This window comes from Methanohalophilus portucalensis (assembly GCF_002761295.1).
Classification (GTDB): Archaea; Halobacteriota; Methanosarcinia; order Methanosarcinales; family Methanosarcinaceae; genus Methanohalophilus; species Methanohalophilus portucalensis.
In genome coordinates, this window is record NZ_CP017881.1 from 916,123 (window position 1) to 973,793 (window position 57,671).

A 57,671-nucleotide genomic window follows, 5' to 3' on the forward strand; every position below is an offset into this window, starting at 1 on the left:
ATGCCAACCCCCCTTGCATAATCCACAAGTGCCGGATCTATATTGGAAAGTCCAATGTAGGTATTTTTTATTATCGGCAATAATGCACGTAGGAGGATTGCCACAAGAGCCGGGGTGAATCCGATTCCCAGAAGGGGAACAACTATTGCAATTACAGCAAGGCTGGGTACTGCCTGTGCAAGATTTGCAAACCTTATAACGAAATTGGCTATAAAACGACTATAGAGGGATGCAAAAGCCAGCGGTATCGAAATAGCTATACTTGCAACAAGAGTGATGGATATCAAAATCAGATGATCATAGGTATTTCCCATGATAACCTCAATGCTTACCATGAAGCGTACCTCCTTTGCAGCCATTTTTCAACTGATTCAGCGATCCCGTCAAAAAACACTGCTAAAAAACCGGTCCAAAAGCCGGCTACAAGGATAGTGTCAACCTCATAAAGCTGGATGCCTACTATCAGGGATGCACCAAGCCCTCCTGCTGCAATGAGTCCGCCAAGGGTTACGATTCCCATTGAAAATACAAGAGCAATACGCAAACCGCCAGCAATGAGAGGAAGGGCCATCGGGAGGCGAATTTTTAATAAGATTTCCCTTTTTGACAAACCCATCGCCTGTGCAACATCAATATATCCTTTGTCCACTCCTGTCAGGCCTGTATATGTGTTTCTTGCAATGGGTAGGATGGAATATAGAACAGAGGCTATTATGGTCGGTGCGGTTCCCAGGCCGACTATGGGAAGCAAGAATACAAGAAGTGGTATGTCGGGGATTGTCTCAACCACATTTAAGGTATTCAGGCCCGGATTTGCTATACGGTGATTCATGAAAAGAAAAATCCCAATCAGAATACCAAAAATGGATGCTGCTATAATAGCAATACCAAACATGTAGAGATGTTCTATAGTCCTTAAAGTAAGATCATTGGATTCCCAGACACTTAGTATTTGAGATATATATGCAAAGCCTTCTTGTTGGATACCAAAAACCACAATATCACTTATCACATTATTTTCTTGATCGTTTCACTTGAAAACAGGATGCCCACTGCTGTAGCATTATCCATTATAATTGCCATTACTTCATCTGTTTTTTGCATCTGTTTTATTGCATATTCTATTGGATCGGCAGGTGAGAATTCTAGGATGGGTTCTTTTACATTTTCCAGAGATACGTTTTTATCTCCGAGTTGCAGAAGGTCTGCAAGTTCAATTTTTCCTGCTGATTTGTCATTATGGTCTTTGACAATAGCAATATCTATATCTCGTTTTGCCATTTCTTCAATAGCTGTTTCTACCTTCATATTTGGAGAAAGCCTGTATTTTTTATCAAGAGGTTGCATAAAAGAACTAACAGTGAGTGTATCCAGATACCGGAATTTTCTTTCAGAACCTACAATATCAGCTACAGTATCATTTAGGGGACTGAAAAGAAGTTCTTCAGCAGTTCCAATCTGTATAAGTTTGGCATCTTCCATTATTGCGACCCTGTCACCAAGTCTGAAAGCTTCTTCAATATCATGGGTCACAAAAACAATAGTTTTACCCAATTGTTCTTTGATTTTACTGAATTCTTCCTGAAGTTGTTTTCTTAATATTGGATCAAGTGCACCAAAAGGCTCATCCATTAAAAGGAGATACGGATCCATTACCAGGGCCCTTGCAAGTCCTACGCGTTGTTGCTGTCCCCCACTTAGCTGACGTGGATAACGATCAATGAATTTTGAAGGTTCCAGTGAAACAAATTCCAGTAAGTTTCTGACCTTATTGTCGATTTCTTTTTTATCCATGCCCTCAAGTTTGGGTATAAGTCCTATATTTTGGCCTATAGTTAGATGAGGGAACAAACCGATGTTCTGGATCACATAACCTATATTTCGACGCAGAGCCACAAGTTCCATTTCTGAAGTATTCTTCCCGTTTATGAAAATATTACCTTCATCCGGTTCTATCATTCGGTTGATCATTCTCAGGGTAGTTGTTTTACCAGATCCGCTTGGCCCCACAAGTGCAATCAATTCCCCGCCTTTAATTGTTATATCAAGGTTTTGCACTGCAAAATGATTTCCATATTTTTTACTCACTTTTTTAATTTCAATAGAATCTATCCTATCGAATAATTTTTTATGCACCATTGTACACCACAGTTATGAAATAAAAAAGAAAAGGGACTTATTCTGTAATAAGTCCTTCCTGCACAAGGAAATCCTGTGCAATTACTTCTGCATCCATCTTTTCTACATCAAATTTGTAGTTAAGCTGTCGCATTGTATCAGTATCAATCCTGTCGTTAAGCTGTTGTATTGCTTCAATGGCATCAGGATTGTTTGCTGCGAATTCATCTGTTACAATGACAATAGCATCATATGGAGGCAATGCATTTTGATCGTCCTCAAGGACTCTCAGGTCAAATATTTCGTTCCTGGTATCGGTCGTATAAGCAGAAACAGCATCTACATCACCGTTCTTTATTGATTCATACATAATGTTGGAAACTGTCTGTTTATATTCCTTGAATTCGATGTCATAGACATCCTTGATGTGGGGAAGACCGTCTTCCCTTTTTGCAAATTCAGGATCAGTACCGATTACCATTTCTGATGCATGCGGACCCAGGTCACTTATGGTTGTGACTCCGTTCTCCTCTGCCCAACTCTCTTTAACTGCAAGGGCATACGCATTCTCAAAGCCCAGACTTGTTGCAATGGTAATATTCTCCTGGACAAAACCTGTTGCAGTTTCATTATAAATTGTCTGTGAATCCCATGTATCAAGTGAAGGTTTTTTCAGAATTTGGCTATAAGCAGTACCAGTATACTCCACATAAGTATTTATTTCTCCTTTTTTAAGGGCTTCATAATTTACAAAAGTTCCTCCAAGTCCTTCTCTTACCTCTACATCATATCCGGCATCATCAAGTATGATACCAAGCATATGTGCCATTATGTAGGATTCCTGAAACAATTTTGATCCTATTACTACTTCACCTTTAGTATCTTCCTGTGGTGTCTGTGAGCAGCCACTAATTACCAGGGAAAAGCAAATTATAAGTGCAAACAATATTTTGGTTTTCATTATCTACCCCTCATGATGGTTGTTTATAAAATTATTTATAATTTGCTACATTTTTGACTCATTTCATTTTAGGAAAAGGTTATATGTCACAACTGACCAACATATTTCTTATGTCATCGAAAGCACTCTTTTTAAACTGTACACTGAAAAAATCACCTGAAGTATCGCATACAAGAGCCCTTATTGATAAAGCAGTTGAACTGTTTCAGGACCTTGGTGTAGATAGTGAAGTAATACGCATTGTAGACTACAATATAGCTTTTGGGGTTTCCTCGGATGAAGGAGGCGATGATGAGTGGCCACAGATTCTCAAAAAAATAAAAGCCTGTGATATACTCATAATAGGATCTCCCATATGGTTTGGAGTCAGATCTGCAGTGGCACAGATGGTACTTGAAAGATTGGATGGATCTTATGCAGATGCTGAACCCCTAACAGGGCAATATCCGCTTTATGGCAAGGTAGCCGGAGTTATTGTGACGGGTAATGAGGATGGTGCACACAATGTTTCTGCAAATACACTTTTCAATCTGACCCACCTTGGCTGTACAATTCCCCCGAATGCTGATTGTTACTGGGTGGGTGATGCAGGTCCGGGTCCAAGCTATATTGATGCAGGAGGAGACAGACACCTCTACACAAACAGGACTGTCAGGTATATGGTAAACAATCTTGCTTATATGGCAAAACTTCTGAGGGACAATCCTATCCCTACAAAACTAAAGGAACTGGATGAAGCTGCAAAAAAGGTAAGTGACTGATCTGAAAATAGAGAATATGTGATGCCTATTGCATCACATTGCACTTTTGCCAATCTGTGCGATTGTTTCATCAATATCTTTCTGGAGCTCATCCGGGATTCCGGATATACCTACATCGAGGAAACCACGCACTATCATTCCTACAGCATCTTCTTCAGAAAGACCACGCGCCATGAGGTATTCTACCTGTTCCCTTGCAATCCTGCCAACTGCTGCTTCGTGTGTCAGTTCAATATCATCCACGTTTGCTTCAAGGATGGGAATTGCTCTCTGTGTTCCCTTATTGTTCAGGACAAGTCCGTGGCATTCTAAATGACCCTTTGACTGGACTGCATTACCTATCATTTCTCCTCTTGCAATAACAGTCCCGCCGGTTGTGATCGTTCTGGAGATAAGCTCTGCTTTTGTGTTGGGTGCATCAAATATAACACGACTACCAAGATCTAATTCAGAACCGGGATGTGCCACAGCAATGGTATTAAACCTGGCAAAGGCTCCCTTGCCTGTAAGACGAGCTGTCGGATAGCTCTGAATGGATTTTACCGCTTTGAGAGTAACATAATTGTTAATGAAGGTAGCACCTTCTTCCAGGTGAATTACTGTTCTGGGGCGCACCCCAATTTGTTCAGCCCAATTATGGATCATGGTGAAATTTAGAGTACCACCCTTCTTAACATACATTTCCGAAATTCCCAGATGCATAGCTTTGTCTACATCACTACTTGTAGAGCAGCCAGTAATTACATCCAATCTGGCGTTTTCTTCTACGATTACAATGTTGTGGACTGTCTGAGAGACGTCTTTTGAACCCATTAGCAGACAGGTTTGGATGGGTAATTTTGTTTTAACTCCCTTGGGGGCTCTTATAAAATAACCATTGGCGTTTTCCAGATAGCTGGTTGCAGTGTATTTATCTGCATCCACAGGCACCAAATTCCAGGAATAATCTTTCAGCCAATCATGTTTTTGCATTGCAAAGTGAAGAGGCATCAATTCAATTCCTTTATCGGTAACTGAAGAATGGGATATGGCATTATCAACCATTACAAGGCTGCCACCTCTGCCTTCCCCGCTGGGAACAACTCCTACATTGAGAAGAGTTCTCTGGGATTTTTCATCGAGTTCTTTCAGGTTATCAGTGTATTTAGTTTCCTTTGGAGCAATCGAATACTCATCCAGATCAAATTTCTCTCCGTATGCAGATTCCTTTCGTAGTGCTGCTTTAGCCCTTTTTCTCAGGCTTTCTTCAGTTTGCATGTAATACACTCCTCATAACCGTTTTCTTTGATTTCCTGAAGCATCTCCCTTGGATTACCCTCACACATTATTGTTCCGTTGCAGAGGACATAAGCACGGTCTGCTTCTATGTAATCCAGAATCTTACCTGTATGTGTAATGATTAAAGCTGACTTTCCATGACCTTTACGGTCACCCGGGCAGGTTGAATCACCATGGACCAGATCATTTATTGTGCTTCCGATAATGTCAATGCTCATAAGGTCTACACCAGATTCGGGCTCATCAAATAAATAGATACATGGACTTTGTGCAGCAAGTTGCAATAATTCGGATCTTTTTATTTCTCCGCCTGAAAATCCCACATTGATATCTCTTTCCATGAATCTCATCATATCAAGGGATTCAGCCATCTGCTCCATCTCTTTATCCCCTGCTATCAGTTTTAAGAGATTTTTCAGTTTGACTCCAGTCATGTTTGGGGGGCGCTGAGTCATAATCCCAATCCCCCTTGTTGCCCTTTCATCAATAGACATATGGGTAATGTCCTCACCATTGAATAATATCTGCCCGCTTACTATCTTGTAACCACTAAATCCCATCAATGTCATCAAAAGAGCAGATTTTCCTGCACCATTTGGCCCCAGAATGATATTTGTATAACCCTTTTCCACTTTGAAGTTGACATTTTTTAGCAGCTCTTTTCCACCAACCTCAACAGTAAGGTCCTTTACTTCTAACATATAATCCTCCACTTATTATTCATAGTAACTATTTCAGCTAGATGATGCTCTAACTACTTACATCTATCCTGATGCTTAAAAAGTTATTTGTTATGGCTGGATTGGGAGCTTAAACAGAATACACTGCCCTGCTCCCTGATTTACTAATAAGTATATATTTTTTAAAATTATTAGAAATCCTTCTTTATACTGAAAGTTATCATTTCAATAACCCTGTCATATTTATCCACAAGTTCAGACCGCTTATCTGCTCCTATGAAAATATCTGCAAGTTCATAGCTATAACTGTCCTGCAACTCCATTTTTGCTAGTTGTTGTCCCTCTCTAACCAGTACTTTGACTATTGTACCCGGCATTTTATTCATAACAGACGCAATTTCCTCATCTGACGGAACTGCAACCACTTTACCGGAATCAAATGTCCTGAGCATGAATTTTGCTGCGTACCGGAATTTGCCCTTATTACCCAGAGGTTTTGGTTTTTCGCCAAGGGCAAGTTGTAGCATGATTTGATGATGTGAAACACCATGGACCTTTTCAAAAAGGTCAGCATGGGACTGGGATATCCTTGTGTTTATTTCCAGTAGATATACCTGTTTATGGAAGGGGTCATAAAAAAATTCAACATTGAAAGCTGAATTATCAAATCCAATGGATCTTATGAAACGTTTGCAAACCTTCATCATTTTTTTCTGGACCCATTTTGGTAATGATGAAGGATATTCATAACGTGAGAATGAAGAAAAATGCTGGTCTCTGACAGAATCCACAACACCATACACCTTTACTTTTCCATTGTACACATATCCTTCCAGAGTACATTGCCTTCCATAAAGAGGTGTTTCTGCGATACAGCTCTCTTTCATTTGAGTTATATCTTCAGGAAGATTCTGGTCCTGTAAAAGTTGCATAAACGGTTTGTGAATGAAATCAATACTTTCACGTATTTCTTCCAGTGTTGCCTCGAATTGTCCGCGGTTTTCTATTTCGAAAGCAAGAAATGAACGGAATGACCTGAAAGGCTTTATCCAGAAAGGAAAAGGCATATTTATAGAATCAAATATATCTTCATCGAAAGGATCAAAGGCATAGAATGCGGGTATGTGTTTTGAGATTACTTTTTGCTGCTCTAGGCGGCTCCAGTACTTGTGTTCACATTTAAGGACACTTTCAAAACTGGGGCCCGGTAAGCCCATTCTTGATGCCAGAATTGGAACCATGTCCTGTGCAGGGAAATCAAAATATGTAATTACACCGGCTGGTCCACCTTCAACAGCCCTCATTCTGTTTTCAGCAACTGATAACAGTTTTTCCACATCAAATTTATCCACATGCCGCATCTCATCAATGTCAATAGCTGAATGAAATACACATCCTTCGGCGGCCGGCACTTTTTCAAGTTTTTCTAGGTTGAAGGAATCCATTCCTACAACAAAAATATTTTTCTTCATTTATATCCCTCACATCATATCACGTGGGATCAAATCATCCCAACTTTTGCTAAAAATTCGAGTATCACCCTCATATGCATCAAGGATTGCCCGAATTTGAAAATGAGTCGGTGTGGATGTAAGTACTGTTCTTGTCAGGGTTTTAATCTTCCAATTTCCACGCGCCAGACTTCTTGTACTTTCCACTTCTCCTCTTACTGTATTGTAATTGTTATTCAAATAAGAATAAACTTCAGTTGTTTCTTTTCCAATTTCCAGATTGATATCATCCAGCCGTAAGAAGGCATCATTATTGATAATCTGTTGTTTCACTTCATTTGTTGCAAGATTATGTTGAACTGTCCATTCTCTCTTTGCAGGCTCCAGAAGTGTGGAGTGAATTGGTTCTGATAAGACCGGTTTTCCTATATCTGATAATTTATCATCTTCTTTGTTTTTTGGTCTTACAGGTAGTATGAGTTTACCCTTGCTCTTTATACTCAAAGCTGCAGGTTCAGGACTTGGCCACGCAAACGGCCAGTACGAAGTTGAAAGCGACAGGCGTATTTTATTGCCCGCGGGAAAATTTTGTGCCACGTAATTCATTTTTATAGAAATCCTGTACGTATTACCAACTTCAAGCACAGCAGGGTTTTCATTACCATCCCTGTGTGCAAGGTTAAGAAGTCCATAAGTAACTCTTGTGGAGGTTCCTTCCCGGCATACGTCGTTTAGGCGCAGGGCAATCATAGCTATAGGCTGGTCTGATTGTAATTCGAGTTCTACTTCCGGAGACCCAAGTATTTCAATATCTTCCTCTAATTCAGGTGTGTCAAAAACAAGGGCTCCTCCATCTTCTTCGCTCTGGTCATGGGGAAGGTCGGTTGACTCTGAGTAGGAGTACCATTTACCTGCAAAAAGTCCGACACTTAAGGGACTTCTGATCCTCATATCTTCATTTTTGATTTCATCTTCTTCAAGATGTATCCTACCTTGCGATAAGCAAAATTCTTGATTTTCAATCTTAGAAGAAGGCCAATTGTTTTCTGCTATCCACTTGCCAGGAGAACTTGAAATCAGGGGGGAGACACTATCCTGCATCCAGAGGCGTAACATGGGTTCTTCATCTACTCCATTATCGATCTTTTTAAGCCATCTATCCCACCAGCGTGTAGCTTCTCTTAAAAAGTCAATTCCAACCCCCTTTCCCCCGAAATTAGGATATTTATGACCCCATCCTCCGACAAGGGCCTTGCGTGGGACCTGCAGGTTTTCCATGAGCCTGAATACAGTGTTGGAATATCCGTCCGCCCACCCACTTACTGCAAAAACAGGGCAGGAAATCGCTTCATAATTTTCTGCAACTGAAGCATGTTTCCAGTATTCATCTCTTCTCTGGTGCTGAAGCCATTTCTTAAGCCACAGACCGCTTCCTTCCAGTCTGTCCAGCCACATCTCTTTCCATTTATCCCCTACAATAGCAGGGTCTGGTGGAAGAGAGTTATAGGAAAACATTGTTGAGGCCCATGAAAGGTTGTCCGTTAACATGCAACCTCCCATGTAATGGACATCATCTGCATAACGGTCATCGGATGATGAAACTGTAATTATCGCTTTTAGATGGGGTGTATCCTTTGCTGCTATCTGAAGAGCATTGAAACCACCCCAGGAAATACCTATCATTCCTACATTACCAGTGCACCAGGGTTGCGAGGCGATCCATTCGATGATCTCGGCACCATCATCGAGTTCCTGAGGCAGGTATTCATCTTCCAGTACCCCATCTGAATCCCCGCTGCCACGCATGTCCACTCTTATAGCAGCGTAACCATTTTGGGCAAAATATCTATGTATTTTGGAATCACGAATCGCTTTGAAATCACGTTTCCTGTAGGGAATATATTCAAGAACAGCAGGTACGGGCTTTTCTTCTGCACCTTCTGGTAACCATATTTTGGCTGCAAGTTTGCAGCCATCAGGCATGATTATCCATTCATTTTCAATTTCTCTGAATGTGGTATTACTGTCGTACACCTTTTCTCTCCTCTTGATGTATAGTTGGCTAGCCACCGGGCTAACTCAATAAAAAATGCTTTACAGGATTAATTCCTTCTAAGCAGAAACACGTCATAGCAACCATTTATGCCTGTGGTTAACCAGTATGAAATTAATTTGGCCCCCAGATAATTTAACCTCATAACTTCCTTACCTATTTGTTCTTAATCGCTATTAAAAGTATCGCAGTTTGTTCAATTATGGATTTTTAGTACTCACAGGAACACATAATACTTTCCGGAATCATATAACCAACTAATTGAAAATAGTAGTGGGGTTACAATGAGCAATAACAAATACATACGATGGTTTGAAGAGATTACGATTGATGATGTGTCCCTGGTGGGAGGGAAAAATGCATCGCTGGGTGAAATGTACAGGGAACTTACGGATAAGGATATTCGAATTCCTAACGGTTTTGCTATCACTGCTGAGGCCTACTGGCATGTGCTGAATTCAGCAGGTGTGCTGGAAGACCTACGAAGGATTCTGGATGAATTGGACACGAAGAATCTCAGTAACCTTGCTGATATAGGCAAAAGGGCACGGCACAAAATCCTGGATGCACCAATTCCTGAAGATCTATGGGATGAAATTAAAACTGCATACGATAAACTGTGTGAACAGTATGGTGCAGATACCGATGTTGCAGTACGCAGTTCAGCCACTGCTGAAGACCTGCCAAATGCATCTTTTGCAGGCCAGCAGGAAACTTATCTCAATATCCATGGCTATCACTCCCTGAATGATGCATGCAGCCGCTGTTTTGCCTCTTTGTTCACCGACCGGGCCATTTCCTACAGGATAAATAACAAATTCGACCATTTTGATGTGGGTCTGTCGATTGGAATCATGAAAATGGTGCGTTCTGACCTTGCATCAAGCGGAGTGATGTTCACCATCGATACAGAAACTGGCTTTGAGGATGTAGTCTTTATCACCGGATCATATGGGTTAGGTGAAAATATCGTACAGGGATTGGTAAATCCGGATGAGTTCTACGTATTCAAGCCGACCCTTGAAGAAGGCTATAAACCCATTATCCGAAAAAAAGTCGGCAGCAAAGAGATTAAGATGATCTATGGCCGGGGCGATTCCAGAGTACTTACGCGTAATGTGGATGTCCCTGAAAGTGACAGGAAAGGCTTCTGTATCAACAATGAGGAGGTACTGCAGCTTGCCAGGTATGCTGTCACGATTGAAAAACACTATTCTGCGAAATCGAACAAGGCAATGCCTATGGATATAGAATGGGCAAAGGATGGTGATACAGGAAAATTATTCATCGTTCAGGCAAGACCGGAAACAGTACAATCCCAGAAAAGGAAGGATGTGCTTGAAACCTATTACATGGATGAAAAAGGCAAGGTGCTTGTCACAGGCAGAAGTGTTGGGTCCAGGATATCCTCGGGCAGGGTGCAGGTTATCAAAGATGTCTCTGGTTTATCTTCCTTCAAACGCGGGGAAATTCTGGTGGCAGATACGACCACTCCGGATTGGGAACCTGTGATGAAAAATGCGGCAGCTATTATTACCAACAAAGGGGGCAGGACCTGTCATGCAGCTATTGTCAGTCGTGAACTTGATATTCCCGCGGTTGTAGGGGCGGATGACAGCACAGAAATCCTTGAAACGGGTAGTCAAGTTACGGTAAGCTGTGCTGAAGGGGACACAGGCAGGGTCTATGAAGGCCAACTTGCATTCCATAAGGAAACCACAGAGTTGGAAGATGTCAGCAAGACCCAAACAGAAATAATGATGAATCTGGGAAACCCTGAAGAGGCTTTTGCACTGTCCCGGGTACCCAATGATGGAATCGGGTTGGCCCGACTTGAGTTTATCATAAACAGTTATATAGGAATTCATCCGATGGCGCTAGTTCATACGGAAAAAATCAAAGATCACGATGCAGTCAATCAGATTGAAAAATTGACACAGGGTTATTCTGATAAAGGGGATTACTTTGTGGAAAGGCTTGCTGAAGGTGTCGCGACAATCACAGCTGCATTCTACCCAAAGCCAGTAGTTGTACGTATGAGCGATTTCAAATCCAATGAATATGCAACCCTGCTTGGTGGAGAAGCTTTTGAGTTAAAAGAAAATAATCCCATGCTTGGTTTCCGGGGAGCTTCGCGTTATTATGATGAAAGGTACAGGGAAGGATTTGCCCTTGAATGCAGGGCGATGAAAAAGGTTAGGGATGGAATGGGGCTTACCAACCTTATTCTGATGATTCCTTTCTGCAGACGTGTGGAGGAAGCCCGCAAAGTTATCGAAGAAATGGATAAACACGGCCTTAAAAAGGGTGAAAATGACCTTCAGGTATATATGATGTGTGAAATTCCAAGTAATGCACTCCTGATCGATGAATTCAGCAAATACTTCGATGGTTTTTCGATCGGGTCCAATGATCTGACACAACTAACATTGGGAGTAGATCGGGATTCAGAGATCCTGGCTTCAACCTTTGATGAGAGGGATGAGGCTGTAAAAGAGATTGTATCCATGGCAATAAAAGGTGCAAAACGAAACAATAAGCACAGCGGGATCTGCGGTCAGGCTCCAAGTGATTTCCCGGAATTTGCTGAATTCCTTGTCCAGGAGGGTATTGATTCAATTTCCTTGAATCCGGATTCGATACTCAAAATATATCTCAAGGTGATGGAAACCGAGAAAAGTATTGGGAAGTGAAAACATTTCAGCAACCTTTTCCAGGGTTGCTATCATTACTTTTTAGGTCAGATATGATTTTTCCTGTATTCAGAAGTGTATCGTAAAAGTAGTACCTTCAGATGTGTTCAGGTCTATTGTGCCATCTATCTGGGCAACAAGATTTGTTACAAGTTGAAGACCAAGGGATTCTGAATTTTTGAAATCTATTTCTTTGGGAAAATCACCACTGTCATGCACAATTAGGCTATAATCATTATTTTTCTTGGCGAAATGAATTTCGATTCCACCATCCTGTCCTTCATTAAAAGCATGTTGCAGGGCATTGGAAACCAGCTCATTGATTATGATTCCAAGGGGTACGGCCCTGTCCATCTCAAGATGGACTTTATCCACATTGACTTTTACAATTACTTTGTTAGTATCAAGATCATAGGAATGTATAAGATATTCCATAAGCTCATTAACATAATCCAAAAAGTCGAGGGTTTTGCAGTCGCAGGACTGGTATAACTTTTCATGTATAAGGGCTATAGAACGCACCCTGTTTTCACTTTGTTTGAAAGCTTCGACTACTTTATTGGGATTATAATTTGTCGATTCAAGATACAGCAGTCCGGAGACTACCTGCAGATTGTTCTTTATTCTGTGGTGAATCTCTTTTATCCTCATATCTTCAAATTCACGGAGGGACCTTTCGGCACTTTCCCGTTCAGCAATTTCCTTCTGTAGTTGCTGGTTGGCAAGGGTTAGTTCAGAAGTACGTTTTTCTACGATTTCTTCCAGGTTCTTGCGGTAATTGCTGAGTTCTTTTTCTACACGCATCAGTTCGATAGCGTCTCCTATCCTTTCCGCCAGGGCATCAATAAGATTGCGTTCTTCCCTGAGGAAAGGACCCTCATATGCATGTGGTTTTTCTTCAAGATAAAAAACCTCGAGACAACCTGCATTTTCGTTTTGAACGATTAGTGGGGCGGCCTGTTTCCACCGGCTCTCCTGAAAATGCGGACTTGTAAATGTATTTTCTTTCAAGGCAATCCTTGAGCAAGATATGTACGGGTATTGCCATGCAGAAGGAATGAAGTCCACTATTTCCTGTAAAATTGTATCCAAATTGCGTCCCCTTTCGACAATTCTGGATATCTGGTAGAGGCAGTCTAGTTCCTTGACCCGCTCTTCCAGATCATGTGTCCGCTTTCTTAATGCAGCTTCGACACATTTTGTATTCGGTTTATTCTCCGTATTCTTAATGTTATTGCCTCCAACATATCGTATATTGGAGATTACTTAAGTATCATTAATATTTCAGTATCTATTGTATATATTTATATGTTGCACTTACGATTAGTTATATGGCAATAAAACAAATACTTAAAAATCTAGCAAAAAAAGTTAGTAGCCCGGCACGGATTCGAACCGAGGTTGCAGGATCCAGAGTCCCACATGATTGACCACTACACTACCGGGCTGCTACGAAAACGTATCCTACATTGGATATTTAGTATATAAAATTATCGGGATTTATAATTCATCCGGGTCTTTATTTAATATAGCAGTAGACCACCAGTTGGCCATATCTATAAGATCTTTACTGAACTGACTAGATAAACGGTATTCCTTATTCTTATTAGAAATGAGTCCCGCGCCAAGTAATTTGTTGCGCATTGCATAGAAAGATGCTCGACCAACGTCCAGATCTTTCATTATTGATTCCCATTCACTTGTTTTAACAGCATTGCCACTCTTTTGGCGTTCTTCGATTATAGTCAGAAATTGCTGTCCGCGCCGTGCAGTAGCATCTTCCTGAAAAAGCCTGCGCATGAGGCTATAATAGGGATCCCTGGAGTGGGTAATCCGAGATCCTGAATCAGAACGTATTATGAGGGTTGTGGATGTACGTGGAGCATCCTTTATTGCTACCATGAATAATCATTCATGTAGATGGTTTTTCTCGCGCGGTAATGGCATTCTGTATCAAGTCTACATACTCTTCTTTTAGTGAGTATGTTGTAGGTGTCTTGTATGACTCCTTATGGGATCTCAGAATACCCAACTTTGAATGTATATAACCAACCATAGAGGCCACTACACTTCTGGATGCGTCGAACTGCTTGTTGATCTTTTCGTGAAGATCATCAACCGTAAACTGTTTTACGTTGAGAAGAATAGATAGTATATGGGTACGCAGTCCGCTCACGTCAAGTTCTACGAACTTTTTGAGACGGTTTTTTATTTTAGATCTAATAGCTTTCATAGAATTACCCCTATCTATGTATTAATTCATATATATACAATCAAACTATTTATATGTTTGTAAAGTAATGTTGTTTCTGTAACCTTAATAGAGGCCTAATATAATGAAAGTTTCTTTTGATAAATCAACCTTGCGCTATTCACTGCCAAATAAGTTATTGTGCATAGATGATAATAGATTAATTCCTCCTTTTGAAGAAGAGGAAAATGAAATGGGTGTATGCAGTGAGTGTGCAGGTCCGTTGTTTTCCTTCACTTATCACAATTTTCAGGATTATACGGCAGTAGTATGTCGCTGTGGTGATTGTTCTCTTTTAAGGATAATTCTTTTTGATCCTGCATGGGAATGGGTTGGGGAGTACCCGGTGTCAATTATCGATGACGCCTCACAAAACAGTGTCAATTTAATTGAAAGTAAATCTATATCAGATATTGAAAACATTGCAGCAGTAAAACTGGAAACTGTTTTTTCGCCCAGGGAAATTGAAGCTATGATTCAAAAATCAAAGGGTGAAAACTATGTTCGCCAGTATCTCTATAATGCAAGAAAAAAATACTCGCTGTTCAATGAATTATTTGGTTATTATCTGGAGATTTAAATCTCACTTTTTGCTAACTCATTCCTGACAAAATATTTTCTTTTATGTTAGTTGTTAAATTTATGGTGATGTTGGGTTGGCCTACATTGAAATTATTTTGAGATTGTTTGGTAGAATAATATACAGTTAATTTTATAATATGTAATATTTTTTAATTACTAAAACTCATCCATTTTAGGTAATGTTTTTTAATGACATTGATTGTTTTTTAATGACATTGATTGTTTTTTAATGAAGATAACTTATTATATTTGTTACTTATGCGTTTAATAAATTTAATATGTTTTCTTTTAAAACAACTTGAATTTTATTATTATGTATATCTTGTGAAGTGGGTTGTAATTTAGTGAGTTTGGCACATTAAATATTGTATAGATGATTTTGAGTATATTACATATAATATATGAATGGAATATTGTTTTTTGATAAATATGCGTTTCTTCTATTTTTTTGTGCACTAAATGGGGAGGTAGTGGAGTGAACCTACTGTATTCTTATAGTAGTTGTAATAAATGAACTAACTGAATCTATGCATTATACCAGGTTGGAGAAATCATTCATATATATTATATGAATAAACGGAGTTTTAGGTTCTGGCATATAATTTAGCCTGAAAGATCTCCATTCTAATAAGATAATAGAAATATTATTTTTGTGGCATGCCCCTAGTCACAATGGTGGAAAAGATATCTATAAGTTATATGGTATTTTTTGTCCATTGGGTGTATAGGTAGTGCATAATAAAAGTAAATATAAATATAGCCTTATAATTTAATTATTTACTATTGTTTGTATATGTTCTTCCGATTCTTAATTCAAGGTTGAGATAAGGCAGGAAATTCTGCTATGTTTTTTATATCTTTTTTGACTCAATACCTATAGGAGTATTGACTCAATTAAGTATACATAAATATACTATTATAATATTCATCTACTTTCTTACATCTCACTTTTTCGTGATTGGCTCGTATATACTACATTTTTTAAAATGAGAATTACAGGCTTTGTTTGTAATAAAGTGCGTACACAATACGCAATTGGACATATTATAAAATATATTTTTTAGTATATATAATATAGTGTGGTATAAGGATTTAATTTGTATTTCAAAGTATAGATACTGTATAATATACTTTTTTTAAAACATATCACAATAAGCATATTAACACATATATTATTCAAAGTATATTTTTAAAGTACAATTTAAATAATAATAACAAATACCGAATAAAAAAAGAAAGTTACAAAACCTTACTGAGGAAAGATTTTGTCCTTTCATGGCGAGTATTTGTGAAAAGGTCCTCAGGACTACCTTCTTCCACTATCAAGCCATCGTCCATGAAGAAGACCCTATCAGCTACTTCTCTTGCAAAACCCATTTCATGCGTGACGACAACCATGGTCATACCTTCTTTTGCAAGGTCCCGGATGACAGCCAGTACTTCCCCCACCATTTCAGGGTCCAATGCAGAAGTGGGTTCATCAAATAACATCACTTTCGGATGCATTGCAAGGGCCCTTGCAATTGCCACTCTCTGTTTCTGGCCGCCTGAAAGGGAGGCTGGATAAGCATTTGCTTTGTCCTTTAATCCAACTTTCGTGAGGAGTTCCATCGCACGGGTATTTGCTTTCTCTTCATTCATACCCCTCACAATAATGGGAGAAAGTGAGACATTCTTCAGCACCGTCATATGGGGAAAGAGGTTAAAGTGCTGGAATACCATTCCTACTTCCTCACGAATGCTATTTATGTCAGTTGAGGAGGCAGTAATTAATTCTCCATCTATCCATACTTCCCCTGAAGTAGGCACTTCAAGTAGATTGAGGCAGCGCAAAAAAGTACTTTTGCCTGAACCAGATGGTCCTATTACACAAACGACTTCTGATTGTTCTATTTCAGCAGAGATTCCTCTGAGAACCTCATTGTTCCCAAAACTTTTATGGAGATCAGTTACGTGAATCAGATACACCAAGCCTCCTTTCAAGATAATCGATCAGTTTGGATATGGATAGGGTAAGCACTAGATATACAAGAGCCACTCCAATATAAACTGGGAATGATGCAAAAGTTGTTGCTATATACAAACGGCCACTCTGCAGAAGTTCCGGTACACCAATGATTGCCAGAAGTGAGGAATCCTTCAGAAGAACAATGAATTCATTTCCCATCGGAGGGAGGATATTTTTAAATGCCTGGGGCAGTATGATCTTTTTCATTGATTGACTGTGAGTCATACCAAGAGACCGGGCTGCTTCCATTTGTCCCCTGTCCACCGATTGGATTCCTGCACGCACAATCTCTGCAACATAGGCACCACTGTTTATACTACAGACAAATACGCCTGCCAGAATTGGGTCTATACGCAGTGGCTGGCCTGTCATGCTACTTATCAATCCAGGTATTCCGTAATAGAACAGCAGGATCTGGACAAGCAAGGGGGTTCCCCGGATAACATCAATATATGTCATCGATGGCCATCGCAATGCTTTTCGGGAAGACATCTTCCCCAGAGCCACAAATATGCCAATAATTGTCCCAAAAAAGACTGAAAGTGAGGTAACTTCGATGGTGATAAGAGCGCCCTGTAACAAACTTGGCATTACAGCAACAATGTGGCCTACATAGGATTCAAGAATGCTCACAACATCACCTATTATAAGAAAAGCAGCATACCAAATGCTGCTTCAGTAGAATTTCAGCTGAAATACTCTGCCTGGATTTCGTCATAGGTGCCGTCTTCTTCGACATTTTGCAATCCGTTATTTATCATGGTAAGAAGTTCCTCATTGCCACTTCTTACTGCGAAACCATATGACTCACTGGTTAGCTGATCATTGATTATCTTGATCTGCCCATCCTGCTGGATCATATAGGACTCTGTCACGGGCAGATCGTTGATAACAACATCTACGCCACCATTGATGAGTTCCATCATGACAACATTAACGGCGCCAAATTCCTTTACTTCACTCAGGACGCCTGCATCTTTGAGTTCATTGGCCTTGGCTGCGCCTGTGGATCCAAGCTGTACTGCCGCGGTTTTGCCCTGAAGGTCATCCATACTGGAAATATCATCATTGTCTGATGCAACGGCTACAGCCAATCCTGCATTGATGTAAGGCTCACTGAAATCTACTTCCTTTTCCCTCTCATCGGTAATTGTCATACCCGAAGCTATTATGTCGATGTTACCACTTGAAAGAGCAGGAATTAAGGCGTCAAATCCGACATGCTGAACTTCCACATTGAAACCCTGGTCTTCACCAATTGCCTTTATGAGGTCAATATCAAAACCAACAATTTCGCCAGAGTCGTCAGTCATTTCAAATGGAGGAAAAGTGGGTTCGGTACCTACGACATAAGTAGGCATTTCTTCTACAGACGTTTCTTCCTGGTTATCACTACATCCTGAAACTGCCAGAATAGAAAAGACAACCACAGCTATCATTAGCATTTTTAAAAGATTTTTCATCTCTTATCCGTCCTATATTGTATACTGGGACATATGCAATATGCATACAATTGCATATTTAGACAGTATTATTTATTGAGTAACTCAGGTTAGCATATGTCTGATAAAAATCTTCCTATTTAATGCGTACCAACAGGCAGACTTATGCTCCTGTGATGAAAAAATCTCTTAAATTGCAATGAAAGTAGAAGAAATAAAGTTAAAATAAAATCAATTCAAAGTGGAAGCCACTCTTCGTTTATACCTGATATCCATAACTCCATGGCTGCAACTTATCGACTCACTATCAGGATCAACGCTTGCAGGCAGAGTTACGTGTTGTGTCTCAGTACGGCCTGCGTCCGGGAAATGGACCGAAATGTCTACTTCATTGTGACGTGAATTAATTGATACAAGGTCTTCGTCAACTTTAACGTCAACTGTCACGTAAACATCATCGTCGGTCTTAAATGTTTCAACCAGGGGAGTTTGGTCTTTTACAAAAACATCCTCTGGTGTTTCCTCTTCTGGCGGTGACTGTTCATTGAATTGATCATTATTCATAGGGTTATGAGCAATGGAAAAACCATATACGAAAGGCTTATTGTCATTACCTTCTCTCATCTTTTCAAAAACATACTGAAGAAGGTCTTCGATGTCTTCGAAAGAATTGTTTTCGTCTCTATTGTTGTCATCTTTTTTGCGATCATTCATGTTCTCTACCTCCCCGTTGTAGTAAAAAAAGATTGTTCGAACATATGCGAACATAGTATATAAACCATTCCCTAGAGATATTGAATAATTATATCTGGCAGAAAACCAATAAGATTATGGGGATTATAAATGAGTTTGAAATCTATGGAAAAAGCGACATTTGCTGCCGGATGCTTTTGGGGAATAGAGGCAGCATTCAGGGAAGTTGAAGGCGTTATTAGCACAAGGGTTGGTTACACGGGAGGGAGTACACCCAATCCCTCATATAAGGAAGTTTGTACCGGGCGTACAGGCCACGCTGAAGCTGTTGAGATTACTTACGATCCACAAATTGTAAGTTATGAACAAATGCTGGAAATTTTCTGGAATATTCATGATCCTACAACATCTAATCGGCAGGGGCCGGATATTGGAACACAATATCGCTCTGCTATATTCTATCATGACAAAAAACAAAAGGAAACCGCTTTGAGTTGCCTTCATAAGTTACAGGAATCAGGCAAATACAAGACTATAGTTACAGAAATCGAGCCTGTTTCTGAATTTTATCCTGCAGAAGATTATCATCAGCAATATTTCGAAAAAATGGGAATATGTAGTTCTGGGAAATGCGGCTGGAAATAAGTATGATCTGCGACCATTTAGACAATGAACAAGAATTAATTTCCAATCTAAAGAAGAAGGCAAACCGGTTTACTCCTTCAGATTTTATGAAAATAAGGTCTCTTATGTTGCAAAGTACTGAAAACCTCCCTCCAAAATACAGGCAGATATATGGAGAGGAGTTATTCAGGCATCTTTATGAAACCATAGAGGAGATAAAAAGATACAATGCAACCACTCAACTCTCAACTTTTGATAGGGAAGATTGCCTGGAACTAATTCAGCGTATAGATTTAATGCAGGAAGAAGATAATGAAAAAAACAGGTTGTTCGCAGATCTGGCCAAATTAACTTCAATATATCTCATATTTGTTGCGGGTAAACCCCTCCACCCTTTAAACATGGAATTCCCCGGAGGTCGCAAAATCGCAAAAAAAGATAATGAGTATTATTGTCCCGCGAAAAACAAACAAAAAGATGTGGAAATTGCATTATGCAAATTTTGCATATGCAAAGATATGGATGAAATGGGAGAGTGAAGATCACTCAGATATTTGCTTCATCAACAAGCCTTTTGAAGAAAGCATCAGAAGCTCCCTGCCCGTCCAGAGGTCCACAGAACTTGATTAATTCCCAACCTTCATTGCCCATTTCATTTAATTCGTCTTTGGTTTTACTCCAATCATCAGTTCTTATTGGTTTTATATCATATTCCCAGCAAGGCATGTATTAATCACCTTTTTATCTTGTAGCTGAAAGTTGCAACTGCATCATATATAACACTTATTAAAAATTGTTTTTTATAATTAAACAAGTAAACTTAAGTAAACTGGCCAATCTACAATAGGTCATTTTAAGAATTAAATTTTTTGACTATTAAGTTCTTTTAGTTTTGTATTCTATTCAATCCAAATATTATTTTACTTTTAGTTCCTTTAAATTTATACATTTATTAATTCGCCATGTAACTTGATGCATTATTAGATATTGATGCATTATTAAATATGATGAAATCGTAGTTCCACCGTATTCTACATATCGAGGAGAACTGATTATGACATCCACACGTTTTGTTATCACTGTAATTGGAATAGACAAAGTCGGGATAGTAGCACATATAACAAATATACTGGCCCAATTCGAGGTGAACATTGTGGATATAAGCCAGACTATTATGGAAGATCTGTTCACCATGATAATGCTAACAGAGTCAAAAGAAAAGGGATTTGACCTTAATGCGTTCCAGAATGCAATAAATGCTGCTGGAGATGAACTTGGTGTTGAGATCCAGGTACAGAAAGACGATGTATTCCGTTTCATGCACCGTATCTGAATTCCCAAAAGAGGTGGTATAAATGTTCATTCATCCTGAAGAAATAATGGAAACCATTCATATGATTTCCAGCATGAACCTTGACATACGAACTGTCACAATGGGAATCAACCTGCGAGATTGTGCTCATCCTGATATTGAGACTTTCAATGACAACATTCACGAGAAAATGACACGTTGCGCCAGCAAACTGGTTGATGTTGCAGACGAAGTCGAACAAATGTATGGCATACCCATAATCAATAAACGTATATCTGTTACACCAATTGCCACAATTGCAGAAACATTCACACAGGAAGAGATAGTTTCCATTGCAAAGACTCTTGACAGAGCAGCCAATGAAATCGGAGTTGATTTCATAGGTGGTTTCACCGCTCTTGTCCATAAAGGAATGACAGATGGTGACAGAAGGCTTATTAATGCAATCCCTGAGGCTCTTGCAGTTACGGAAAAGGTTTGTTCTTCTGTTAATGTAGCAACTACGAAAGCCGGCATAAACATGAATGCTGTGAAGCTTATGGGAAAAGTGATTAAAGAAACTGCAGACCTTACCAGGGACAGGGAAGGTATTGGCTGTGCTAAACTAGTAGTTTTTGCAAATGCCCCGGAAGATAATCCTTTTATGGCTGGTGCTTTTCACGGAGTCGGCGAGGCTGATTGCGTCATAAATGTTGGTGTTAGCGGTCCTGGTGTTGTAAATTCTGCTATAAGGGATCTGGATAATCCTGACCTTGGAGAAATTGCTGAGTGTATAAAGAAAACCGCCTTTAAAATCACAAGAATGGGAGAGATGACCGGCAGGGAAGTGTCCCGCAGACTGGAAGCTGATTTTGGAGTGGTGGACCTCTCACTTGCACCCACGCCTGAAGTTGGTGATAGTGTAGCAGCTATCCTTGAGGCAATGGGGCTGGAAAGCTGTGGCACCCACGGAACCACAGCTGCTCTTGCATTGTTGAATGATGCGGTGAAGAAAGGCGGTGCAATGGCATCATCTTCTGTAGGCGGACTAAGTGGGGCTTTTATACCTGTAAGTGAGGATGCAGGAATGATAGAAGCTGTGAAACGTGGTTCACTGAAACTGGATAAGCTCGAAGCAATGACATCTGTATGTTCGGTGGGATTGGATATGATTGCAGTTCCCGGAGACACTTCAGCCTCTACGATTTCGGCAATTATGGCCGATGAAATGGCTATAGGAATGATAAACAGAAAAACAACAGCAGTGCGCATCATTCCTGCACCGGGCAAAAAGACAGGAGATATGGTTGAGTACGGAGGATTGCTTGGAAGCTGTCCGGTCATGCCTGTCCACAAATTCAGTTCTGAAGAGTTTGTTAAAAAGGCAGGGCGTATCCCGGCACCAATACAGGCACTCACAAACTGAAAGTGTCAAAAGTGGAATTACAGAGTTCTTTACTCTTTTCCACAATATCGTCTACCACTTTCTTTTTGTTTGCCATTCCATTGATGTCAACAACAATATCTGCATATTTCCGGTACAATTGCCATCTTTCCAAATACAATTTCTTAATTCCTTTTTCCCGGAAACCCACAATCCCCCTTTTCCAGGGATGGGATATTCTTTTTCTTATATTGGGAAAGGTATCATCAAGAAGTATAATCAAAGATTTTTCAGAAAGGATTTCCATTGCAGCTTCCGAATAAATTGCACTACCACCTGTAGAAATCACTATTTTATCCTCTAAATCCAAATCTAGTATGGCATCCTCTTCAACTTTGATAAAAGCTGAATCTCCTTTTTCGTCAAGATAATCCTGTAAAGGTCCGCCTATTCTCTGCTTGATAAGGTCATCCACATCAACAAATTTATAGCCTAAATGGGAGGCAAGGAGTTTCCCAATAGTGCTTTTTCCGACACCGGCCATTCCAATTAGGGTAATGATCATAAATATCACTTGGTTTTATTAGGGGATAAATGCAATGTCTGCAAATTAATGAATGTTTAATAATTAAAAATTTTAATTCATCGGTTAGGTATATACGTTATAGTATCATAATTATTTTCGGGTCTATTCTAGGGAGGTTTCAATATGAGTGAACTAAGTAAAGAGACTATAGTTTCGGAAATGATGGAAACAAACGAAAAAAACCCGGTGGGTCACGCTTTAAAGATGTTGACAGACTTCAGTGTGGAAACAAAGAGAGGAACCGTAAACGGCAAAGCGGGAGATTATATCGTCAAACGTAATAACGGGACCGTTTCTGTACTTAAATCTTCGATGTTCTTCCGAAAATACCGAGTCCTGCGTTGACAAAGGGCTTATTAATCTAACTTTTTTCGAACACATTCTGGCCATTTTGAATATTCATTTTTCTGAGAATTTCTATTTGTTATAATATTTTCAGATGGCAATAGCAACTGTTATTAATATACTCCTCCATTGTGCAGTCAGTTCAACAGGCGGTAGATGGATGGAAAAAGGTAGGTTACTTGTTTATTTATCTATATTTACTATAATGGGATTGTCCAATGCAGTGATACCTATTCTTCCTGAACTTGCAGGACTTGGATCTGGAAATCATGCAGTCGAATTGTCAAGTCTTCTTTTTTCTGCCTACTTTATAGGAGCTCTGCTTACGATGCTGCCATTTGGAATACTGGCAGAGAGATATGGCTTTATGAGATTTGTGACAATAAGCCTGGTGCTAACCTTTTTTTCAGGAGTTATAATGCTTTATACCAATGATATTCACCTGCTGATCCTTGCAAGATTGATGGAAGGGACTGCTTGTGGTGCATTTTTCCCTGCGGCATTTTCTTATCTTGGTTCATTCAACAAGAGAAAACAGTATATGGGAGAATTTAATTTCCTATTAAATGCAGGACTTGCTGCAGGTGTTGCTTTAAGTGGTCTTTTGGCTACCATGGGCTTAAAGTATGGTATCATGGCTTTTACAGTTATATCTTTCTTGACCCTTATTGCGGGGATGGGATACCTGTACAAAAATGGCCGGGATAAAGAAAAATTGCAGTCTCCAATTATTGCTGAAATCCGACAAAAGATCTTCACAACTTCAGGATTTCTGGTAGACAAATCTTATACGGGCATATGGATAATAGTTTTTGTACTGATAGGTACCAATGGTGTATTACTTGCTTTGTATCCTGATTACAGTACAGGCATGCTTTCCAAAGCCGAACTGGGAATTGCCATTGCTGTAAGCTATGTCAGCACAATGATATCTTCCATTTGGATATCACATACATCCATGGAATCAAAAAAAATGATCAATATGGGCATTGTGATAGCAGCTTCAGGAACTCTGGCGACGATATGGTTGCCCTTTGTAGGATTTGCGTTACTGGGATCCGGTTCGGGACTTGCAATGGTCGGATTGCCAACACTGCTGGCATCCATGAGTAAGAACAAAGGTATCACAATGGGTCTCTATAGCACTTATACTTATGGAGGTCTTGCAATAATGCCTATATTTGCAGGAGCCCTGTCGGGATTTGTAGGACTGGAAATAATATTTGCGATTTTTGCGATTCTCCTTTTCCTGACCCTTTTTGTTAATTATAAAATGAGGTTAAATAAAACTTACATAAGTTAAAAGATATTTTTCCCATTGATACGACATTCTAAAATTAAAGAGGGGATGTACCTATTCCCATAATTGTCAATTGTGTTTCCATGGGAGGATGTTTCCACCCTTCAGGAATCACTTTCTTTTCCTTTATATTGAAAGATATCTGATCTTTTTTGATACCACAACTTTTCATATATTCAAACAGTACATTTTTGCCGTTATCTATGGAATAATCATAGGCTTGCGTGTAAGTTTGGAAACTCTTTCTTCCATTTTGGGAAAAAACAAGGAAATCCTGGTCGGGTTCGGATAAGGATACAGGCCTTATAAGGTATTCAAGCCTTTTGATTCCTTTACCATATAGAGCTCCAATTGCATTTCCTACATCTGCATGGTCGGGGAGAATGATGTCAGCGTCCACAATATTCCCAAGTGATTTTACATAGGGGGCTACAGGGCCACCAATAAGAACTACAGGCGATTTCATTTTAAAAGTAGCAGGATAATTACCAGTTAGGGTTTCCATTATACTCTCTTTTTCGATATTTGGGAGGGCGAAGCATATAAGGTCATATGCCATATTGAGAGCAAATTTTTCTTTCAGTACTTCACATATTTCAAATTTGCTGCTAAAAGCAAATCTTGCAAGAATGTCAGCCCCGATCGATGCGGCTTCCACATTCCATTGTTCATAATCTCCCAGTACATGTAATACATCTGTCGGAGTAAAACCTATAACCCTTATGAATCGTTTGCCTATAAGTAAGTCCAGCATATTTGATGAAATATGGCTCCTGGTGAGGGATGTCAGTTCCCTGTAAGACATCGGTTCACTACCAAGTACATCAAGTATTTTTCTTTCGTTGTCTGTTAACTCATGTTTGCCATAGCCATTTTTAACGAAAAATCTGGCTGGTTGGATATTTTCATCAAAAAGATCCCTTTGTGGATTAGAAGCATTTTTTAATTTCGATATGAATCCCGGGTACATTTCTGCTGCAACACACAGAGGAATTAAGCGCCTGGGTCCTATGAAAAGTTCTCCTTTACGCGTCCAGATTCCACTATCCCCCCCCATTGCCGAGGTCTCCATATGAATTGCACGTACTCTGGTTTTCCATCCTCCTACAATTCCACCAGACTCACTTAGTTCAGGGACCCCCTTTGAAATGGATGAAATATCAGTACTTGTGCCCCCAACATCTATTGTGACACAGGTGTGCCTCCCGCTTAAATGAGAAGCTCCGATAAGACTTGCAGCTGGTCCTGAAAATACGGTTTCTATAGGTTTTTTGAGTGCATCCTCGATACCTGTTACAGAGCCATCACATTTAAGCATCAAGAGCCTGGCACTTATCCCTCTTCTTCTGATATCTTTGATTATAGTTTCAATAAATTGCTTTATTACAGGAATAAGCCGTGCATTCAGTGTAGCCGTTACAGCTCTTTCATAAGCTCCTATATCCTGGGAGAGTTCATGACCACAAACAACTGGCATATCAACAATTGATTGAATCAATTCTCTTGTTTTTATTTCGTGATCCGGATTACGGATGCTGAAATGTGATGAAATTGCAAATGCAGATACTTTATCCTTTACATCCTCAACAAAGGACTCGATGGGCTTAACATCAAGTTCTTGCATTTCCAGGCCTTTGTGATCATGTCCACCTTTTGCATGAAATATATGCTGGGAAGGAAAACCTTCGCTTTCGCTTCCATGCTCCCCAATCAGTATAAGTGCTACGGGATAGCCGGTATTTTCAAGGACCGTGTTTGTGGCAAGGGTTGTAGAGACAGAAACGACCGCAATATCTTCAAGATATTGAAAATCAAGACCATCAATTGAATTTTCGATACCTTCAAGTAAATCAGGATATGTTGTAAGTGCTTTGTTTGAACTGACTACTTTTCCTGAATTGTTTTCGATGATGACCACATCAGTATAAGTTCCACCGGCATCTATGCCCAGGCTATATTTCATATAAAGTCTCCCTTCTTTTTTCCAGGTTCAATATGTACAGTAACATCCCTGACTGATGAATAACTTGCTTTTAAGGACGATTCTATTTGTTCAACAATTGGTTTGGTCTGGATGATCTTTATTTTTGGATCCATACATACATGCAGGTCAACATAAAGGTCGGAATCTGTTCCATGTGCCCTTACATTGTGACATTCACTGGCCCCATCTATTGAGTTTACAAGATTGCATATTTGCTTTTCATCCAGGCTAAATGTGTCACTCAAAAAACTGCTACTTTCCCATATTACAGAAAGGGTTTCTTTTACCAAAAATGAAAAGAAAAAGATTGAAAGGACAACATCCAGGAAAAAATATCCATGTTCAATACCTACCAGACCTATTAATGTAATAATGGTTAAACCCACTTCTTTTTTGATATTGTCAGAACTATTATATTTTTTTTCTTCCTGCAAGGGGAATTGAATCTTTTTCATGGAATAAATTAACAGAAGATAAAATGTGACAGAAAGCAGGACTATAATGTATCCGGAAATATCAATAACCGGAACTTTCTGATAACTATATTTGCCTATAAGTGAATGGCCTATTAAAATTAAAGAAATTATTCCAATTCCAAGAGCTACCAAAAACTGACCCATTTTTACATATTTAGAATAACCATAAGGGTGCAGGGAATTAGGTGAAAGGGAAGTAACATAAAAACTACCGGCAATAAATACGATTGAAAATCCTCTCAACAGTGAATAATATCCACTGGTCTCCAGGTAGATTATATCATAAAAATATCCATACAATATCTTTGGTATGGAAATTAAAAAAATCAGGAAAACAAATATGAAAAAATATTTTTCCAGCAATGTTTTCCTGCACATTTCCATTCCTCCAAAATAAATGACATAAATATATCCATATATTTTGTTTTAAATACCTGGAGCCACAGGTTTCTCACAAATTTCATTCAGTACCATAGCAAGAGCTGCATATAGTGAACCAAATCCGAGTAGGAGTCCATCGATACCTGCAATAACAAGTAAACCGGTCATTCCTGTAGCATTGATAATTGCAAGCAGGATGAACAGGATGAACAGGGTAAGGAACACAAATTGTATGACTCTGCTGCCGTTGCACATTTTCAAGGTACCTATGAGCATCACAAAGGTGTAAACACCCCATATGAAGAGATAGGCAGCCATTGACATTGGTTCAGCTGCAGCAGCCCATCCAAGAGACTGCAAAATAATCAGTCCTGCAAGTGAGAACCAGAAAAGCCCGAATGCATTAAAAGCAGTTCCGGCAAATACATCTCCTTTCTTCCATGCCATTATCCCTGCAAACACCTGGGCAAATCCACCCAAAAATATTGCCATTGAGACTATCATTGAATCCAGTGGGAATAAACCTACATATGTCAAACTTAGCAAAACTGCTGAAAGCCCAAGACCAGTGAAACCAAGTGGTGCCGGGTTGGCCGTTGTATCGGCTACTTCGGCTTTCACCATTTCAATATTTCCTTCCATAAATATCACCTCTATCATTTGAATTAATAGATCGATACAGACTAAAAGTTACAATAACTCACAAGTAATTTAAACTAAAAAAATAGGAGTAAAGGGAGGTTGTAAGTATTGCATTGCTTTTATATCTCCTCCTTGTTGCTAGCTACGCTATATAGAAGATTACAAGGTGATTGGGGCTGTAGACCCCATAAAGGAGTCCACAGCTAAACGTCTGTATGTTTGCCGTTCAGAGACCGTAGTTCTCCGGCCTGAATACCTTGACTTCCTTTTTGTATTGTTCAAGGGAGTCGCTGAGGAACTTATCTGAGTCATCAGTAAGCCCGGCCAGAGCCTCACTTGCATCTGCAAGTGCATTCTTTTCGAATCTGGTCATCTGTAGTTTGGGATCTGCATTTTCAAGCAGGTTTACACACTCTACAGCAGCGTTCTTTGCACGCAGATAGATATCATCTGAATCTTTGACAATTGCTTCACCGACCTTGTAGGCATTGTCATAGGCCAGGATGTATCCCTGAGGGTCCCTGTACTTGTCGGAGAGAACCATCATGTCCCTGAGGTTCTTGGATTGACCTGTCTGGAGAGAGACATTCATCAGTGCACAGTCATATGCAAGGGATTCACTCCAGCACTGTACAGTTGTACCACCGAATTCACCGTGATATTCTACGGATTCATTGGACCAGAGGTCACAGCACTGCATTACAAGGTTACCCATTACATCGGAGTGGGCGCATGTGGAAGATTTACCTTCCTGAGCAATCGGGACACCTGCAATTGATTTTACAATGGTGTTCTCGTAACCACAGTCTTTACCAGGACCAACTGCACCTGCTTCATATGCAGCAAGAGTACGTGGTGCGGATATAGCCCTAGCAATTATTGCAAGGGTGTGGGCCAGGTTCTTGTCAAGGAGTCCACCTGCAATGAACATTGCAGTGTTTGCCTGTGCACAGTCAGTATCACCAGCTGCGACGACATTGTTCTTCTTGGCAACTTTCGCAATGTCCTGCCAGATGTATTCCATATCCATAGTACCCAGGCAACCAATTGCAAAAAGCATACCCGGCACATCATTTCTTAGAATTGCACGGTCAAAGACTTCTTTACCACCCATAGTTTCGATGGATAAGAGATCTGCACCGTTTGATGCAACTTCTTCAAAGGATTCCATAAGGGTGTTGTATTTTTCTCCCCTCAACTGCAGATAATCACGGTCTTCACGAATGTCACCAGGAGTGTGTCTCAGAGCGCATTTGATGCCGTATTCATCATGGTAATCTTCCATAATGGCTTTCTGTGCATTTGCGACCTCTCCACCCCAGGTTGGGTTATTGGTCATCTGCTGAACGTGCTCTGTCTCCAGTACAACTGCCGGGAAACCTACCTGGACCATCCTTTCCATTATGTCACGGGTAATACGCTCATATTCCTTTACAAGTTTCTCTTTGGTCTCACCGGCTTCTGGCCTTGGTGCATAGTTTACTTCAGGTGTGGTGTAACCGGCACCAATCTCTAAGTCCAGCCCTGCTTTTACAGGATTGGGAGAGTTTCCAAAAATCATATCGTCTGCGCTGGCATATGCCATCTTGGTGTATCTGTTTACTGTCATTTTGCTCACCTCTTCAGTGTTGATGGAATTGTTCCTTGAGTTTGCCAAGATCTGCGCCTGCAAGAATTGCCTCTGCCATCTTTGGTGCATCGGCAGCCTCTTCTCCATATACTCCAAGCTCATAGGTAGATACGAAGTCCTGATTTACTGCACCGCCTCCACACTGGAATGGAACTTTAATACCTGCTTCAAGAAGCCTGTCATTAACAGCCTTGAATGCATACATTGTGGTGGTCATCAAAGCAGTTCCTGTCACCATCATTGGTTTTTCCTTCTTGACAGATTCAATTACTTCGTCTACCGGTACATCACGTCCAAGATCCACTACATCGAAACCATTTGCTCTCAGGAGGGCTGATACAATGGATTTACCGATGTCATGGACGTCACCTTCTGCAACATGGCATACGATCTTTCCTTTGGATACAGGTGGTTCCTTGGCCTGGGATTTACAGTAATCAATACCATCAAGCATTGCATCTGCAGACATCATTACATTTGGCAGGAAAATTATACCTTCATCGTAGAGTTTAGTTACTACTCCCATTCCCACCATCAGGGCATCATCGATTAAGGCAATTGGATCCTTACCGGCATCAATTGCTTTCTTAAGGCCCTCTACTGTGTCATCTTCTTCGCCTTCATAAATTGATTCTGCAATAGGGCGAATCAGCTCGTCTTTTGGATAAAGTTCTGCTGCCGCGTCATCCGGCGTCATTGCTTTTTCCATTTTGACGTTATACCTTTCCAGAATTTCACTGGGGTCTAAGTCCAAACTGGTCATTCTACACTTCCTTCCATATTTGTTTCAAATATATTCAGGGTCAATGCCTGATGGCGATTGGCCCAACTCCAATCTATTGTGAGGTTTAATCAAACCTCATATTCAAGTGTGATTTTATTATATATAAACATTTTTATTGCTCACTACTAATATATAAAAATTGCCCATTGTTTTTCATTATTGTCTATATATTTATACAGTAAGAAAAGTGTCTATTGATTGCTTTTTTTCGAGCATATTCACATAAATTTAAAAAATAAATATTATTAGTTGCAATAATACTTATATATTATAATAAAAAAGGCTGTCTAAATAGACAATATAAATAAATACTTACAATCAAATGCATACAAAAAATAATTATAACTATACACAATTTGCAGCATAGCGTTTTTTAGAAATGTATCGCGAAATATAAATTATAAAATAATAGATAGAAATAACTATATATATGAGAAGTCTGAAAAAGCAAAATTAGTAGTTAAAATTATAGAAATTAAAGGCCATAATTTGATGGGTTAAAAGTATCCACTTCAGATGAATAGGTATGCAGGCAATTACAAATAAAAGATTCCATATTTTCGTCTAATGATTTCAGGTCATTTTGGGCTTTTTTTATTGTAGCTTTTTCAAACTTGGATAACTCCAGGAATCCTTCGGAACCACTTTCTATTAATTCACAAGCTTTCATGCCTGCCTCTTTTGCCCTAAGATACAAATCATCCGGATGGGCAGTTATTACTTCACCAATACGATACGCATTATCATACGATAGTATGAATGCCTGTGGATCCCTGTATCTGTCCGAAACCATTAGCACATCACGCAGGGTTTTACCAACTCCGGCTTCCAATGCCGTATTCATCATGCTGCAATCATAAGAAAGAGTTTCTCCCCAACATTGTACAGTGGTTCCTCCAAAATCTCCCCGATATTCCACAGATTCATTGGACCAGAGATCGCAACACTGCATGGCCATGTTGCCCATTAGATCTGAGTGGGCGCATGTAGAACCTTTGCCTTCCTGGGAAATGGGGTAACCGGTAATTGCCTTAATAATATTGTTCTCATAACCGCAATCCTTACCCGGACCAACTGCACCTGCTTCATATGCAGCAAGGGATCTTGATGCAGAAATTGCCCTTACAACAGATGCCGCACTATGGGATAATTTGAAGTCAAGCAGTCCCCCTGCAACAAACATTGCAGTGTTTGCCTGTGCACAGGCCGTATCGCCCGCAGGTACTACTTTATTTTTCTTTGCAATATTGCAGATATCCTTCCATATATATTCAACATCGAAAGCGCCAAGTATACCAACTGAAAAGATAACTCCCCGCATGTCATTCCTCAGGATAGAATGATCAAATACTTCTTTGCCTCCAAGGGATTCAATCGACAACATATCCGCTCCTGAAGAAGCGACTTGCTCAAAGGATTCAAGAATCCGGGAATAAGCATCTCCTCGCAGATCAATGCTTTCCCTATTTCCCCGGATATCACCCACTGTATGCCTCAGGGCACATTTGATACCATATTCATCATGGTACTCTTCCATGATTGCTTTTTGAGCAGTTGCAATATCAGCCCCCCATTCAGGGTTATGTGTCATCTGTTGCACATGTTCGGTTTCAAGTACGACTGATGGGAAGCCAACCTGGACCATCCTTTCCATTATGTCACGGGTAATACGCTCGTATTCATTTACAAGTGTTGCCTTATTTTCAGCCGCACCCGGACGGGGAGCATAATTGATTTCAGCAGTGGTATATCCAGCACCAATTTCCAGATCAAGACCGGTTTTCACAGGATATTTTGAGTGGCCAAAAAGCAGGTCTTCAAAATTGTCATATTCCATGGAAGAATAATGTTTAACAGACACAATATGGGTCTCCTTAGTGTTTATGGAAAGCATCCCTTAATTTCCTTATATCCAATCCGTGCAGGATGGAATCTGCAATTTTTGGTACGTCTGCAGCTTCCTCACAATATACCCCCAGATCATAATCGGAAACAAAGTCCTGGGTAACAGCACCCCCGCCACAGACTACAGGTACATTTATATCACTCGCAAGCAGTCGCGAATTCACGTCTTTGAAAGCATGCATTGTAGTGGTCATCAAAGCTGTTCCCGAAAGCATTATCGGGTTTTCTCTTTTGGCTGCGGCTACAACTTCTTCAACAGGCACATCTTTTCCAAGGTCAATAACCTCATAACCATTGGCACGTAAAAGAACGGTTACAATCTTTTTCCCGATGTCGTGAATATCTCCCTCTACAACATAAGAAATGATCTTACCCTTTGATTCATGAATCTGCTTGGATTGTTCCTTACAGTATTCTATTCCTTCAATCATTGCCTGGGCAGAGATAATAACATCCGGCAGGTACAATAATCCGTAATCATAGAGAGTAGATACCACTTCCATTCCTGCCATTAGAGCATCGTTTATAAGTGAAAGAGGATCAACTCCGGAATCAATTGTATTTTGCAAAGCAACGACAACTTCATCCTCATCGCCTTCAAAAACAGCTTTGGCGACCTGACGAATATGTGGGTCTGTGGGGTACAGCTGTTCTGCCACCTCTTCAGGAGTCATATCGCTTTCAACCAATATGTTGTAGCGCATCAAGATGTTTTTAGGATTGATATCTATCATTTTTGCCCCACTTTACTTGCATTCCTTTAGTTACTATGCTTCTGTATTAGTAATTTATGAATTTATCGTCATTCAACAATTCTATTGACAACGACGACCACATCACTACCGTTCCATTCCCCCCTTTGCATTGTAGTATCGACATTTATTAGATTATTATTTTTGTCCATCAATGTGAACAATTTTTTTTGTTTGTTGCCATTGAGGGCTTCGTTAAAGGCTTTTGCAGCATCAAGTACCTGAGTATGGGAATGAATTTTTACAAAATTCATACCTGTAATTTCCTGTTTGGAATATTTCAGGGTTTTTGCAACATTAAGATTGGAATAAAGGATACAGCCTTCTGAATCCACCACAAAAATCAGCTCAGATATTGTGTCAAAGAGCACCTGTAAATCATACTGCCCTTTCTGAATGCCTGCCTCTTTTTCAATCCTGTCAAGCACAGAACCTATCTGGTTTGCCACAGTTTCAAGCGAGTTACGTATAGAATACGGAATTTCATAATTTTTATGGGATGCCAAAAACAATACTGCAGATAAATTATCATTGGTTATTACAGGGATAATAGCTGTTGCCAGGAGGTTATCCTTGCCTTTTTTGGATCTAGAGAAGGGATAGATTTCAGAATAAAGTTTATATACGGGATATTGTACTGACAGGAATCTTCCTCTAAGTGAATCCATTTCAATTGTAGAATGATTTTCAGCAAACTCATCGGAAATATTACGATGAGCTACAATATTAAGGTCTTTACTGGATTTGTCAACAATATAGAGGGCACCTGCATCCACACCTTCAATATGAAGAGCCAGCTCGAGTAACTGATCAAACATTTCTTGCATATCACCGGTGGGTGTCAGGAAATTCCCAATATCCGTATCAATATCTAAAAAGCGATTTACTTTTTTTCTTTCAGTGATATCAAGGATTATACCTTGATAGTGGCTTATTTCATTATTTTCATATTGGATGGAACCTCGTTCTTCAACCCAGCGCACGTCTCCATTTTTTGTGATTATGCGGTATTCCAGATTGTAATCCGACATTCCTTCATCTGAATATTTTGCAAGCTTCTGATGGACATAATCGAGATCAGAGGGATGTATTATATCTCCATATTGTAATTTTCCGGAAGTAAACTCCTCGGCCCTGTAACCAAAATTTTCAATGTTTTCAGATACAAATTCCACCGGCCAATCTTCCTCCGGAGCCCAAAAGAAAACTATTGCAGGACTGGTACGAATTACAGACTGAAGCACTTTTAGAACTTTAAAAGTTTCAAGAAGTTCGTTCTCCTTTTCTTTTTGTTGTGTAATATCGCTTATAAATGCCATTACTGCAGGTTTGCCTTCATGGTCGATTACAGATGTGCTTACGATTACAGGTATTTTTTTGCCGTTCTCTGTAACCAGTTCAATTTCATCCCTGGAATGAGACATCTCCTTTTGCTGTATATACTGCTGGTTTTTTTTTGTCACCATACGGCGATATTCTTCAGCAACGTAATTCCTAAAATCCGTATCAAGTATTGAATCACAATCGTTGCCCACGAATTCACAAAACATCGAATTTGCAAATTTAAGTTTACCATCCTGAATTACTACTATTGCATCATTGCCGTTTTCCACAAGGGAAGAATATTTGATTTCAGAATCACATAACGATTTCTCGGCCATTTTATGTTTGATTGTAGTCCATATATCCTGTATAAAAAGTTCTAATTGATTTTTTTCCATTTCTTTAAAAGCTATATTCCTGCTAAAACCTGCAACCATTGCGAGCTGCTCATTTTCAAAAGTAGGTATTTCGACAGTTTTTCCCGCATCCATAACATTGGATTTTCTATCTTTGAACTCAAAATACTCAATTCTTCCGGATACAAATGATTCCAGATCTTCTGCATCAGGAGCATACAGTATTTTTTCAGGGTTGCCATCCATCCCCACCTTGCAAAAGTAGCCCCAATCGCTGTCTGTAAATTCAACTGTAAGTTCAAGAGCAAAACGAGCTATTTCATCGAAAGAAAAAACTTCCATTCGGTTTAATTTTAAAAGGGCTTCAAGTCGGGATTTGTTCATTTGAAGAGTGGCTTCAGCACTTTTTTGCAGGGAAATGTCTTCAAAGATGCCGATTCCACCCTGTAAAACACCATCCAGGAGCAAGGAATTACATGTAATTTTTATAGATTTGGATGAATATTGAGTATTGACCTCGTATTCTCCCCTGTAAGAAAGAGAGTTGCCGGAAAGCACCTGTTTTATCTGGCCAAATACTTCCGTATCGGGAATATAATCAAAAATTTCAGGTTCTTCCTTTTCATCAATAAAAGATTTAAATATATAATTGAAGGCTTCATTGGAATTTCTTATACTACCTTTCCTGTCAAAATAAACAATCCCAATCGGTGTTTTTTCAAAGATTGACCTGTATTTCTTTTCAGCTTCTTTAAGATGTTCTTCTGCTTCCTTTTTAGCTGATATGTCCCGAAATACGACCATCACTGCAGATCGATTGCCATACTCAACAAGTGATGATGAAAGTTCGAAAGGAATGACTTTACCTGATGTTGAAAGTAATTCGATCTCATATGTCATTTCCCTGTATATTTTTTTTTCAATACGCTTGGTATATTTTTTGTACAACATCCGCCGATATTGAATCGGAAAATAATCCAGGAAATGTGTGCCTTTTATTTCATCCCACTTTTTACCAACAATTTTTCCGAATTTGCGGTTTGCAAACTGGATTTTCTCATCTTGAATTATGATTATTCCTTCTGAAATACCCGATGTGAAAATGGAGAGCAGGTCTTCAAATTTTTCAGATTCATTTTCAGAAAATAGATGTTTTTCCAGTGTGAGCATAAATGCAGGGGCATCAGGCAAATCGGGATTCAAGTAATGAGCTGTAAAATTGTAGGCTTCACCGGAACTATCTTCAATGGAATGAATCGTTGGTTTATTTTGTGAGGGGATACTTTTGAGGGACTGAACAATTTCTTTTTTGGTAAAGGGCCATATTTCAATATCAAAAACTGATTTTCCATAAGAGTTTTCTGGAATTCCTAATAAACTGCTCATTTTGGAATTTACATATATTATATTATATTTACTATCAAGTAAAAGAATACCAGTGTCCAGAAAATCTAACGCGGGAGCAAGATTAGTTTGCCCTTCTTTTAAAATAGGTTTTTCCATAATGTTCCTGCCAATGCATCGACAATTAATATACACTACAAATCAATCTCATGTATATAAGAGGATTGCGTAACTAATATATATATCCTTTTTCAATGGTAACATGCTCACACCTAAAACTCGCTTCCTTCACTCCAATCGATGATTCGTGTTCATAAGGTGTGAGCATATTCTTTAGCAACATTTCACTTACACACCTTCTGGATGATTGTGATTGTCGTGGTTGTGACTTTCATGGTTGTGCTTATGGACAGCAGTTTTTACTATTTTTATACCATGATTTGTGAATATTTCCTTGACAAAGGAATCCACAAGTTCCATTAATTCCAAACGAGAAACATTTGAAATTGCAGAGAGGATCTTGACAGAAGGTTTGGAAGAATATGATTCTATAGTTTCAATTTGAGGGTTTTCTTCGGCTCCTGTAACACTGGAACGTACATTTACGGTACCGGCTTGCAAAATCACTTTCATGTGACCGACAAATTCCGGATTCATCACAAGTATCTCTTTTTTTAGACTTTCCATAAGGTTTGAAACTATTGATTGGGCTTTCTCAGATTCAAGATAATCATGACTTAGACTGTATTCAGATGCATAAGTAGCCATTTTTGAAGACTCTATCGAATTTTCTCCACTAGCTGCAACAATTTCTTCCGCATCAGGACTTTTATCAATACTTTCTTTTCTTCTATCTACTTCAAGGGATGTTTCATCACTTAATAGTGTACTAATGAATTCTGCAAACTCTTCATCCCTGCTTTTCGCGGAAAAACGAACCGTATGTGCCTGCGGATTCATCTGCTGGACTGAAGATTCAACTATCGGTATATATAAGTCCTCTATTAAATCCACTTTGTTGATGGCCAGGATTTCAGCATCAATGATCTGTCTTTTGGAAAACTGTTTCGTTTCTTTCATTATTTGCTTGAAACGGCTGCCGTCAATTACTGTTACAAGAGGTGCAAACTCGACATCTTTCAAATTCATCAGCATGATATCTTCTTTTATTACAGCAGGAAATGCAATACCTGTGGGTTCAACAAGTAGTATATCCGGTTTCATTTTCCTATAAATTTCATCTACGGTATACCTCATATCTCTCTTGAGAGTACAACACACACAACCGTTTGTGAGCTCTATGGAATCAAAACCATAACTGGAGATGATATCAGCATCAACTCCAACCTCGCCTATTTCATTTACTATTATAGCAGCTTTCTGGCCCCTTTCTCCAAGATATTTTCCAATGCGGAGGATTGTAGTGGTTTTCCCACTTCCTAAAAATCCTCCCACAACGAGTACTTTCATTCGTTTAAACCTTCCATCGATTATTGTTCCATTGATGGTTCCTGCATCATAACATCCAGATTTTCCCATTTAAAAAGATCATGGGGACAGGCATGTATGCATTTCTGACAATGAGCACCATCGCATAGATCAGTACGTATCATTACTCTGTTATCTTCCATAGAAAGGGCATCATTCGGACAGACCTTGACACACTTATGACAGGTTTCACATCCTTCAATGACCATCGTAAGATATGTTCCAACCTTATCAAGAACATGAAGACCTTCTTCTCCCAGTACAGGGATATCTTTCACTACACGCTTTTCAACAGCAGGAACTGATTTTACGACATCTATTGTAGGTAGTTTCTTTTTCTTCAGGTATTTTTTAAGCACTTTGAAAGGCATGCCTTCTCCCCAATAAGAAAGTTCGAGAATGTAGGCTTCCTTAAATGCATCATCCATAGCAAACATGACATGTGTTCCAACGATTTGCTCTGCAATTTCCTGTAATTCCCATAACCTGTCCTCTGAGAGCAAAATTTCTTTGGCAACTATCAAGGAGGTGTTGCCAATTTGGCTAATTTGACCTACATCATAAGGAATCATGCCAATATTATGCGCCTTAATAGCATCCATATAGGTTCCTGCAGCACCTGACATATACGCAGTTTGTATGTCTTCCATTCCTATTCCGGCAGCATTACAAAGAGTTATATGACCTGCTCTTATAGCCCCAATCGCCCTGCCAGCTTCTACAAGATCATGTTCGTTGAACTTTATTCCGTCCTGCAATTGGATGACGCTGTTTTTCAGGTTGATCTTTGGGAGTACTACAAGACCATTTTTAATAGATTCATCAATTAAAGAAATTACACCTGTTCCAGTAATACCATGTGCTTCTATGTCTCCTTTATCTATTACTGTACCATCATCTGGTTTTACGAGGTCACCCTGTACAGTATCCATTTCATCATTAAGGACATAGTTACGTAGTGCTTTATCTTCAAAGGACACATCAGATATAGCATGAGGCCGGGCAATCGTACCATCTGCAATTTCCTGTCCTTCCAGGGCTGGTCCAGCTGCAGCCGAGCCTGTATAAATTACATTTCCCACTTTCAAAGCCATCTCGGCATTTGTTCCGTAATCCGTTGCAATTGAAATGTCTGCATTGTCCAGCATACCAGATTTAACAATAAGTGCAAGAGCATCAGCTCCCACTTCATGTTTAATTGCAGGAGGAATAACAACAATACAATCATCAAGATCCTCGAGACCCGGAATAAAGATACTTTTTACAACAGCTGCTTTGCGTTCCTGTTCTTTTATATTATATTTTGCTTTTTTTCGCTGTCCTGCATATGCAAGATCATCGATTGGTATTCCCTGAAACAGGGATAACTGGATGGGATTTCCGCAAATCGCGATTTTATCAGGAGATGAATGAATTCCAAGTTCCTCAAGAATATTACGGAAAGCACCTATTACTAGTTCATGAGCAAGATCCTGACCATAATTCATGGCAAAATCCAAATGATCCATGACATTGGCTCCCGGAAGAGGATTGTTCATGGTAATCACCGTTTTATGAATTTCACCATTTTCAATATCTATTTTCTGAGCCCTGAAACCACTGGTTCCAAGATCAATAGCAACTCCCACTTTCATATAACCACCTCTTTTGATTAAAAGAGGGATGCAATCAGGCATCCCTTATACAATCAGGAAAAGTATTCATCTCTTCCTTCAACCAGTGCCTTTACGTTCTCAAGAGGGGAATTTGGAGCAATACCGCAGCCAGGGGCAACTACAGAGATTCCATCATCCAGGGCTTTTTTAACCTCTTCTTTTACTTTGTCAGGAGTTCCACTGAGTATTGTAAAAGGACTGGACACATTACCAACAAGAGTAGCGCGACCTTCAACTGTCTTTTTGGCCTCCTTTACATCCTTTACCTTTTCCTCGATACTCAAGCCTTCAAATTTACAATCTCCCATCATATCCAGGACAGGTGTTACATTTCCACATACGTGAAGGATTTTTATACAATCCACAGCTTCTGCAAATTTTGCAAGACAGGGTTTAAGGGTATCATTGAATGTGGCTGGATTCATAAGGTCAGGAGAAGCCACCGGGTCTGCCACACATATCATATCTACTCCACTATCAAGAAGGATATTGGCATATTCGATACATGCATCAGTGGCAAAATCAAGGATGGTTTTAAAGTCATCAGGCTTCTTGATAGACCATTTCATGAATTTCTTGACACTGGCAAGATCGGAGGCCAGGGTAACCGGACCTTCCATTCCTGCTATAATAGGTACATCTTCGCCTACACTATCCCTTACGATACCTGTAGCTTCAACCACTGCCGGAATCCTTCCCAGTTCAGCCAGGTTATCAGGCATTTTGAGATCGTCAATTCCTTTTTTATAGGGATGTTCTGTTATTGAGGGTTGCCTGTTTTGGGTACCCATGTTCACTTCACAACCCATGGCTTCGGCCAGGACCGTTAGGCAAAATGGATATCTTACAGCTTCCAAACCGGCTTCAGTGTGAGATGCCAATGCCAGTTTTGCCATTTTGGAAGCATCTGAATGAGCCTCGGGCCAGGATGCACCGGTCATTTCCATGAGCTCTACTGTTGCAGTCTGTGTAACAGAGGCAACCGGGGCTTTGTCTACAGACTCGCCCTTTAAAGCATTCGTTAATCTGGTTTTTTGAGTCAGTTCTGACATACTTTCAACACTCCAATCTATGAGTATGTGCCATGTTTGGGGCACATTATGATCAATTAAATTTGCAATTTTATTGTATATAAATGTTTTTATTGCTTATATGCAATATATATAGGTTTTGCAAATGCCAATTTAAAATTGAAAAGTATATTATTTTAAAAAGCATGGCTATTGTTATTGTTTTTAGAATAATATTGTCTGAATAGCAGGTATAATTAGATTAAATGTATAAGGAATACTTATATATTATAATTGAAAACAGCGTATTATAAACTTATATATAAAAATAATTGTAATTTTATATCTATACTATAAAATTTGTAAATATAGCATGTCTATTGATATCGATTATTTATCAAACAAAACATTAAAATTCAATCTATTTTAATAATGAGGGATGTACTTATATGACAGTAAACTGGAAAGCGTCACTCAACGTAAAAATAAAACACCGTAGCATAAAATACTAATATGAAACAATATTTTTATTCTTGATGATATATTCCAGAAGGCAAATTTGGCAGATTGGGAAAATACTTCTCCTCCTATTATTTTTATGCATTACAATAAATCCGGCCGGATGTGCAACATTTATTGAAGCAGGAGATACAAATAATCCTGATGGTGTAGTGGTACTGATAGTTGATGGTCTTGGAAACGGATACATAAATCCTGAGCTGGATGTAAAAACAATCGATGGTTCCATTCTCAAAAAACCCGGGATGTCAAATCTTCCAAAAATATATAATCAGGCTGTGATTTTTGATTCTGTTTTTGTCCCTGAACTGAAAGGTAATAGCGGACACAATGTTATCATGACAGGTAACAGGGATGCAGATGACACAATGGTAGGTTATGATAATGCCAGTATTTATGACGTTGTAAAGAAACATGGATACCTGACAGTTGGGGTACTGGAGAGAGGTGACTCCGAAGAAGTAGTTGCAGAAAATGATCTTGTTCTCCATGACACAACCAATTCCATAAATGAACCCGTAATGCAGGTTTCGGTATCCGGAAAAAAGGATATAGATGCCCTTCCGCTTCTTACAACAGAGTTTGAGACACATGCATCCCGGGCATTATCCAGAGTTGAGAGTACGCCTTCCGGCACAATCCAGAGATATTATACCTACAATAAATTGGCTCTGGATGCTGCAATGGATTCTATCAATATCCTTGAAAATGAAGGCAGGGATAGAAAGTACTTCATAACCGTCAATATTGCCGCGCTTGACACAGCAGGACTCTACCGGGGCTATAAAGGTTATAGTCAGTGTATTGAAAACCTTGATTCCATGATTGTGCCCCTTTATGAAACATGCCAGGAAAACAATCTGGCACTGGTTATCACGTCTGACCATGGGATGGCATTTCCTGATGCTGAATCAAGAGGAGGGGCAAAATCAGACAAATATGCCTCTGCAAATGAGGTTCGCAATGTGCCATTGATAATTTTGTCCCCCAACATTAAACAACAACGAATTCAGGAAACGATTGGCCAGGAAGATATAGCACCAATTATGTTGAGTACGCTTGGCATTGCGGATAGGCCTGCTTTTTGTGAGGGAAAGGAAAAGAACCTGAAAGAATATGCAGTGCTAAAAGTCGTGTCACCGGGCATTACCAGCATTAAACTTAGCAGTAGTGGTAAAGAAGTTTGTTCTGGAAGCAATGATTCCGTGTACTATATAACCGGTCTGGAAAAGAATAAACAATACACTCTGGAAACAGTGATTGATAGCAGTGGTGAAACATACAAGGATACACTATATATCGAGAACGATATGGTAATTAAAATAAAGGAAAAAGATAAAAATCAGGACTCTACTACTTCTTTGGAAAACAACATGCACCTTGTGGGAGGGATTTTGATAGGAGTTATTAATCTCACAGGTCTGACAATGATTTTCAGGATAATGCGCAATTGATAGGTTGTTAAGGAATTTGGAGACATCTATCTATATGCTATTTTATCACAAATTATTTTAAATATCAGTCATCTATGAAAGTCAATGAAAATCGGCATTTTGGGGCCTGAAAGTTCATATTCTGAAAAAGCTGCAAATATATGGAAAGCACACCTTGGAACTAATCCGGATATTTCATATCTGAAGGACATTTCAGAAGTATTTGAAGTTCTTCAGGATAATTCCATAGACTATGGTGTTGTACCAATAGAAAATTCTATAGAGGGTTCTGTCGGTGTTACCCTTGACCTACTGCTGGAACATGAATTTTCAATCATTGGGGAAGTTGTGGTTCATATCCATCACTGCCTGCTTTCAAGGGGGAAAAAAGAGGATATAAGAATAATTCTGTCCCATCCTCAGGCACTGGCACAATGTCGCCATTTCATCCGGAAGAATTACCCGGATGTGGAGATCAGGACTACAGGTAGTACTTCACATGCTGCTAAGCTTGCAACGGAATTTTCGGAAATGGCTGCTATTGCGTCCAGAAAGGCGTCTGAAAGTTTCGGGCTTGACATTCTTGCAGAAGACATACAGGATTGGAAACCTGATCTCACCCGGTTTGTAGTAATTGCCAGAAAGCAAGACAAGCGAATTCAAACCTGTACACATGACTGTAAAACTTCAATTATCGTCTATCTTGACAGAGACCACCCGGGTGCCCTCTATGAAATGCTGGGTGAACTTGCTACAAGAGGGATCAACCTTACAAGGATTGAATCACGCCCTTCCAAAATGTCCCTGGGAGATTATGTGTTCTACATCGATATGAATGGAAGTATAAAAGATCCCGATGTAAAAGAAGCACTTGATAACTTGAATCAAAAAGTTTATATGTTAAAGAATCTGGGTTCCTACCAGAGTTACATGGAAGAGTGAAATTCAATGACCGGTACAGAGGATCTTGAACAATTCATTCATCGGCAGGAAAATGCTGTTCGCAAATACCAGCGGTTGTTTAAACTGGCAGAATTTGTCATCCTGACCCTTGCCATCTATACTGTCCTGCTTTTGGTAAATATGGAAAATGCATTTGGACTGGTAAGAGCACTGGAATTATATGCCGATAAAAGTTATGATGTTGCTTCATTGACAATTTCATTTTCAACTATTGCACTTCTTCTTATTTCAATTGGAATTTCCCTAATAATAACTTTGCTGCTCTATAGAAGAGAAAAGAACACCTCAGTTATCTTACTGGCAGAAGAGAAATATCCAGTCCTGAAAGAAAGGCTCAGGACAGCCTATGATAACCGCAATCTGAACAATGTTATAATCAATGATTTGATTTATTCAGTGCTGGAAACTACAAAGGAAATACATTCATCTGCTTTTCTTGACAAGAAAAAACTCAAGGTCATATTTATCCTTTTGATTTTCACTACCTCGGCCCTGGGTATAGTTATATATTCGGATTTTCGCACAGACATAACTCCCGAAGGAATGAAAGAAGTAATCGACAATATACCGGGGATTCCCGATAATGGTGATACGCCTGAAGATTATTTCCCCTCTGATGGAGATGGGAATGAGGCAGGAAAGGAAAATATTACAGGTGAACCTGTGGTAGTCGTGGTGGAAGGTGAAGAAGTGGACCTGAGTATACCGCCAGGATCAGAATCCGGCTTTACACCTACCGGGCAGGAAGATGAAACCCAGCCGGAATTCAAACCCTCTTCTTCATACGAAGTCGGACAGATGACTGCTCCGGCTTATCGTGAAGAACTGCCGGAAGGGTATGAGCCAATCATAAAATCATATTTTGAAGAATTAACCAGATAATGTAGCAGGAGTAATTATATGGACAAAAGTTCTCAATCAGGTGAAGCGGATATCTACCGTAATACCAGTGATATTTTTACCAATCTTTTCAATGAGATTTCAAAGGTAATTGTAGGTCAGAAAGAAACAGTGGAACAGATTATTGTGTCCATCCTGTGTAATGGGCATACACTTGTGGAAAGTAATCCAGGTCTGGGAAAAACCCTTACAATATCCACAATTGCAAAGGTTATGGACCTGACATTCAGTAGAATCCAGTGTACTCCGGATCTGATGCCTGCAGATATTACAGGTACTCATTTTATAGAGGAAAGCGGCGGGCACAAGGAATTTAAATTCGAAGCAGGACCTGTTTTTGCCAATATAGTGCTTGCAGACGAAGTAAACAGGGCATCCCCTAAAACCCAGTCAGCCCTGCTCGAAGCAATGCAGGAAAAACAGGTGACTGTAGGAAATGATACATTTATCCTGGACAAACCCTTCCTCCTTCTGGCAACCCAGAACCCTATAGAAATGGAAGGTACATTCCCTCTACCCGAGGCCCAGCTGGACAGGTTTTTGCTCAAGATCCTGCTGGATTACCCCTCTTTTGATGAGGAAAAGGAAATTGTGCGCCGTTACACCATGGTGGATATACCTGAAGTAAACCGGGTTCTCAAGAAAAGTTCGGTGCTGGAACTGCAACGCCTTACCCGGGAAGTACCGATTGCCGAGGACATAAAGGCCTATGCCATCAAAGTCGTCATGACAACACGTAACTGGAAAGAACACCTGGAATACGGTGCTTCCCCACGTGCCTCTATAGGATTGATACTTGCAGCCAAGGCCCGCGCACTTATTCACGGGCGTAATTATGTAAGCAAGGAAGATGTGGATACCATGGCTTATCCGATACTCAGGCATCGTATAATGCTGACATTCGAATCCGAGCGCAGGGGAATTACTCCGGACAAAGTTATTGGCGAGATCATTACAAGAACTGAATGAGCTTTCCCACAAATAATAAAGGGCCCCTTCAATGACTGAAAAAAGACATAGCATTGATGTTAGTTTCCTGAAGGAACTTGACAGGTTTTCCTTTATGGTACGCAAGCGAGTATCCAGTGTATACGCCGGTAGCCGTCGCTCAATCCACAGTGGGAAGGGATTAGATACCCGGGGATACAGGGAGTATCACTGGGGTGATGAACCAAGGACTATTGACTGGAATGTCTATGCACGTACAGAAAAACTCTATGTAAGGGAATTTGAGGAAAGTAAATCCCTGACAAACCATATCCTGCTGGATGCAAGCAATAGTATGGAATATTCATCAGAAGGGCCTACCAAATTCGAATATGGTGCGATGCTTGCTATCGGATTTGCTTATCTTGTAACAAAAGATAATGACAAGTTCGCAATTTCCACATTTGCAACCAATGTTAGTTTCAGTCAGCCAAAACGTGGCAGGAAATACCTGCTCAGGGCTATCGACAGGCTGGCAGAAGCAGAAACCGGGGGCAAGACATCCATTGAGGAATGCGTGAAACAATACGAAAAAGCGATACGTTCGCGTTCCCTTGTAATAATAATTTCTGACTTCCTGGACGATCCAAAATCCATTGAATCCGCTATATACAGGCTTTCAGTCCATGAACTTATTGTGATACAGGTAATGGATAAAACTGAAAAGGATCTACAAGTTGATGGTCTGGCAAAATTGACTGATATGGAAAGTGGTGAAGAATTGCAAACCTATGTCAGCAAGAATTTCCAGAAGAATTATCAGGAATTGCTCAATGAGCATGTCTACAGGATACAGGAAGCCTGTGATCATGTAGGTGTGGATTTTTACCAGTTTTCAAACGATAAGCCAATCTTTGAGGCTTTCCTTGAAACACTGAGCAGCAGGAGGCGATGGTAATGCCCTTTGATAACACAATGGCCCTTGCCGCTCTTGCAAGTGTGATCCCTTTAATAATAATTTATCTTCTCAGGCCCAAACCTGTCCAGCTTAGTATACCTTCCCTGATGTTCTTAATGCAGGTGGAGAAGCAGAAAAAACGTTTTTCATCAATCCGTAAACTGCTCAAAGATCCACTGTTTCTTATCCAGCTGCTTGTACTCATACTGCTTTCCACCGCTGCAGCAGCGCCTTTTTACACTTCCCAGGAAGACCTGAGTGATGAGCATACTGTAATTGTCATTGACGCCTCCGCAAGTATGCAGGCAGGCAATCGTTTTGACGATGCAACACGCCTGGCTGAAGGATATCTCAGCAAGAAGAACAGTATAATACTGGCTAAAAGCAGTCCGGAAATTGTTGTTGAGAACACAGGTTCTTCACAAGCATCTGATGCGCTTGAAAATATCGAGCCCAGCGACACGATAGCTGATATTTCCGGAGCAATGTCTGAAGGTATGAGACTGCTTTCGCAGAGAGGCGGTACAATGATTGTGGTGTCCGATTTTGCCAGCTGGGAAGGAGAAGATCCGGTATCTACAAAACAGCTTGCCCAGTCCTATGGGATTGACACTGCTTTTGTTGATGTAAGCTCAGCAGTGGGCAATGTGGGAATCATAGACGGCTGGATAGACACCGAAGACGGTAATTACGTGTATACCTGTGTTGTCAAGAATTATAATGACTTTACCGAAAGGGTTGATATAGAAATTGAAAACCCGGCTGGTTCAGTAAAGCGCTCTCTTAATGTGGGACCCTCGGATACGGCCCAGTTTCGTGTGAATCCCCTATCTCCCGGGGTTACATCAATATCAATTGCAGATGAGGATAGTTTGCCGGCCGACAATAATGCATATGTGGTAATTCCAACCCAATCGGATACGAAAACCCTGTTTGTTTCGGATGAAGAGAAGTTACCATCAAATATTTCTCTTTCGACACTGGCGTCTGTGGATATTTCTACGGCTGAGGGAATTCCTTCTTCCACCGATGATTACAGGATAATGGTCATTGGGCTGAAAAACCGTCCTCTTGCATCCACTGAGGTAGAAAGGCTTGACAGTTTCCTGAACAATGGAGGGCGGGTTGTAGTTGTAGCCAGCCAGATGCTTGCAGGCGGCAATGCCACAGACCAGTTCCAGGGAATGCTTCCGGTTATACCCGGTGATGTGGCTGAAGCACAGAATATCCTGGGTATCGATCTGGAAGTTGTCCAGTCCTCAAGCCTTACAGATGATGTGAAATTCAACGAGATTGCCATGTACAAATATCTCAATGCCACACCGCGTAATGATGCAACCGTTCTGGTTGCAACCGAGCAGGGAGACCCTTTACTTGCCCACTGGTCTGTGGGAGACGGGACACTGGTATATTTCGGCTTCAATGATGAGTTGGGTGAGCCCTGGAACAATTTCCACAACCTGCCCGAATACCCGGTGCTCTGGGCACGGCTTACAGCCTGGCTCGGTGGCAGCGGAGATATAAGCGACTATAACCATGAGACCGGAGATATAACCTCTCTTGCCCGGGAAATGACAGTACAGACACCCACCGGTACAATAACCACCCAGAAGGTATTGTTCGAGCAGGCCGGGACATATAAGATCGGAGGACGTACCGTAGCGGCCAACCTGTACAGTGACCGTGAATCGGATACTACCAGGCAAGGATCGGAGGTAATGGAACGTGTTTCAGACCAGAACAGGGACAGCCCTGACATAGTCCGTCAGGATAGTTATGAGGCAAAGAACTATCTGGACAATTACCTGATTATACTGGCTATACTACTGGCAATACTTGAAATCCTGATTATACGCAACCGGGGTGAACTGTGATGCTTTCCTTTGAACAACCCATTATACTTGCATTTATACTACCCGTGCTGGCAGGTACTCTATACCTTATGCTTAAGGGTGGTAACAAAAAACTGCTCATCTCCAGGGCAATTGTCCTGTCCCTGTTGATAGTTGCCATTGCTTCCCCTTTTACCCTAGTAAGCCAGGTAACAGAGCAGGAAAATCCGCAACTTGTGATTATTTCGGATGAAACCAAAAGCATGCAGCTCTTCGAGGAAGGTGTGGCCGATGAACTCTACGAAAGCCTTACTACCAAAACCCCAACCAGTCTTGTCAGGCTGACAGGCGACAAGACCGCTCTGGGAGACGCTGTGGTGCAGTATGCCAGCAGTGATAACCAGGTCGTGCTGGTGACTGATGGGAACAATAACTACGGGGAAAATCTGGAAGATTCCCTGCAATATGCTGAAAAGATTAATAGCACGGTTTATGCAGTCACTCCTGAAACACAGCACAATGATATGAGTGTCCGGATAGAAGGAGAAAAAACCGCAGTCCTTGGAGAATATATTTTTGATATTGTAGTTGAGCAGGCAAACCGCGATTTGGTAGATTATTCTATAAACCTAAAGGTAGATGAGAAAAAACGTAACGGTCTGCTCAGTACAATAAATCCGCATAGTACTAAACAGAATGTAATCCGACCCAAAGAACCGGTCATTTTTGAGTCCACCGGTGCACATACAATAGAAGTGGAATTAGTACCACGAAGTGAGGATTATGACAGTATAAACAATAAATTCACCAAATCTGTTTATGTGGTGCCCAAGCCCAAAGTGCAATATGTAACCGGTGAAAGTTACAATTCACCTTTTGCAAGAGATTTGAACCAATTATACACTCCTGTCACGGACGACAACTTCACTCAACTCGATGGTAAAAAAGCAGTCATAATTGACAATCTGTATATTGATGCACTTAATGAAGAAGATATAACTAATCTCCAAAAATACGTCACCAACGGTGGTGGACTGGTGGTAATAGGCGGAAATCAGGCTTATAACAATGGAGATTACCGCAATTCTTCACTAGAAAAATTGCTCCCCGTATATTCCTATCCTACGGAAAGCACCGGTGGGGAAGTTGTGGTGCTTGTTATTGATAAATCTGGTAGTATTTTAGGAGGAGATTACAAACCACCCTCTTATGATCCAGATGAAAAAGAATACGTCCCTGGTCAAGGTCTTCAGGACAAGGGAATAAATAAAAGTGAAATGTTTTTCATATCTTATGTTAAGGAATCAGCAAAAAATGTAACCAAAAATCCAGATTTTTCAGATGCTAAAATGGGCATAATTGCATTTGACGATGAAGGACATATTCTTTCAGAACTACAAGCATTGAATAAAAAATCCAACCAGAAAGATATAGAAGAAATAATTGACTCCATAGGAGCAGGTTCAGGTTCAGATTTGGGTGCAGGATTACAAAAGACTACAGAATTGCTTGAAGATGTACCAGGCCAGAAAATAATCATGATTCTTTCTGATGGAAAGATTGAGAACTATTATGCAAACAGTATTCAAAAAGCCCAGTCTATTCAAAAAGAACATAATGTAGTGTTCCAATTTTTCCGATTTAGTGATCCTTCTGGAACCGATTATGCGGAAAAATTCATACAGGAAATTGAAGGAGAAGCTGTACTGGGTGAGAATTACTTCATTACACCAGAAGGATTTACCGTTGGTGATATCCAAACCGACCAATCACAGACCGATGGACGAGATGAAGAGGAAGATGTTAATGCAACAGACACTTACCTGCTGGTGGAATACAATCCCACTCATTTCATAACAGAAAACTCCGAAGTCTCCAATGTCACTTTTTATAACGGTGTAACTGCAAAACCCGGTTCTGAAAGGGTTGTTTTGGCAGAAGACGGTAGTCCGGTTATAACGACATGGAGGTATGGATTGGGTAGGGTTGCATCTGTAACCACAGATCACAACAATTTCGGGAATCAGGATAATCTAACAGCAGCAACTCTTAACTGGGCTGTAGCAGACCCACAACCCGAAGAAGGTGCGGTTGTGAAGGCTCCGGATACATGGTACGGGCTACCTGCTAAAATCACTCTTACAATGTATGATGAGAAAGTTCCGGAACTTACATACAGAGACAATGAACTGGAACTGGCTTTTGTTGGGAAAAACACCTATGAAGCCCAGATATTCCCAAAAACAATCGGGATGCATTATGTGAGTGGTTATCCAATTGCTGTGAATTATGCCATTGAATACCGCGATGTAGGACTGAATGAAAAACTTCCTTCTCATATAAACCAAAATGGTGGCAAGGTCTATGACAATATACAGCAAGCCAGAGCTAAATTGTTGGAAGATGCCCGGCAGAACTCCCTCCAGAGTCGCATGGAGCCTGTCAGCTGGAAGATGTATTTCATCCTGGCTGCCTTGCTGCTTTTCCTGGGAGAAGTGATGCTTCGTCGCAGTCTGGAGATAATCGAATCCAGAAAGCAAGAATGAGACAAATCATTAATACGGCTTTGAAATTTTTTAATTCTTTAAAAATATCAGGGTCTTTATCTTATTTTAATCCGGTTGTGTTATATCTATCCATGACAATGTAAGAATTGTCCGGGATTTGTGCAGCATTGTTCCGGGCTGGATCAGCCGAGTTGGGGGACTACGGCTGATACATGGAGTGGGGGATTAATATGAGAACATGGTTGGGCATCCATGTTCTCAATCTACTTTTGGTTTGCTAAAGAACTAATTATGAACTTTTTTCAATCCAACTTCTTAAAAATACATAACATTTAAGTATTACAGACATGTTGCTGTATATACAATATCAAAATTGTCTGTAAGCTATTTTGAATAAGTATTTCCTACGGTGAATTTAATATCTCTTTGTAATTTTCAATGGGACTATAATATTATGGCTCTGTAGAAACCCTTTCCTCTAACTTTCACTAATACATCATTATTTTTATAAGAAGAAGTCCCCAATGTGATTCTGGATAGACAAAACACAAAGGGGATGAATGTATTTTGTCAAATGAGTACTTAAACTTTATCGATACAGCTATGTCTGTAGCTGGAAGATCCCATCTTCCAATCTACAGCTGTAAGTATTCCAAAAGAAAGTATACTCAACATCAGTTACTGACTTTGATATTATTCAAAGATTACATAAATGAAAATTACAGAAAATTTGTTAAAATTGTTGACTTAATGGATAGTGTTCAGTCCAAGATTGGTATAAAACAAGTACCTCACTTCACAACATTACACAAATTTACCAATAGAATATCTTCATTCTATTTCAATAGCTTACTTCACCAAACTCTGAAACTCTTCTATTCGCATGGCGAAAAAATACCTCTGGTTGCTATTGATTCAAGTGGATTTACAGGAGGACATTGTAGCTACTATTATTCTGTAAGAACAGGAAAAAAGAGACGGTCGTATCTGAAAACAAGTATAGCTGTTGACGTTGAGAATTTCATTGTAACTGGTTTTAAGATTTCAGGTAAACCTGTGCATGATGCAAAGCATGCATCGACATTACTTAGACAATGTCACAAAAGGAGAAAAGCTGATTGTTATCTGATGGATAAAGGATATGATTCTGAAAAGGTACATGCTCTAATCAATGAAGAATTGAAAGCAGAAGCCATCATACCCGTAAGATGCAGAAAAAGGAAAAAGATCAGGGGAAAATACCGTCGTAAAATGAGAGATGAATTTGATGAAGACATCTATCATTATAGAAACCTGGTAGAGACGATGTTTTCTGTTTTGAAAAGGAAGTATAGGGAAGAACTCAGGGCAACAAAATACAGAAATCAGGTCAAAGAGGTCAAGTTCAAATTATTAATCCATAATATAGACAGGTCTGTCTCTGTTTCAGTAATTATTCAAATGGGGATTTCTACAGAGCCTGAAATATAGTCAATTAAAATCTAATATTATTTTAAAAAAGAGCTCCCTTTGCAGGGAGCTTAACAATCCAAAACACAGGAAGGAGGTTGTAGAAAGGCCATTTTAGGATTTTTCGCTCACCCCCGGTTGTACCCGTGGCCCGAATAGAGCCGATACATCCTGTTGCGACGAATCTTCCCGTTGTTGTCCAAAATGGCTGAAAAGACAATTGCCGGGTCAATATTTTTTCCCTGTTTGTATAGCACCACTTTTTCTATCATTTATTTCTCCCCACTCCTTGAGGTTTTAACCCTGGAGAGTAGATTGGCAGGGAGATATTTATAGTGCTGCAATTGGGCTACATATGTTAGGGGTTTGGGTAAGGATGGTTGTTTAAAAATTTATAATTATATATGAAGGGGAGTATATCAAATTCCCCTTCGTTTAACTCCTGTAGCAAATAAAAGGCCCAAAATTAAAACGATTGCTTCAAATCCGGGAAGAAAGCCCCTTTCGTCTTCGTTTTCAGGAATGTTCTGGGTTTCATCACTTCCCACATCTTCATTTGGCACATCAATCTGCTCATCACTTCCAGATGGTATTGCTTCATTTCCATCATTTTCTGATGGATTTGTAATGGCTGGAGTAGAACCTGTACCACTACTGCCTTTACCTGTGCTTATAGCATTTTGATCATTTCTTTCTGCAATCTCTATTAGAATACTTTGGTTACTTTCAGCACCCATTTCATCTTCTGCGGTTATGGTAATTTTATGCGTTCCTACAGAATCGAGGTTTGAATAAAATGATGTACCATTACCGATTATTCCACTGACATTTGTACTCCATGAAATGTTTGTTTTCTGGCCTTCTGGGTCAGATACATTTGCAGAAAATAATATTTCATCTTCCGGAGAATAGATGCTATTCATCTCAGGAGAAATAAGATCAATTACAGGTGGATCGTTTATCTCACCATCAAAATACTGAGTACTGCTTTGAACCAAAGTCTGTCCTCCATCTAAATCCGCAAAGATATCATATCTGATGTAATGTAACCCGTCCATATCAGTAATAAAAGGAACAGTATAATTTATCTGATTCTCACCCTCTTCAAGATCAAACTCCTTAGTTCCATTTACTATAAGTTTATTTTCAGGATTGTATATCATCAGCTGTAACTCTGCAGGAGCTTCTTTATTTGCATCAAGCAGCAGATTTACAGTGATATTATCCCCTGAGAAATATTTATCCTCTGCAGCACCTGAAAAGGAAGCTGTTAAGGCAATCAAAATAAAAAGACCCAGAAGGGTCAAAACCATTGGTCTGACAAAACCTCTTCTGCTGATAGATACCATTTCATTCACCTTCCTTTTCCATTTCGATTTCTGCAGCCTTTACAATCAATTTGAAACCATGTATGTCTAACAGATATTCTCCGGAAGTGTTCCCATAAGTAATATCATAACTGTACATGCCTGACATTATGTTAGGTACTTCAAATTCGATTGTAGTATTGCCCGTAATATACTCTTCATGATCAAGGCCGGGACCAACTATTGTCAGATTGTCCGCACGGGTTACATTAACATTCATGGTAACGGTCTCTTCGGCCTCATATGCCTGCTTTTCTGTGCTTATTCGAAGGCCATTGATATCTCTTTTATCATGGATGTAATCAGAGTTTATATACAGGGAACGTCCTGAATCCTCTCCCCCCTCGGGTGCATTCAGATAGACACTGATAAACACTTTATTATCGGTTTCAGAAATAGGAATTTCCACTGAGAAGTTACTGGTATTGCTACCATCGACTGTGAAATTATGGATATCTTCAAAATCGAAGTACTTGACCCTGCTGTAAAGATCCAGGGTATGGTTTCCATTATTGCTGATCTGCATGGTAAGGGTTGCATTCTCCCCTGGCAGATAAGACCGCCTGTCAAGCCAGGAAGTAACGGTAACATTGGCACCTTCCAGATAGAAACTGCTCTCATTTAACTCGTTTTCTTCAAGACCATAGTACATCCTGTAATAACCTTCAGGAAGGTCATCAGGTGCTTTGAAAGAGAAGGAGAAATTATGTTTTTCTCCAGAGTCAATCCAGTAAGCCATGGATTCTTCATATATACCCGGGATATCCAGATACATATCGGTCATTCCTCCAACAGAACCTGTATTTGAAACAGTGAAATTATAAGTGACCGTTTCAGCAGGCTGCACCCTTTGCTTATTCGAAGAGGCGGGTACAACATTAAATTGAGGTAATTCTATATTGAAAGTGGAATTTGTGAAATTGATCACCTTTTCATTTTCAAGCAAAGTTACATTCAGGGTATAGTTTCCTGAAGACTCTGGCAAAGGAATTTCGTACCCTGTACTGATATTTTCCTCTGCAGAGAGGTTAATCATTTCAGTATCTTCATAGAAATCCGTAACTACCGACAGAGTTCCGTTAAAGGGAAGCTGTGGTTGACCATTGCTGACATTAACCAGGAATGTGAGATTGCCTGAGACAATATCCAATTCTCCAGTTTCAAAGTCCACCAACTCATTTGCAGAGAAAGAAACCTCTTCAAACACAACAGGTATGTCACCACTTGCATTCAATGTATAATCTCCTTCAGCCAGATCAAAGACCAGCACGTCTTCAATACTTTGATTTATACCCAGCAGATATGATCTGTTTGTCTGTGTTGTTGCGTTGACTGAAAAAGTTATATTGAAATCACTGTTATATTCACCGATGTTGGTTATGTTTACCGGGATCTCTACAGTTCCGGCTCTGTATATAGGCTGACATTGACAATCAATATCCACTCTTTCTCCCAATTCGATCTCTTTTGTAAGGTTTTCAGAGCTGTCTCCTGTAAAATTGGCGATAATGGTGGTGTTTGTGTCAATGGTTGCATTAAACTCTACAGACCTTGAGGTTCCGGGTGGAAGAACAAAACCAAACTCATCCTCATCAAGAACAAGATTTTTGATTTTCACATCTGTCCTTGCCTCGACATTACCCGGATTCTTTGCAAAAAGCTCTACAGTAAATGCCTCATGGTTTACAATTTCTGGAGCATTCATACTGACCTGGATTACAGGATCTTCCACAATAATATCCCTGGTGACAACAGTATCACCAACTACGACACTTACTGTATGATTGCCGGGATTAAGATCGGGGATTTCAACTTCCAACCTGCTATTTTCTGCAGATGCGATTGAAAGATCAGATCGATTGAATTCATTCCCATCAATTAAAAGGACAAGCTCCCTTTCAAATAGTGCAGGAGCATTATTGGAAACAAGAACATTGGCATTAATCGTCTCATCTGTCCTGTAATATTCCTTTGCAGTAGAAAGTGCCACAGAGACATCTTTTTCATAGACATCTACAGAAACCCGGTCAGTATCCGTTATCTGGTTATAATCGGTTACAGCTTCGAGTTCAAAGGTCAATCGTCCTTGATTATCTGAAAGGTATTTGTCCTGATAATTCAGATATGTACCTTCATTGTCGAAATCTGCAAGGTTGACGGTTTTATCCATGACAAGTTGCTTTTCTTGGCCACTAAGGGATGTAATCCAACCTCCTTGAATGAAGTCGCCTCCACCTTCGTCATGTAATTCTTGGTTGAAGTATCCACCATATACCAGTACACTTCCGTCACCGCTTTCTAATTCGTATTGGGTATTTTGCGGTATCATATCTCCACTGTATTCATTCCAGTTTTCACCGTCGAAGATGTATAGCCAATTAGTATATACTTCTAAAGCATATAGTTTCTCACCCGCGGTGGCTAATCCAGAAGTGGGTCCCATACTTTCTTCGGGACCTGAAGTTTCAGGATTTTCAGGATTATAACTATACAGCTCTAATTCTAATTCATATGTTTGATAGACTATCCAGTAAATCCTCTGGCTGTACTCAAACTCACGAACATTCGTAAGTCCTGTTTCATAAGTTAAAACATCATCAGATGTGTAGTTATATTCATGTATAGTTCCAGATGAATCAATAACAGCAACTATCTCTTCAAAAGACGTAATGTCCTTTGGCTTACTTATATCTGGAACATTGATATCCGATGTTCCCAATCCATCAGAGATAGTGTAAACAGAAACACTTTCAGAATCAAGTATCCATAAATCTTCATTATGACCTTCAATTAATGAAACTTCAGATTCATTATAGTCACTATTTGATTCATTGAATATTGAGATATCTTTTGTATTCTTATCAATACGAAGCAGATTGGCATCAGACGTAATCCAGATATAATCTTCAGTTAATGTGACGTCAGCTTCCCAACTTTCAACTGGCACTTCCATTTCAGTCCAGGCCTGTGAAGATATATCATAAATATTGAGTAAATTGTAATTTAAATTTACAATAAACTCACTATCTCCTTTTAGTAGGTATGGACTAAAGTTAGTTTCCAGAGTAAATTCATCAGAAGATGACACACCTTCTTGCAAATAGGCTTTGATAGATGCATTTCCTTCGGGTACTGAACCGGTGTAATTTAACCTGACATCATAGGATACATTGTCATTTTCAAGATATTTTGTTCTGTCAGTTCTGATCTGTGGAGTAATAGTAATTCCTTCTACTGGCAATGATGCAGAAGTGGAATTACTCAAACCAGTATCTTTGTCTTTGACATCAACGAACAAAATGTAATTACCCGACATAATACCTTCAGGGATTTCAAATGCAAGGTCCACAGAACCACTGGATGCATCCTTTTCCTCAGTAGCATTTGAAATAGTATTGTTCTTTGCATCAAAGAAGGTCATTGTAAACTGGCCATTATCAATAGTTGTGATATTGTCCAGTGACACACCTATTGAATCTCCCTGGCTATATTCGGTACGATTAAGAGTAATCTCAAAGCTTGGATCTGGAATATAGGCAGGCACAGCCCTGCTATCTTCTCTACCCAGCTGGTCTGTAAACTCAAAAGTGAAAGTATAGGTGCCACTTTCCAGACCGACGGGTACTTCCAGAGACAATTCCTCAGTTTCTCCGATACCAGCCGAAGAAATTGTTCCAGTGGAATTTTCAATTTGGATGCCATTATCCATGATTCTAAGTTCATAGTCTCCTGAAAGAGGAATTGCTCCTGTATTCAAAACACTAGCTATAAGATATTCATTGGGTGTTACAGTTTGGGTTTCTAATTCCAGTTTATATTCTAAACCGGATACAGGAATTGTCTTTGAAAATGTCAGAATTCTTCCACTGTTTTGTTCTCCACAGCGGACAAACAAATTATAAGACCCTGTAGGAAGGTTTTCAGGAATATTATAGGTAAGTACCGATTGTTCTCCTGAGGGAGTTGAAGCCTGCTGAGTTCCCAGCTCTTCATTATCCAACCAAATCTTTACATCAGATACAGCATCCAGCTTTCCAACGTTTTCAATTACAAAACCAAGACTTTCTCCGGTAACATGTTCATTTTCAACAACATTAAAATCCAGATCAAGTCCATTTATTTTTGTGCTATACTCCCTCTCGCCACTCATATCATAACTGCTGTTCTCATAACTCAAACTCAAGGCGTATGCTCCACTGGGAAGTGAAGGTGAGAGAGGAATTTCCACAATTTTTTCTTCACCAGAATCCAATGTGACATTTTCTTTTGTGAATACAGAATTAGAACTGCCCTTTCTAAGTTGTGCTCTCAGGTCAACTGTCGTATCAATACCTGAATTATTAAGTATCACAGGTATATACCCATCAGCACGCAACTCGTCTTCTTCCATGGACATATTCAGGTCAAGACCCCTAACTTGTACAGGAATGGATTGCCGGGTGGTTCTGGAAGTGCCCATATTCTGAATATCATATGCCAGATTGTATTCTCCGGAACTTACCATTGGGACCGGGACCTCTACATTTATGGTTGCATTGTCCTCTATTTCAATTCCTTCACCATTTTCCGAAGTTCCAAGGAAATA

At 39.8% G+C, this 57,671-nt stretch carries 48 protein-coding genes and 1 tRNA gene (2 of these 49 only partly in view); 17 read left to right on the forward strand and 32 right to left on the reverse strand.

The window, feature by feature from the left end; translation table 11 throughout:
• The 4 genes in view from BKM01_RS04825 to BKM01_RS04840 are tightly spaced (at most 37 nt apart) and all read right to left on the reverse strand, a layout consistent with a single transcriptional unit that may run on beyond the window.
• Nucleotides 1-335, reverse strand: the 5' portion of a protein-coding gene (locus BKM01_RS04825; RefSeq protein WP_072361041.1) for an ABC transporter permease. It extends 286 nt beyond the left edge of the window; 335 of the gene's 621 nt are visible here — the first part of the coding sequence; it begins with the start codon at nucleotides 333-335; the stop codon falls past the left edge of the window.
• A complete protein-coding gene (locus BKM01_RS04830; protein WP_233125710.1) occupies nucleotides 329-1,012 on the reverse strand; it encodes an ABC transporter permease in 684 nt (227 codons plus the stop codon). The genes BKM01_RS04825 and BKM01_RS04830 overlap by 7 nt, the downstream gene beginning before the upstream one ends.
• Complete coding sequence (locus BKM01_RS04835; protein WP_072361038.1) at nucleotides 1,009-2,139, reverse strand: ABC transporter ATP-binding protein; 1,131 nt, start codon at nucleotides 2,137-2,139, stop codon at nucleotides 1,009-1,011. The genes BKM01_RS04830 and BKM01_RS04835 overlap by 4 nt, the downstream gene beginning before the upstream one ends.
• Nucleotides 2,140-2,176: 37 nt before the next feature.
• Nucleotides 2,177-3,079 carry a glycine betaine ABC transporter substrate-binding protein gene (locus tag BKM01_RS04840; RefSeq protein WP_072361035.1) on the reverse strand — a complete coding sequence of 301 codons (903 nt, stop codon included), beginning with the start codon at nucleotides 3,077-3,079 and terminating at the stop codon, nucleotides 2,177-2,179.
• A 110-nt stretch (nucleotides 3,080-3,189) separates the two neighbouring features.
• Here BKM01_RS04840 and BKM01_RS04845 point away from each other — a divergent pair, with 110 nt between their 5' ends.
• Nucleotides 3,190-3,840 (forward strand): flavodoxin family protein, encoded by a 651-nt coding sequence (locus BKM01_RS04845; RefSeq protein ID WP_072361307.1) that lies wholly within the window; start codon nucleotides 3,190-3,192, stop codon nucleotides 3,838-3,840.
• A gap of 33 nt (nucleotides 3,841-3,873) precedes the next feature.
• On the opposite strand, the gene BKM01_RS04850 is transcribed toward BKM01_RS04845, so the two are convergent.
• The 4 genes from BKM01_RS04850 to BKM01_RS04865 form a co-directional block, all read right to left on the reverse strand.
• Nucleotides 3,874-5,097 carry a SufB/SufD family protein gene (locus tag BKM01_RS04850; RefSeq protein WP_072361033.1) on the reverse strand — a complete coding sequence of 408 codons (1,224 nt, stop codon included), beginning with the start codon at nucleotides 5,095-5,097 and terminating at the stop codon, nucleotides 3,874-3,876.
• Nucleotides 5,076-5,819 carry an ABC transporter ATP-binding protein gene (locus tag BKM01_RS04855; RefSeq protein WP_072361030.1) on the reverse strand — a complete coding sequence of 248 codons (744 nt, stop codon included), beginning with the start codon at nucleotides 5,817-5,819 and terminating at the stop codon, nucleotides 5,076-5,078. Before BKM01_RS04855 ends, BKM01_RS04850 begins: the two co-directional genes overlap by 22 nt.
• Before the next feature lie 170 nt (nucleotides 5,820-5,989).
• The gene (locus BKM01_RS04860; protein ID WP_072361027.1) at nucleotides 5,990-7,270 is read right to left on the reverse strand and encodes an ATP-grasp domain-containing protein; all 1,281 of its coding nucleotides are present in this window, start codon (nucleotides 7,268-7,270) and stop codon (nucleotides 5,990-5,992) included.
• Between the two features lie 9 nt (nucleotides 7,271-7,279).
• Complete coding sequence (locus BKM01_RS04865) at nucleotides 7,280-9,283, reverse strand: CocE/NonD family hydrolase (RefSeq protein ID WP_198926193.1); 2,004 nt, start codon at nucleotides 9,281-9,283, stop codon at nucleotides 7,280-7,282.
• Nucleotides 9,284-9,586: 303 nt separating this feature from the next.
• Between BKM01_RS04865 and ppsA the strand changes: the two genes are divergently transcribed.
• Entirely contained in the window at nucleotides 9,587-11,995 is a 2,409-nt protein-coding gene (ppsA, locus tag BKM01_RS04870; protein ID WP_072361024.1) for a phosphoenolpyruvate synthase, read from the forward strand.
• A gap of 69 nt (nucleotides 11,996-12,064) precedes the next feature.
• Here the strand turns inward: ppsA and BKM01_RS04875 are convergent, their stop codons facing one another.
• The 4 genes from BKM01_RS04875 to BKM01_RS04890 all read right to left on the reverse strand — a co-directional run bounded on the left by BKM01_RS04875 (nucleotide 12,065) and on the right by BKM01_RS04890 (nucleotide 14,228).
• Nucleotides 12,065-13,087, reverse strand: coding sequence for a sensor histidine kinase (locus tag BKM01_RS04875; protein ID WP_072361022.1), 1,023 nt, complete (start codon nucleotides 13,085-13,087; stop codon nucleotides 12,065-12,067).
• A 283-nt stretch (nucleotides 13,088-13,370) separates the two neighbouring features.
• Nucleotides 13,371-13,443, reverse strand: a tRNA-Gln gene (locus BKM01_RS04880).
• A gap of 52 nt (nucleotides 13,444-13,495) precedes the next feature.
• A complete protein-coding gene (locus BKM01_RS04885) occupies nucleotides 13,496-13,897 on the reverse strand; it encodes a hypothetical protein (protein ID WP_072361019.1) in 402 nt (133 codons plus the stop codon).
• A 10-nt stretch (nucleotides 13,898-13,907) separates the two neighbouring features.
• Nucleotides 13,908-14,228 (reverse strand): DUF2551 domain-containing protein, encoded by a 321-nt coding sequence (locus BKM01_RS04890; protein ID WP_072361016.1) that lies wholly within the window; start codon nucleotides 14,226-14,228, stop codon nucleotides 13,908-13,910.
• Between the two features lie 103 nt (nucleotides 14,229-14,331).
• Between BKM01_RS04890 and BKM01_RS04895 the strand changes: the two genes are divergently transcribed.
• A complete protein-coding gene (locus BKM01_RS04895) occupies nucleotides 14,332-14,826 on the forward strand; it encodes a hypothetical protein (RefSeq protein WP_072361013.1) in 495 nt (164 codons plus the stop codon).
• Between the two features lie 1,241 nt (nucleotides 14,827-16,067).
• On the opposite strand, the gene BKM01_RS04900 is transcribed toward BKM01_RS04895, so the two are convergent.
• From BKM01_RS04900 to BKM01_RS04915, 4 genes are all read right to left on the reverse strand, one after another.
• Nucleotides 16,068-16,796: an amino acid ABC transporter ATP-binding protein gene (locus BKM01_RS04900; RefSeq protein WP_269467115.1), complete on the reverse strand. Its 729-nt coding sequence runs from the start codon at nucleotides 16,794-16,796 to the stop codon at nucleotides 16,068-16,070.
• Nucleotides 16,774-17,469 (reverse strand): amino acid ABC transporter permease, encoded by a 696-nt coding sequence (locus BKM01_RS04905; protein WP_198926192.1) that lies wholly within the window; start codon nucleotides 17,467-17,469, stop codon nucleotides 16,774-16,776. The genes BKM01_RS04900 and BKM01_RS04905 overlap by 23 nt, the downstream gene beginning before the upstream one ends.
• Before the next feature lie 53 nt (nucleotides 17,470-17,522).
• Nucleotides 17,523-18,281 (reverse strand): basic amino acid ABC transporter substrate-binding protein, encoded by a 759-nt coding sequence (locus BKM01_RS04910; RefSeq protein ID WP_236953541.1) that lies wholly within the window; start codon nucleotides 18,279-18,281, stop codon nucleotides 17,523-17,525.
• A 228-nt stretch (nucleotides 18,282-18,509) separates the two neighbouring features.
• The gene (locus BKM01_RS04915) at nucleotides 18,510-18,992 is read right to left on the reverse strand and encodes a hypothetical protein (protein ID WP_072361007.1); all 483 of its coding nucleotides are present in this window, start codon (nucleotides 18,990-18,992) and stop codon (nucleotides 18,510-18,512) included.
• 129 nt (nucleotides 18,993-19,121) lie between these two features.
• On the opposite strand from BKM01_RS04915, the gene msrA reads away from it, so the two are divergent.
• Nucleotides 19,122-19,616: a peptide-methionine (S)-S-oxide reductase MsrA gene (gene msrA, locus BKM01_RS04920; protein ID WP_233125708.1), complete on the forward strand. Its 495-nt coding sequence runs from the start codon at nucleotides 19,122-19,124 to the stop codon at nucleotides 19,614-19,616.
• A 2-nt stretch (nucleotides 19,617-19,618) separates the two neighbouring features.
• The gene (locus BKM01_RS04925; RefSeq protein ID WP_072361004.1) at nucleotides 19,619-20,134 is read left to right on the forward strand and encodes a DUF2115 domain-containing protein; all 516 of its coding nucleotides are present in this window, start codon (nucleotides 19,619-19,621) and stop codon (nucleotides 20,132-20,134) included.
• 7 nt (nucleotides 20,135-20,141) lie between these two features.
• Here BKM01_RS04925 and BKM01_RS04930 read toward each other — a convergent pair whose 3' ends face one another.
• On the reverse strand, nucleotides 20,142-20,321 hold the full coding sequence (locus BKM01_RS04930; RefSeq protein ID WP_072361001.1) for a hypothetical protein: 180 nt from the start codon (nucleotides 20,319-20,321) through the stop codon (nucleotides 20,142-20,144).
• 328 nt (nucleotides 20,322-20,649) lie between these two features.
• Between BKM01_RS04930 and BKM01_RS04935 the strand changes: the two genes are divergently transcribed.
• Both BKM01_RS04935 and BKM01_RS04940 read left to right on the forward strand, forming a co-directional pair.
• Entirely contained in the window at nucleotides 20,650-20,928 is a 279-nt protein-coding gene (locus BKM01_RS04935) for an ACT domain-containing protein (RefSeq protein ID WP_072360998.1), read from the forward strand.
• A 22-nt stretch (nucleotides 20,929-20,950) separates the two neighbouring features.
• The gene (locus BKM01_RS04940) at nucleotides 20,951-22,312 is read left to right on the forward strand and encodes a PFL family protein (RefSeq protein WP_072360995.1); all 1,362 of its coding nucleotides are present in this window, start codon (nucleotides 20,951-20,953) and stop codon (nucleotides 22,310-22,312) included.
• On the opposite strand, the gene BKM01_RS04945 is transcribed toward BKM01_RS04940, so the two are convergent.
• A complete protein-coding gene (locus tag BKM01_RS04945) occupies nucleotides 22,302-22,835 on the reverse strand; it encodes a shikimate kinase (RefSeq protein ID WP_072360992.1) in 534 nt (177 codons plus the stop codon). The genes BKM01_RS04940 and BKM01_RS04945 overlap by 11 nt on opposite strands.
• A gap of 144 nt (nucleotides 22,836-22,979) precedes the next feature.
• Here BKM01_RS04945 and BKM01_RS04950 point away from each other — a divergent pair, with 144 nt between their 5' ends.
• Both BKM01_RS04950 and BKM01_RS04955 read left to right on the forward strand, forming a co-directional pair.
• The gene (locus tag BKM01_RS04950; protein ID WP_072360989.1) at nucleotides 22,980-23,201 is read left to right on the forward strand and encodes a hypothetical protein; all 222 of its coding nucleotides are present in this window, start codon (nucleotides 22,980-22,982) and stop codon (nucleotides 23,199-23,201) included.
• Nucleotides 23,202-23,361: 160 nt separating this feature from the next.
• On the forward strand, nucleotides 23,362-24,504 hold the full coding sequence (locus tag BKM01_RS04955; RefSeq protein ID WP_072360987.1) for an MFS transporter: 1,143 nt from the start codon (nucleotides 23,362-23,364) through the stop codon (nucleotides 24,502-24,504).
• 34 nt (nucleotides 24,505-24,538) lie between these two features.
• Here the strand turns inward: BKM01_RS04955 and BKM01_RS04960 are convergent, their stop codons facing one another.
• The 11 genes from BKM01_RS04960 to mtaA all read right to left on the reverse strand — a co-directional run bounded on the left by BKM01_RS04960 (nucleotide 24,539) and on the right by mtaA (nucleotide 40,273).
• Nucleotides 24,539-26,464: a hydantoinase/oxoprolinase family protein gene (locus tag BKM01_RS04960; protein ID WP_072360984.1), complete on the reverse strand. Its 1,926-nt coding sequence runs from the start codon at nucleotides 26,462-26,464 to the stop codon at nucleotides 24,539-24,541.
• Nucleotides 26,461-27,339 carry a cation diffusion facilitator family transporter gene (locus tag BKM01_RS04965; protein ID WP_072360981.1) on the reverse strand — a complete coding sequence of 293 codons (879 nt, stop codon included), beginning with the start codon at nucleotides 27,337-27,339 and terminating at the stop codon, nucleotides 26,461-26,463. Before BKM01_RS04965 ends, BKM01_RS04960 begins: the two co-directional genes overlap by 4 nt.
• 48 nt (nucleotides 27,340-27,387) lie before the next feature.
• Entirely contained in the window at nucleotides 27,388-27,984 is a 597-nt protein-coding gene (locus tag BKM01_RS04970) for an acetate uptake transporter (RefSeq protein WP_072360978.1), read from the reverse strand.
• A gap of 226 nt (nucleotides 27,985-28,210) precedes the next feature.
• A complete protein-coding gene (mtaB, locus tag BKM01_RS04975; protein ID WP_072361293.1) occupies nucleotides 28,211-29,593 on the reverse strand; it encodes a methanol--corrinoid protein co-methyltransferase MtaB in 1,383 nt (460 codons plus the stop codon).
• Nucleotides 29,594-29,606: 13 nt separating this feature from the next.
• On the reverse strand, nucleotides 29,607-30,377 hold the full coding sequence (mtaC, locus tag BKM01_RS04980; RefSeq protein ID WP_072360975.1) for a methanol--corrinoid protein MtaC: 771 nt from the start codon (nucleotides 30,375-30,377) through the stop codon (nucleotides 29,607-29,609).
• Nucleotides 30,378-30,873: 496 nt separating this feature from the next.
• Nucleotides 30,874-32,259 (reverse strand): methanol--corrinoid protein co-methyltransferase MtaB, encoded by a 1,386-nt coding sequence (mtaB, locus tag BKM01_RS04985; protein WP_072361290.1) that lies wholly within the window; start codon nucleotides 32,257-32,259, stop codon nucleotides 30,874-30,876.
• Nucleotides 32,260-32,272: 13 nt separating this feature from the next.
• Nucleotides 32,273-33,037 carry a methanol--corrinoid protein MtaC gene (mtaC, locus tag BKM01_RS04990; protein ID WP_072360972.1) on the reverse strand — a complete coding sequence of 255 codons (765 nt, stop codon included), beginning with the start codon at nucleotides 33,035-33,037 and terminating at the stop codon, nucleotides 32,273-32,275.
• 68 nt (nucleotides 33,038-33,105) lie between these two features.
• A complete protein-coding gene (locus BKM01_RS04995; protein WP_072360969.1) occupies nucleotides 33,106-36,237 on the reverse strand; it encodes a PAS domain S-box protein in 3,132 nt (1,043 codons plus the stop codon).
• A 189-nt stretch (nucleotides 36,238-36,426) separates the two neighbouring features.
• Nucleotides 36,427-37,617 carry a GTP-binding protein gene (locus BKM01_RS05000; protein ID WP_234993676.1) on the reverse strand — a complete coding sequence of 397 codons (1,191 nt, stop codon included), beginning with the start codon at nucleotides 37,615-37,617 and terminating at the stop codon, nucleotides 36,427-36,429.
• The gene (locus BKM01_RS05005) at nucleotides 37,569-39,200 is read right to left on the reverse strand and encodes a methylamine methyltransferase corrinoid protein reductive activase (RefSeq protein WP_072360966.1); all 1,632 of its coding nucleotides are present in this window, start codon (nucleotides 39,198-39,200) and stop codon (nucleotides 37,569-37,571) included. Before BKM01_RS05005 ends, BKM01_RS05000 begins: the two co-directional genes overlap by 49 nt.
• A gap of 53 nt (nucleotides 39,201-39,253) precedes the next feature.
• Nucleotides 39,254-40,273, reverse strand: a complete 1,020-nt coding sequence (gene mtaA / locus BKM01_RS05010) for a methylcobamide:CoM methyltransferase MtaA (protein ID WP_072360963.1) — start codon at nucleotides 40,271-40,273, stop codon at nucleotides 39,254-39,256.
• A gap of 629 nt (nucleotides 40,274-40,902) precedes the next feature.
• On the opposite strand from mtaA, the gene BKM01_RS05015 reads away from it, so the two are divergent.
• The 8 genes from BKM01_RS05015 to BKM01_RS05050 all read left to right on the forward strand — a co-directional run bounded on the left by BKM01_RS05015 (nucleotide 40,903) and on the right by BKM01_RS05050 (nucleotide 51,740).
• Nucleotides 40,903-42,204, forward strand: a complete 1,302-nt coding sequence (locus BKM01_RS05015; RefSeq protein WP_157769615.1) for a sulfatase-like hydrolase/transferase — start codon at nucleotides 40,903-40,905, stop codon at nucleotides 42,202-42,204.
• 84 nt (nucleotides 42,205-42,288) lie between these two features.
• Nucleotides 42,289-43,125, forward strand: a complete 837-nt coding sequence (gene pheA, locus BKM01_RS05020) for a prephenate dehydratase (RefSeq protein WP_072360959.1) — start codon at nucleotides 42,289-42,291, stop codon at nucleotides 43,123-43,125.
• A gap of 6 nt (nucleotides 43,126-43,131) precedes the next feature.
• A complete protein-coding gene (locus BKM01_RS05025) occupies nucleotides 43,132-44,028 on the forward strand; it encodes a DUF7502 family protein (RefSeq protein WP_072360957.1) in 897 nt (298 codons plus the stop codon).
• A gap of 18 nt (nucleotides 44,029-44,046) precedes the next feature.
• On the forward strand, nucleotides 44,047-45,015 hold the full coding sequence (locus BKM01_RS05030; protein WP_072360955.1) for an AAA family ATPase: 969 nt from the start codon (nucleotides 44,047-44,049) through the stop codon (nucleotides 45,013-45,015).
• A 31-nt stretch (nucleotides 45,016-45,046) separates the two neighbouring features.
• Nucleotides 45,047-45,931, forward strand: a complete 885-nt coding sequence (locus BKM01_RS05035; RefSeq protein WP_072360953.1) for a DUF58 domain-containing protein — start codon at nucleotides 45,047-45,049, stop codon at nucleotides 45,929-45,931.
• Complete coding sequence (locus tag BKM01_RS05040; RefSeq protein ID WP_072360950.1) at nucleotides 45,931-47,805, forward strand: vWA domain-containing protein; 1,875 nt, start codon at nucleotides 45,931-45,933, stop codon at nucleotides 47,803-47,805. Before BKM01_RS05035 ends, BKM01_RS05040 begins: the two co-directional genes overlap by 1 nt.
• Complete coding sequence (locus tag BKM01_RS05045) at nucleotides 47,805-50,309, forward strand: vWA domain-containing protein (RefSeq protein ID WP_072360948.1); 2,505 nt, start codon at nucleotides 47,805-47,807, stop codon at nucleotides 50,307-50,309. Before BKM01_RS05040 ends, BKM01_RS05045 begins: the two co-directional genes overlap by 1 nt.
• Before the next feature lie 525 nt (nucleotides 50,310-50,834).
• Nucleotides 50,835-51,740 (forward strand): IS5 family transposase, encoded by a 906-nt coding sequence (locus BKM01_RS05050; RefSeq protein ID WP_099816295.1) that lies wholly within the window; start codon nucleotides 50,835-50,837, stop codon nucleotides 51,738-51,740.
• 107 nt (nucleotides 51,741-51,847) lie between these two features.
• Here BKM01_RS05050 and BKM01_RS10775 read toward each other — a convergent pair whose 3' ends face one another.
• The 3 genes from BKM01_RS10775 to BKM01_RS05060 all read right to left on the reverse strand — a co-directional run.
• Nucleotides 51,848-51,991, reverse strand: coding sequence for a hypothetical protein (locus BKM01_RS10775; protein ID WP_157769616.1), 144 nt, complete (start codon nucleotides 51,989-51,991; stop codon nucleotides 51,848-51,850).
• A gap of 147 nt (nucleotides 51,992-52,138) precedes the next feature.
• On the reverse strand, nucleotides 52,139-53,068 hold the full coding sequence (locus BKM01_RS05055) for a hypothetical protein (RefSeq protein WP_072362028.1): 930 nt from the start codon (nucleotides 53,066-53,068) through the stop codon (nucleotides 52,139-52,141).
• 1 nt (nucleotide 53,069) lies between these two features.
• A protein-coding gene (locus BKM01_RS05060) for a transglutaminase domain-containing protein (RefSeq protein ID WP_257790292.1) crosses the window boundary here: on the reverse strand, nucleotides 53,070-57,671 show its final stretch. The gene runs 5,025 nt beyond the window's last position; the window shows 4,602 of its 9,627 coding nt (coding positions 5,026-9,627); the start codon falls outside the window, past its right edge; its stop codon occupies nucleotides 53,070-53,072.

Coding starts and splice junctions, on each gene's coding strand:
- BKM01_RS04835 (WP_072361038.1), bottom strand. CDS start 2,139: ATGGTGCATAAAAAATTATTCGATAGGATAGATTCTATTGAAATTAAA.
- BKM01_RS04840 (WP_072361035.1), bottom strand. CDS start 3,079: ATGAAAACCAAAATATTGTTTGCACTTATAATTTGCTTTTCCCTGGTA.
- BKM01_RS04845 (WP_072361307.1), top strand. CDS start 3,190: ATGTCATCGAAAGCACTCTTTTTAAACTGTACACTGAAAAAATCACCT.
- BKM01_RS04850 (WP_072361033.1), bottom strand. CDS start 5,097: ATGCAAACTGAAGAAAGCCTGAGAAAAAGGGCTAAAGCAGCACTACGA.
- BKM01_RS04855 (WP_072361030.1), bottom strand. CDS start 5,819: ATGTTAGAAGTAAAGGACCTTACTGTTGAGGTTGGTGGAAAAGAGCTG.
- BKM01_RS04860 (WP_072361027.1), bottom strand. CDS start 7,270: ATGAAGAAAAATATTTTTGTTGTAGGAATGGATTCCTTCAACCTAGAA.
- ppsA (WP_072361024.1), top strand. CDS start 9,587: ATGAGCAATAACAAATACATACGATGGTTTGAAGAGATTACGATTGAT.
- BKM01_RS04885 (WP_072361019.1), bottom strand. CDS start 13,897: ATGGTAGCAATAAAGGATGCTCCACGTACATCCACAACCCTCATAATA.
- BKM01_RS04890 (WP_072361016.1), bottom strand. CDS start 14,228: ATGAAAGCTATTAGATCTAAAATAAAAAACCGTCTCAAAAAGTTCGTA.
- BKM01_RS04895 (WP_072361013.1), top strand. CDS start 14,332: ATGAAAGTTTCTTTTGATAAATCAACCTTGCGCTATTCACTGCCAAAT.
- BKM01_RS04910 (WP_236953541.1), bottom strand. CDS start 18,281: ATGCTAATGATAGCTGTGGTTGTCTTTTCTATTCTGGCAGTTTCAGGA.
- BKM01_RS04915 (WP_072361007.1), bottom strand. CDS start 18,992: ATGAATGATCGCAAAAAAGATGACAACAATAGAGACGAAAACAATTCT.
- msrA (WP_233125708.1), top strand. CDS start 19,122: ATGAGTTTGAAATCTATGGAAAAAGCGACATTTGCTGCCGGATGCTTT.
- BKM01_RS04925 (WP_072361004.1), top strand. CDS start 19,619: ATGATCTGCGACCATTTAGACAATGAACAAGAATTAATTTCCAATCTA.
- BKM01_RS04930 (WP_072361001.1), bottom strand. CDS start 20,321: ATGCCTTGCTGGGAATATGATATAAAACCAATAAGAACTGATGATTGG.
- BKM01_RS04935 (WP_072360998.1), top strand. CDS start 20,650: ATGACATCCACACGTTTTGTTATCACTGTAATTGGAATAGACAAAGTC.
- BKM01_RS04940 (WP_072360995.1), top strand. CDS start 20,951: ATGTTCATTCATCCTGAAGAAATAATGGAAACCATTCATATGATTTCC.
- BKM01_RS04945 (WP_072360992.1), bottom strand. CDS start 22,835: ATGATCATTACCCTAATTGGAATGGCCGGTGTCGGAAAAAGCACTATT.
- BKM01_RS04950 (WP_072360989.1), top strand. CDS start 22,980: ATGAGTGAACTAAGTAAAGAGACTATAGTTTCGGAAATGATGGAAACA.
- BKM01_RS04955 (WP_072360987.1), top strand. CDS start 23,362: ATGGAAAAAGGTAGGTTACTTGTTTATTTATCTATATTTACTATAATG.
- BKM01_RS04960 (WP_072360984.1), bottom strand. CDS start 26,464: ATGAAATATAGCCTGGGCATAGATGCCGGTGGAACTTATACTGATGTG.
- BKM01_RS04965 (WP_072360981.1), bottom strand. CDS start 27,339: ATGTGCAGGAAAACATTGCTGGAAAAATATTTTTTCATATTTGTTTTC.
- BKM01_RS04970 (WP_072360978.1), bottom strand. CDS start 27,984: ATGGAAGGAAATATTGAAATGGTGAAAGCCGAAGTAGCCGATACAACG.
- mtaB (WP_072361293.1), bottom strand. CDS start 29,593: ATGACAGTAAACAGATACACCAAGATGGCATATGCCAGCGCAGACGAT.
- mtaC (WP_072360975.1), bottom strand. CDS start 30,377: ATGACCAGTTTGGACTTAGACCCCAGTGAAATTCTGGAAAGGTATAAC.
- mtaC (WP_072360972.1), bottom strand. CDS start 33,037: ATGATAGATATCAATCCTAAAAACATCTTGATGCGCTACAACATATTG.
- BKM01_RS04995 (WP_072360969.1), bottom strand. CDS start 36,237: ATGGAAAAACCTATTTTAAAAGAAGGGCAAACTAATCTTGCTCCCGCG.
- BKM01_RS05000 (WP_234993676.1), bottom strand. CDS start 37,617: ATGGGAAAATCTGGATGTTATGATGCAGGAACCATCAATGGAACAATA.
- BKM01_RS05005 (WP_072360966.1), bottom strand. CDS start 39,200: ATGAAAGTGGGAGTTGCTATTGATCTTGGAACCAGTGGTTTCAGGGCT.
- mtaA (WP_072360963.1), bottom strand. CDS start 40,273: ATGTCAGAACTGACTCAAAAAACCAGATTAACGAATGCTTTAAAGGGC.
- pheA (WP_072360959.1), top strand. CDS start 42,289: ATGAAAATCGGCATTTTGGGGCCTGAAAGTTCATATTCTGAAAAAGCT.
- BKM01_RS05025 (WP_072360957.1), top strand. CDS start 43,132: ATGACCGGTACAGAGGATCTTGAACAATTCATTCATCGGCAGGAAAAT.
- BKM01_RS05030 (WP_072360955.1), top strand. CDS start 44,047: ATGGACAAAAGTTCTCAATCAGGTGAAGCGGATATCTACCGTAATACC.
- BKM01_RS05035 (WP_072360953.1), top strand. CDS start 45,047: ATGACTGAAAAAAGACATAGCATTGATGTTAGTTTCCTGAAGGAACTT.
- BKM01_RS05040 (WP_072360950.1), top strand. CDS start 45,931: ATGCCCTTTGATAACACAATGGCCCTTGCCGCTCTTGCAAGTGTGATC.
- BKM01_RS05045 (WP_072360948.1), top strand. CDS start 47,805: ATGCTTTCCTTTGAACAACCCATTATACTTGCATTTATACTACCCGTG.
- BKM01_RS10775 (WP_157769616.1), bottom strand. CDS start 51,991: ATGATAGAAAAAGTGGTGCTATACAAACAGGGAAAAAATATTGACCCG.
- BKM01_RS05055 (WP_072362028.1), bottom strand. CDS start 53,068: ATGGTATCTATCAGCAGAAGAGGTTTTGTCAGACCAATGGTTTTGACC.